We start from the raw sequence: 47253 nt of genomic DNA, 5'->3' as shown, positions 1-47253 counted from the left end.
GCACAGCCTGGTAGTGCACCTGGTTTGGGACCAGGGGGTCGTAGGTTCGAATCCTACTGCTCCGACCATCATCTTAAAGATGAGATAAAATACCGCTAATTTAGCGGTTTTTTTACGTCTGGATTTTTTCCTAACCTAAAATATGATATTTATAAATCTTATTAAAATTATTTTCTTAAACGTTTAAAAATTATAAGTAGGATCGGGGATATGTTTTTCTATTTTATTTTGATGTTTATTCTATTTATTCTGATTGCTTATTTAAAATCACCGCATTTTAAAGGTAAAGTTGGTGAGATGCAGGTTTCAGCCGATGTGAATAAGAACCTAGGTGAGGAATATATCTTATTAAATAACTGTACGCTGCCAGATCAGGAACAAGGTACCACACAAATTGATCATATTCTGATAAGCCCATACGGGATATTTATTATCGAAACCAAAAATTATACAGGCTGGATTTTTGGTAATGCACGACAAAAACAGTGGACACAGAAAATTTATAAAAAAAGCTATAAGTTTCAGAATCCTTTGCATCAGAACTATAAACATAGCAAAGTACTGGAAATGGTTTTAAATGATGTTTTGGCGCTTGAACATATCCATTCAGTTATTGTATTTACCGCACGGAGTGAATTTAAAACAGTAATGCCTGAAAATGTATGCCGTGGTAAATTCTGGTTAAACTATATAAAAGGTTTTAACCAAGAAGTGATTAGTCCGATGAAACAAAAAAGAGTTCGTTATCGTATAGAAAAAGAAGTACTGGAGCCATCTTAGAAAACAGACCGATAGCATGTTGAATATTTAAAACAGAAAAAACTGGAGAAAGACTCTGTTTCCTGATTCTGCATACTTGCGATTTATTGCATATCGACTGAAAGATTTAGCGCTTGTAGTTTGATTGCGTTCCAGTTAAGTTAATTTTGATGAAGTAAAATGGTTAGATAAATACAACAGTATTGAAATGCCATGTTCGGCATACTATTGCCGCTTTTTAAAAAGAAAAAACAGAGTATTGAGATGACACAAACAGCTTTTGATTTTGTAATTATAGGTGGTGGTTCGGCAGGTTCGGTGCTGGCTGGACGCTTAACCGAGAACCCGAATATTTCGGTATGTTTATTAGAAGCCGGTGGAGAGGGTAATAGCTGGCTGGTGAATACACCTGCCGCTGCAGTCATCAGCATTCCCACGAAAATTAATAACTGGGCATTTGAAACCATTCCGCAAAAAGGTCTCAATGGTCGTCGAGGCTATCAGCCGCGCGGTAAATGTTTAGGTGGATGTTCGGCGGTCAATGCCATGGTTTATATCCGTGGACATCGTAGTGACTATGATCACTGGGCAGCCTTGGGTAATACGGGCTGGTCATATGAAGACGTGCTGCCGTATTTTAGAAAATCAGAACATAACGAACGTATCCATAATGACTATCATGGCCAGCATGGCCCCTTAAATGTCAGTGACTTACATTCAGATAATCCTTATCAGCAAACCTTCATTGAAGCGGCAAAACAGGTCGGTTATCCACTGAATGATGATTTTAATGGTGCGGAACAAGAGGGTTTGGGTGTCTATCAGGTCACCCAGAAGAAAGGCGAGCGCTGGAGTGCGGCACGTGGCTACTTATTCCCGTATATTGGAAAACGTCCGAATCTGCATGTAGTCACCCAAGCCAAAGTTTCACGCATTGTGATTGAAAATGGCCGTGCGGTGGGCGTTGAGTATAAACATAAAGGCCAGACCACCACGATTAAGGCCGATAAAGAAGTCTTATTATCAGCGGGGGCTTTCCAGTCACCGCATATCCTGATGCTTTCTGGTATTGGCCCACGTCAGGAGCTGGAAAAGCACGGCATTCCAGTGATAAAAGAGCTTGCAGGAGTGGGTGAAAACCTACATGACCACCCAGATTTTATCTTTGCCTATAAAACCAAGCTGATGGATGGTACCTTTGGAGTCTCGATGGGGGGCAGTCTGGATCTATTTAAACAGGTGGGACGTTATCGTAAAGAACGTCGCGGTCTGCTTACCACCAACTATGCAGAATGTGGTGGTTTCTTAAAGAGCCGTCCTGAGTTAGACAAACCGAACCTGCAACTACACTTTGTGATCGCCGTAGTGGATAATCATGCCCGAACCATGCATATGGGGCACGGGATTTCATGTCATGTCTGTTTGTTAAATCCACGTGCTCGTGGTTCAGTCAAACTCAGCGGTAAGCATGTCGATGATCCATTGCTGATCGACTTTAAATTCCTTGAGGATGAACAGGATCTTCAGGATTTGGTCGATGGTTATAAAGTCACGCAAAAGTTGATGCAGGCTCCTGCTTTACAAGACAAAATCAAAGAGGATATGTTTACTGCCAATGTAAAAACCGATGATGAGATCCGTGAGGTTTTACGTCAGCGTGTCGATACGGTTTATCATCCGGTCGGCAGTTGTAAAATGGGTGTGGATGAGATGGCGGTAGTAGATCCTGAACTTAAAGTGTATGGCGTTGAAGGGCTACGTGTAATCGATGCCTCGATCATGCCAACCGTGGTCAATGGCAATACCAATGCACCGACCGTGATGATTGCTGAAAAAGCGGTGGATATGATTCGTCAGACCTGGAAATAAACGTTTAGAGCTAAGGTTCTGCCTTAGCTCTTTTCATGTTCAGTTGGGTTGCGTGGTGTTTCTAGCATCCGTGGAAACGTAAAATGATAATGCTCGAGTGCATAACGGAACAGTTGCGCAGGTCGCTTGCCGACAATTTTTTGCTGGCCTGTTTCTTCAACTGCACCAGCCTCTTGCATGCGCCGTCTAAAGGATTTTTTTTCTAAAGTATGCCCTAGAATAATTTCATAAATGTTCTGTAATTCGGTCAAGGTAAATAGTTCTGGCATCAAGCTGACCGGCAGCGTGGTATATCGGGTTTTATTGCAAAGACGCTCAAATGCCAGCTGCAGTAACTGTTTGTGATCAAAGGCCAAATCCAGCTGTAATGCCTGATCGATTGAAAGCCATTGACTGTGTTCTGCAGTGCTGGTGGCTTGAATTGCAAATTTTTCAAAATCAATCAGAGCGAAATATAAAGCAGTGATGGACCAGCCGCGTGGATCACGATATTGATTGCCAATGGTTTCAACCTGTTCTAAATAGGGTGATTGAATGCCTGTTTTTTCCAGTAGTTTACGATGTGCTGTTGCCATTAAATCCGGATCGGTTTTTAAATCAACAAAACCGCCGGGAAGGGCCCATTTACCTTTTTCAGGGAAGTTGGAGCGCTGGATCATTAATACCTGTAACTGACCTTTTGCCACAGAAAAAATTGCCATATCGACTGTAAACAGCGGGGTGTCATAGTCGGTTTTTTGATAGTGGGCAAGGTATTCTTGTTCGGAGGTATGGATAGTTTCCTTACTCATAGAAATATTAAGAAATCGGAATAAAGTAATATCATAGCGGAGTCTTATTGGGTTCTCATCATATTTTAGGATAAGCCACTACGTCTTGCACTTCACTAAAGCTTTAATCGCTTTAGTTTGTTCAGGCTCGACCCCCTTTTTTTTTTGGCAAAAGTAGGCAAAACCTGAGGTACGAGATAGCAAAGATTGATAATCTTTGCCGTACCGCAAGGCGAAAGCTTTGCTTAAGCGCTTAACTATTCATTTCATTTATCTTGCACTACGCCAAAGCTTTAGTCGCTTTGGCTTGTTCAGGTTGCGGATGACTTTTCCGAGTATCTAATCACTGGATGTGTTTTAATCATAGAGAGTTTTGCTTAGACCAATCTTTCCCGAATCTGATCAAGCGAGCATTCTCTTACCAATTGGCCATTTTCAAATACCGTTTGCAGTGCACCCATGTTCTCCTGTTCAAAGTTTTGTTGATCAAAGAGCTCAAAACCATTCTCAGTCTGTTCAACGCGTAATAAGCCCTTGGCTGATTTTTTAACACCAGAGTCGGTCACTGGGTCTTTGAACAGTTCACGACCGACACCGTTAACCTGACCCCAAGTGGCTTTGACGGCAAAACCAAAGCTATCGCGAGTCAAATAGTTATAGGTGTAGCTCCCGATCCCAAATACCAGATTATTTGAAGCAAAGCCTTTGGCTTGCAAACCTTTTAGGATATTTTGGGCACGCTCCAGGGTAATTGAGTCACCATAGATTAAGCCAACACGTTCGTTAAGGACTTTATAGCCTTGCGCTGTTTCGGTACCGCCAAAAATTTCCCATAAACATTGCACTGCACCTTTATAAGCAGGACTGTCTCGCTCTGCCTCAGGATCGCCACAGATAATCTTCACTGGATCACCTGAGTCTGGACGGAACACCACTTTGGCAAGTCCGAGCGCATTCGGTTGGCGTTTTAAAATCTCTGTTTTTAATGCCACGCTAAATTCAGTGATGACACGCCAGAAATCCCAGGTATCAGACACGATACTGACCACACCGGCAGGATAGAGCTCGCAGATCAGACGTCTAAAGGTCTCAATTTCACTTTCTTCACTGCCCATACACATCACACTGTGTTCTGTGGCCGGTACTGAAACGCCTACAATACCTGTGGCATTGTAGTACTCTTCGGCATAGTCAATCGAAGCGACAGAATCTGTCCCGATAAAACTGGTCAAGTGGCCTACACCTGACTGGGCTGCATCATAGATCCCACTCATGCCTCGGCTACTAAAATCATGGCCTTGAACCGGAACAAAGTCTAAAGGAGCGCCCGTCTTTTCTGCATATTGGGTCAACAAGCGTTTGTATTCATAGGCAATGCTGGCCGTGGTACAGCTTTTCCATAACTCGGCACTGAGCACGGTTTCAATATAATTGGTTAACCAGAAGAAATTCGGATCCGTATTGATAATGGTTAATACCGGCACTTTGATATTGACCCGGCTGCCTTCTGGCAAGGCTTTAATTTTTAATGGTAAATAACCGAGATCGTGCAAGGCTTCAATGTGCTCGACAGGCACTGCGCCTTCACCTAATGCATTGTCCATACGGCGTTGATAGGCTGCCACCACTTTGGCTTTAGGTTGATTGAAGAAGCCTTCGTTCCAGGTTTCAATCAGAAAGTGTTTGATAAAGCCTTGTAGACCAAAAAATACAATCTTGTCATCAAAATCAGGCAGCATTTTGGCTAAACGTGATGAACGTGGGGTAAAGTTGGCATAGACGTATTCAGTTCCCACTGGATACTGACGACGGTGATCTGCTTTGTAGAAATCAATTGCATTGAGCGGGTTAATTTTAATACTCATTGTTATCGGCCTCGTGCTTTAAATCTTAATTTTGAAAATTGATGATGTTGAGTTTGCTTGCTTCTGCTTGTGGCAGGCTATTGCTGGTAAAAATCTGATCGACCAAGCCATCAAAGACCGCCAGACCTTTGCTAAAAATGCCATGCGTGACATACAAAATAATGTTTTGACAATTTAAGCTGCGTAGTTGCTTGGCAATCCCGATAAAAGTGGCACCACCATCACAAATATCATCGGTGATCACGGCTGTTTTTCCTGTCAAATCAGGACTATCTACCGCCGTTGTTGTAATTTTTCCCGTACTTGGGTCGCGTTGCTTTTCACAGTGAATCACTTCAATGGCGTGTTGGCGTTGCGGATTGATACCGTTGGCAATCGCTTGAGTGCGTTGTGTTGCGCCTGCATCAGGGCAGATCAATACCGTATTGTCAGCGCTTAAAATCTGCATCAAGGCTGGGCTTTGCTGGATAATCTCAATCGGTTCGATATTGATCACCGCTTGGAAGCGGGTATTTTTGCGTAACAGCTCAAGGGTCATTGGGCTATGACAATCCCACACCACAATTTTCTGACGTTGCCCTGCAAATTTTTCGCTGTTGCTATTCAATAATCTGGTCATTAAATCCAGTGAAAAGGCCTGACCTTGTGCACAGATCCGGTCTTGGCGTGCATAGGGAAAATAAGGGATTTCCACCGAAACGCGAGTGCCTTGTTCAAGTAACACATTTTCCAGTAATAGATAATCCATCACATCTGCGCTGTTCTGTAGAGAGGCTTTGATCTGGGTATTGGCCTGTAATTGGTTTAACAACTCAGGTTGTAGTTGAATATGACGTTCACCACCTGAAAACTGCAAAAACTCGATGGGAACATTCGCTTGAGCTGTCATAAGTTGAATCGTCATTTTTAGCTTCTCTTTTATAGTGGCTTAAAGCCATTAAATATATATTGGCATAATGACACTATTAAATGCAAGGCTTAAATTTGATCGTTTTAATCAAAACAGACACATTGTTTAAAGATATCGATGCATCTATTTGAAGTTAAATGAGAATAATTTTTAAACTTTTTTTAATGCATTGGCGATCACCAGGGGGCTGACTTTGTTGCTGCGATATATTGATGTTTAGGTCATGGTTTTTGACAATTATCCTTGTCAGGATTGAGTTATGTATTGTTTGCTTGGCATTGCAACAAGTCAAAGTGCTCAAGGTAAACAAGGTGAATAAAACAAAAAAGGAAAGCATCCGATGAAATCTCTGATTTGTCATAACGCTGAATTAAAACTGGAAGACAGCCTTCAATTGGTTCCTGCAAAGGGGCAAGTCTTACTTGAAGTGGTCCGCTGCGGGATTTGTGGTTCTGATTTACACATGCAGCATCACTGTGATCACATGCATGATCTGGCTGCGCGAGTCGGTTTTAATGGGGTAGCAAAGTCCTCGGATAAACTGGTGTTTGGTCATGAGTTCTGCGGCAAGGTCTTGGATTACGGCCCAAAAACACGACGTAAATTAAAAGCAGATACGCTGGTTTGTGCCATGCCTTTATTAAATGTCGATCCGCAAGGTTATATGCCGACTGGGCTGTCACCGAGTGCTTCCGGGGGATATGCCGAGCAGGTACTGGTGCAATCCAGTTTGATGTTTGCCGTACCAAATGGTCTGGACGCGGATCGTGCTGCCTTGACTGAGCCGATGGCCGTTGCCTTACATGCGGTACGTCGCAGTCGAATCAAGAAAAATGAGCCTGCCATTGTGATCGGTTGTGGTCCTGTTGGTCTGGGGGTAATTCTTATGCTCAAGGCGGCAGGTGTTAAAACCGTGGTTGCCAGTGACTTCTCGCCGAACCGCCGTCGTCTGGCTGAGCAATGTGGCGCGGATATCTTGATTGATCCGCAACAGCAATCGCCATTTAGCAGTTGGAAAGAGCTTGGCTTATTAGGCAATGTCTCCGAAGCGATTAATATGGGCATGGGGATTTTTGATAAGGTTCAGACTTACTCACTACCTTGGGTGAATGCCATGCGCGTTGGCGATAAACTCGGCGTATTACCGAAACGTCCGGTGATATTTGAATGCGTGGGTGTGGCTGGGATCATGCAGCAGATTCTGGAGGGTGCACCGCTGTTCTCACGGATTATCGGCGTGGGTGTCTGCATGCAAAGCGACAAGATTGAACCTGCATTGGCGATTAATAAGGAACTGGAAATCCAGTATGTGCTGGGCTATACCCCGCTGGAATTCCGTGACACCCTGCATATGATTGCGGAAGGTAAGATTGATTGTTCACCGTTGATCACCGGTGTCGTAGGACTGGAAGGGGTGAGTCATGCCTTTGAAGCCTTACGTGATCCAGAACAACATGCCAAAATTCTGATTGATCCAAAACGGGCGGGCTCAGGCATTGAACTGATCAAGTCTTAACAGGGAAAATGAGAAAAGCCGCTGTCAATGTAGCGGCTTTTTTTATTGAGCTTTGATTGATACTGTCCTGATTAAAAGGTTTTGGTCAGTGAGAATGTCACGGTGGAATCAATCGGATTGGAGACTTTAGCATTGGGATTGCCATTGCTATATTGCTGATAAAAACCGTCTTTATCCCAGGCTTTGCTATAGATCAGGCTGCCGGAAAGGTTATAGGGCAATTCTTTGTTCACTGCAAAACTGGCATCCTGAAAGTTGGCTGCTGAAAAGTTTTTGATGCGCTGATTGCCGTAATGGGCATTCACTGACCAGCCTTGAGTAATGGGCTGATACCAGTTTACATCCAGATAACCTGAGCCACGTGAGTGCTTATTATTGCCGATGCCTAAGGTATCTGAATTATTGCCAAAATAGTCCTGTGTATAGGTAATCGCATATTTAACGCTGAGCGGCCCGTAACTGATTTCAGGAATGATTTCTCCATAATCAAAGCGGGTGTTGCCTGTGTCAGCCGTGGTTTTTGCGCCTGGATAATAGTAATAGGCGACTTTAGTGCCGACGGTAAAATCCCCGATCGTACGGCTATAACCCGTGTACACGTCCCATTCAACTGATGCGTCTCGAATAAAATGATCGCTTACGGTCGATGCCCAGGTACCTGCATAAAAACCGCTGTCATGGTTGTAGTCCAGCCCCCCTTGCAAGGCCGCTTTGCCCCAGGTTTGCTGGAAACCGCGTGAGACGTATTGGCTGGCAGCGGTGAGATTGGCAGAGTAAGGTGAGGTGGGTTCAGTGGCGTGGGTGCTTTGAAAATAAAAAGCCAAGGGTGCAATTACAAACAACGTTTTTTTCATCATTTCTCCCTGAATGAAGTGAAACCCGAAGCCGAAGCCCCGGGTATTCCCTAGAGGAATTTCCTTTTTATTGTATTGGACGTAATGGCGCTTGGCGTGCCGGGGTTGTACCCGCTTTGTAATAACCTGCCTCTGAACGCGGCAGTTTTTTGCCACGGATCTGATCGGCAATTTTTTCTGCGATCATGATGGTGGTGGCATTCAGGTTACCGGTAATGATCAATGGCATGATTGAGGCATCGACTACACGTAAGCCTTGTACGCCGTGAACGCGACCTTGACCATCGACCACCGCCATCTCATCTTCACCCATTTTACAGCTACATGATGGATGGAACGCGGTTTCGGCATGGGTACGCACGAACTCATCCAGCTCGGCATCGGTCTGGATATGTTTACCCGGGCTGATTTCTTCACCGCGATATGGATCAAGCGCAGGTTGCGCCATGATTTCACGGGTGATACGGATCGCATCACGGAACTCACGCCAGTCCTGTTCGGTTGACATGTAGTTGAACAGGATACTTGGATGCTCAAACGGATCTTTTGATTTCAATTTGACCCGACCACGCGAAGGTGAACGCATTGAACCAACATGCGCCTGGAAGCCGTGTTCTTTCACCGCATTACTACCGTTGTAGTTAATCGCCACAGGCAAGAAGTGGTACTGGATATTCGGCCAGTCAAATTCTTCCGAACTACGGATAAAACCACCCGCTTCGAACTGGTTGCTTGCACCAACGCCGGTACCGTTGAATAACCACTCGGCACCAATGGCAGGCTGGTTATACCATTGCAGGGCAGGGTAAAGTGAAACAGGTTGCTTACATTGATATTGCAAATACATTTCCAGATGGTCTTGCAGGTTTTCACCGACACCCGGTAGATCATGTACGACATCAATATCCATCGATTTCAGGAACGTGCTTTCACCTACACCTGAACGTTGCAGGATTTGTGGTGAAGCAATCGCACCTGCGCAAAGCAAGACTTCACGCTTGGCCTGTGCCTGTTTCATATTGGCTTGATCTGCACCAATAATATATTCCACGCCTACAGCCTGTTTTTGATTAAACAAGATTTTATTGGTGGTGGCATGGGTGATGATGGTTAAATTCGGACGACCTTTGGCCATATCCAGATAACCACGGGCAGTACTTGAGCGACGACCTTTTGGGGTCACAGTACGGTCCATTGGACCAAAGCCTTCTTGTTGATAACCATTTAAGTCATCGGTACGTGGATAACCCGCTTGAACGCCTGCTTCAACCATGGCATGGAATAGCACATTATTACCATTTTTAGGCGTTGCTACTGAAACAGGGCCATCACCGCCGTGATAATCATTGGCACCAATATCGCGAGTTTCAGCTTTTCTGTAATACGGTAAGCAGTCTGCATAAGTCCAGTCTTCCAGACCTTTCATGCTTGCCCACTGATCCAGATCCATGGCATTACCACGGATATAGCACATCCCGTTAATCAGGGAAGAACCGCCTAAACCTTTACCACGACCACATTCCATACGGCGATTGTTCATGTGTGGTTCAGGATCGGTTTCATAAGCCCAGTTATAGCGACGGCCTTGTAATGGGAAGGCCAACGCCGCTGGCATTTGAGTACGGAAATCTAAACGATAGTCTGGGCCACCGGCTTCCAAGAGTAAAACAGACACATCTTTATCTTCAGTCAGACGTGTTGCGAGCACATTTCCGGCAGATCCTGCGCCAATGATAATGTAGTCATATGCTTGAGTATTCATCGTTATCCCTTTTGTATTCTGGAGAGTGCCAGTGCCATCAGCTGATGGCAGGGCACATAGGATTAATCTTGAGGGGGAAGGGTGAGCGCATTAGAAAATGCTTTGATACTCACCTAACTCAACTTGAATCGATTTGATACGGGTGTAATGACCCAATGTGGTTAAGCCATTTTCACGGCCCACGCCTGATTGCTTATAGCCACCGACCGGCATTTCCGCAGGAGATTCACCCCAGGTATTGATCCAGCAGATGCCGGCTTCAAGCTGGTGAATAATGCGATGTGCCTTGGTAATGTCTTGAGTCACCACACCTGCTGCCAGACCGAAATCTGTGGCATTGGCACGGCGAATCACTTCTTCCTCAGTGTCATAGCTGAGAATGCTCATCACCGGACCAAAGATTTCTTCCTGCACAATTGCCATATCATCTCGGCAATCACTGAAAACGGTTGGTAATACATAGGCGCCTTTGGCCAGATCACCTTCAGTAGCACGGCCACCACCGATCAGAACTTTCGCACCTTGCTGTTTGCCAGACTCGATGAATGACAACACTTTTTCCATATGCGGGAAGCTGGTGAGTGGACCAAAATTGGTTTGCTCAGCCATTGGATCACCGATACGGATACGTTTGACTCGTTCCACAATCGCTGCTTCAAAATCAGCCAGCATGGCTTTTGGTACAAATACGCGCGTGCCGTTGGTACACACCTGACCTGAACTAAAGAAGTTTGCCATCACTGCAATATCCGCAGCGCGGTCAAGATTGGCATCCTCACAAATAACCAGCGGAGATTTACCGCCAAGCTCCATGGTCACTTCTTTCAAGGTTGAACCTGCAGCACTTGCCATGACTTTCTTGCCGGTTTCGACGCCGCCCGTAAACGAGATTTTTTCAATCACCGGATGTTCAGTCAGCCATTGGCCGATGTCACGACCTGCACCTTGCACCACGTTAAACACGCCGTCTGGCACGCCCGCTTCAGTATAGATTTCTGCAAGTTTGAATGCAGTCAGTGGTGTGGTTTCGCTTGGTTTGAAAATCATGGCATTTCCCGCAGCCAGGGCAGGGGCAGATTTCCACATGGCGATTTGAATTGGATAGTTCCAGGCACCGATCCCAGCCACGACACCGAGGGGTTCACGACGCGTATAGAAGAAGCTTGATTCACGCAGGGGAACCTGTTCGCCCTGAATGGCGGTTGCAAGGCCTGCATAGTATTCAAGTACATCGGCACCGGTTACGATATCGACAGTTGATGTTTCGCTGTAGGCTTTACCAGTATCGAGAGTTTCGAGCTGGGCAAGCTCATCATTACGTTCACGTAAGATATCAACTGCACGACGCAGGATACGGGAACGCTCCATTGCGGTCATGGCAGCCCAGATTTTCTGGCCTTGCTGTGCGCTTTGAACAGCCGCTTCAATGTCTTGTTGTGAGGCTTGTTGAAGTGTTGCGATCACTTCACCGTTGGCAGGGTTAATACTGGTAAATGTTTTACCACTGGTCGCTGCGACATAACGTCCGTGGATATACAATTGATGAACTTGTGCATCACTCATTCTGTTTCTCCTGCAAAGGCTTGTTCGCAAATTGCAATTGCGTTTTTACATAATCGTAAGCAATGGAACGGGCTAGCTGGCTGTCAAACTCATCATGACTGCTTAAACTGCCACGTAACCATAATCCGTCAATCAAAGCCGCCAGTCCGCGGGCGGCAATGCTTGCCTGCTGTTTATCATCGACCAACATGAGGAAATAATGTTTCAGGTTGGAATACAGGCGTTGATCATTAATTCGTTGTAAACGTCCAAGTTCGGGAAGGTGCATACTGGCAGACCAGAAATCTAACCAGACCCGCATGGCTTGTTTGTTGACCTGACTGATATCAAAGTTGGAATCAATAATTGCCTTGATCTGGCTTTCTGGATGTGGATCTGCTTCGGTTTTATATTGGTCAGTTTTCTGACGTAAAACGTTGAGCATTTCCTGCATACAGGTATTAATTAATCCCTGTTTGTCACCAAAATAGTGACTCACAATACCGGTTGATAGCTCGGCCTTTTTTGCAATCTGTGCAATGGTGGTATTGGATAACCCCACTTCAGAAATCACATAAAATGCGGCGTTAATGATTTCTTCACGTCGCACATGTTCCGGTTTTACTCTACGCTTTGTCATGCTTATCCATTTAAAGCCCTGCCAAGGTGCTTTTTATTCAACATTTCTCAATGTAGAGCATCATAACATTTTTTTATCATACTTTTTATTGATTGAACGTTCAATCAATAAAAAGTATAATCTGTAAAAATCAATGAATTTTTGCTAGGCAAGAATAGAACTAAAGTAATAAATGAAGGCTTCTTATGGATAAGCAGGTAAGGGTTCAATAGAACTTATCTTGTTATTTTTTAAGAAGGTACACCAATTGCAAGGAGCAAGAACATGGTGTCAAAAAGTAATGAAGGATCCGCATCCGAACCGATACGTTTAAATTTGTTTGTTTTTTGGAGCTCCGCAATCAGTATTGGCATTTTTGGCCTGTTGTTTGTGCTGTTTCCTGAGCAAAGCCAGTTCTGGCTGACCTATGTCCAAGGACAGGCCAACCAGCTATTCGGCTGGTATTACATGCTGGTCATTATTCTGTGTCTCGGTTTTGTGGCCTGGCTGGCATTTTCGCGGGTCGGACAGATTCCATTAGGGCGCGATGACGACAAACCCGAGTTCGGTTATCTGGCCTGGGTGTCGATGCTGTTTTCAGCCGGAATCGGGATTGCCTTGCTGTATTACGGCGTGGCTGAACCGGTGGACCACTTTTTGCGCCCCCCGGAAGGGACCGGCGGTACAGTACAGGCAGCACGCGATGCCATGATGTATAGCTTCCTGCATTGGGGCATACATGGCTGGGTGCTATATGCCTTGCTCGGTGTGACGCTGGGTTATTTTGCCTTCCGTCTGGATTTGCCGCTGGCCTTGCGTTCTGCACTGTATCCGATTTTTGGTGAGCGTATTTATGGACTGGTCGGTGATTTTGTCGATGGTTTCGGCATATTGGCGACTGTCATTTCTCTGGTCACCAACCTCGGTATTGGTGCCTTGGTGCTGGTATCAGGGCTGCACTATCTGCTCCCTGACATTCCCAATAACAATACAACATTGATTGCTGTGGTGTTATTGATGATGTTTGTGGCGACCATTACCACGGTGGTCGGCATTGAAAAAGGTCTGGCCTGGCTGTCTCGTATCAATCTGCGTTTGCTGTATGCCTTATTGTTATTTGTCTTCCTCACCGGCCCAACCAATCATTTACTCAATGGTCTGGTGCAGAACACCGGGGATTACCTTGATCATTTCATTGCCAAGAGTTTTGATATGTATCTCTACAATGGCAAGGCAAGTGAGTGGCAGGGTGCATGGACGGTGTTTTACTGGGCATGGTGGATTGCCTGGGCGCCATTTGTCGGCATGTTTATCGCGCGTATTTCTAAAGGCCGTACCATTCGTGAAGTGGTGCTGGGCGTGTGTCTGGTGCCGCTGGGCTTTACGCTGGCCTGGATCTCGATTTTTGGAAATACCGCCATTGACCTGATTTTAAACCAGAAGCAGCAGGCGCTCGGCGATATGGTACTGACCGATGCGGCTTTATCGCTATTCAAGCTTCTCGAATATTTACCATTCAACCCCTATATTGCTGGCATTGTTGTGGTGATTTGTTTCGTATTGTTTTTGACCCCAGTGGGTTCTGGTACACTCATGATCGCAAATCTGTCCTCGAAAGGGGGTAGCAATGAAAGTGATTCGCCAATTTGGTTAAGAGTTTTCTGGTCGGTGGTGATTACCATTGTCAGTATCGGTCTGCTTTTGGCAGGGAGTTTCCACTCCATGCAAAGCGCGGTGGTACTCTGTGGTTTGCCATTTTCCGTTATTATTTTGCTGTATATGTTTGGGTTGGCCAAAGCCCTGAAGCAGGATGCTTTTCGCCCTCAACCACCGCAAACAATAGCACCAGTAACTCCGCCATCACATTTTGCAACTGAAAAATCAGAAACATTGTAATTTGGGTAATGACTTTTATTTTTCATTTTTTATTCAGTCCAGTCTTTTCATTGAAAATGCAATGGAAAGACGAGGTTGAATATTTTCTTTTTGTTCTCTAACTCCCTGAGGATTGTATGGCAACAGATAATCCAAGAGCGGTTGATGATTCTACATTAGCGAATAAAGATCATTTGAATCGTGTGGTCTTTTATGTTTCAGCTCTACTTATTTTAACATTTGCACTGGTTACGATTTTTTTTAACGACTTCTCCAACCACTTATTGAATGTGGTACTGGCCTGGGTCAGTGATAAATTTAGCTGGTACTACCTGTTAGCAGCGACGCTTTATCTGGTCTTTGTGGTGTTTATTGCCTGTTCGCGTTATGGCGATATCAAGCTTGGCCCGAAGCATTCCAAACCTGAGTTTAGCTTATTGAGTTGGTCGGCCATGCTGTTTGCGGCCGGGATCGGCACAGACTTGATGTTCTTCTCGGTTGCAGAGCCGCTCTCCCATTATATGAATCCGCCTGTGGGCGAAGGCCAGACCTTTGAGGCGGCCCGTCAGGGTATGGTGTGGACACTGTTCCATTACGGTTTAACCGGTTGGGGCATGTATGCACTGGTCGGGATGGCATTAGGTTACTTTAGTTATCGCTATAACCTGCCACTGACCATCCGTTCAGCCTTGTACCCGATTTTCGGGAATAAAATTGATGGCCCGATTGGTCATACCGTGGATACTGCCGCCGTAATCGGTACCATTTTCGGTATCGCGACGACCTGTGGTATTGCGGTGGTACAGATCAATTATGGTCTGCATGTACTATTTGGCCTGCCTGAGAATCTGTGGATTCAGATTGCCCTGATTGGCCTTGCGGTAATCGTCACCATTATTTCAGTGACAGCAGGGGTCAATAAAGGCATCAAGATTTTATCTGAAATCAATATCTATGCTGCCATTGGCCTGATGCTGTTTGTGTTGTTCCTTGGCAATACCGAATTCCTGCTCAATGCACTGGTACAAAACTTTGGCGATTACATTAGCCGATTCCCGAGTCTAGCACTAGAAAGCTTTGCCTTTGACCGTCCAAAAGACTGGATGAATAGCTGGACCTTGTTCTTCTGGGCATGGTGGGTGGCGTGGTCTCCATTTGTGGGCCTGTTTCTGGCGCGTATTTCGCGTGGTCGTACCATCCGTGAATTTGTCTGCGGTACCTTGATCATTCCATTATTGTTCACCATTACCTGGTTATCCATTTTTGGCAATAGTGCCTTACATAGCGTGATCTTTGATGGAAATACGGCACTGGCACAAACAGTATTGACCAATCCTGCGCATGGTTTCTATGACTTACTGGCGCAATATCCGGGCTTTGCCTTTATTGCGGGCATTGCCACCATTACAGGTTTGCTGTTCTATGTGACTTCGGCAGATTCTGGCGCTTTGGTACTGGGTAACTTCACCACCAAATTCTCCAATGTCGATAATGATGCACCGCGCTGGTTACGGATTTTCTGGGCCACTGCAATTGGCTTATTGACGGTTGCCATGCTGATGGCAAACGGCATTACCGCCTTGCAAAGTGCCACTGTCATCATGGGCTTGCCATTTAGTTTTGTCATGTTGCTGGTCATGGCGGGGCTGTATAAGTCCTTGCGTTTGGAAGATTATCGTAAAGCCAGTCGCAGCCTGAATGCAGCGCCTGTGGTGGGTAATGTTGATATTCTAAACTGGAAACAACGTTTATCGCGTGTGATGCATCATCCCGGCAGTAGCGAGACCCAGCGCATGCTCGACAGCGTGTGTAAACCTGCGGTGCAGACTGTAGCAGATGAACTGGTCAAGCGCGGTATGAGTGTTGAAGTCACGCAAGGTGAAGTGGAAGACAGCGATACGCTGTATCATCTTGATCTGACCATTTACATCGAAGAAGAGCATAACTTCGTGTATCAGATCTGGCCTGTGCGTTATATCGCACCGACCTTCAGTGAGCGCGGAAAACGTGGTAAGCAACATTACTACCGTTTAGAGACCTTCCTGTATGAAGGGTCGCAGGACAATGATCTGGTCGGTTATACCAAAGAACAGGTGATTAATGACATTCTGGACAAGTATGAACGTCACATGACTTTCCTGCATATCAACCGCATTAGTCCCGGTAACCGTCCTTTGTATCCTGACTCGCAAGACTAGTCTGATCCAATAAAAAAACCTCACAGCATGTGAGGTTTTTTTATTAGCACGTTTTTATAAAGCGCCGTGTTGTTGCCAGGTTTCACCGGTTTCATAGGGTGCATATTTTTGTTTTAATTCATGCAACGACTGGCTTTGATACAGCGCAAAGATGATCATGATCAGGAATAAACCTGCCAGTTTGATCAGGCGTTTATTCTTATACTCATCGGAATATAAGTAAAAAATACAGTAGAAGGCGACAATCAGATAAGTACAGAATAATGAATTCAGCACCAGATAAATCAACAATACCGCAGTCAGTGCAGTAGCGATTCGGTTTTTTAGCACGGTTGCATGAAGGCTGAGTACATTTAAAATCAGTAGGCCCAAAGCGGTCCAGAACAGATAGGCACTGCCGCCAATAATCACGATATAGACCGATTGCAGGCACAACAGCACCAGCCATACAAAAATGGAAACAAGAATAAACCTGGATGCGCCAGAAGACGCGGGCAACGTGTGTTTCATATGACTTACATTGATTTTTTCTAAACAGCGATATAAAAGAATTTAAAAACGAAACTTAAATAACTCTTTGCTTCTGCTTCGGGTTATCGCCACGCAGAGCAAAGAAAGTGTACCGCCAATCAGCATTGCTGGGACTACGCTGAAAAAGCGTGTCATCACACTGGACTGCAAGGCGCCTAGCTCATTACTAGACGTGACAAAGATGCCATTAATGGCCGCAATACGTCCAAGCATGTCCTTGGGAGGGATAAGTTGCAGTATGGTTTGACGGATGACAATGTTGATACTGTCACAAGCCCCCATGATAATGAGAACTGCGACAGAAAAATAGAGGTGTCTGGTAACAGCGAATAACAATGTGCAACAACCAAATCCCGCAACCGCCAGCAGCATGATCTGCCAAGGTCTGTGTTTCGGGGGATAACGCACCAGAACGATCATCATGATCAGGCCACCAAACGCAGGCGCAGCGCGCAATAGACCAAAACCGTCGGCGCCGATATGCAATACATCCTGTGCAAAAATGGGAAGCAGGGCAATGATGCCACCAAAAAAGACCGAGCCCAGATCAAGAAACATGGCCCAGAAAATAATTTTGGTTTTAAAAATAAATTGCAGTGCCTGTTGCAGGCTTCGGGAAATCGTTTCAGTCTGGAGTTGAGGAAACTCTCGTGTTTGTAAGTTCCATAACGCGATACTGCCAGCAGCAAATAATCCGACAATAACGCCAAAGCTAATATCCAGATCGAAATGCGCCAGCAAAAAACCACCGAGCACAGGGGCAAGGATGCCACTGGCCTGCCAGCACATACTGGTCCAGGTTGCAGCATTGGTATAAAGATGTTCAGGTACCACAAAAGGTCGTAACGAGTTAAAGCATGGGCTATAAATGCCGCGAATGCAGCCAAATAAAAATAAAATGCTAAAGCTGGAAATTACTAACACCGTAGTGGTGATTTTTTCAGATTGAAACAGATCAAAACACAGCCATAAAGCGATGGAAAGGGGAATGGCCATGCTAAAGCTGATCTGTAAAATACGCTGCCGGTTAAAACGGTCGGCAATATAACCGCCCCATAAAGAAAGTGCCAGAAAAGGTAAAAAATCCATGATTCCGACCAGCCCCAACAGCAGCGGATTCTTGGTGATCTGATACAGATGAAAGGCAATCAGCACTTCCTGAATCAGCACCGCAAAAGTTAGGCAGCATTGATTGATGGTCAATAACTTGAAGTCACGACAGGCAAATGCGGCAAAAGCAGATGGGCTTGTAGCAGAAGACATAGATTTAAAAAGATAGAGAGAAAATAAAAAAACAGCGAGAAAATAAAAAAAGGGAAGAGCCGAAACTCCTCCCTTTTAATATGTTCCTACACGGAATTACTGAGCAACAGCTTCAGCTTTTACCGCTTTTTTTGCAGGAACCATATTGGCTGGGGTCGTATAGTTCAAGCCAAGTGTTGAGCTTGAATAATGACGGATTTGATCAAGCAAGGCTGGATCATTGGCAAGGTCTTGACCATAAGAACGGATAATCTCATGCAACTTGTCATTCCATACACCTTTAGTTTGCTCAGGGAATGCTTTTTCAAGCAGGTTAAGCATGATGTAAGGTGAGGTCGATGCACCTGGTGAAGCACCAAGTAATGCAGTTACAGATTTATCTTTAGAGGCAAAGATTTCTGTACCGAATTGCAATTTAGCTGGTTTACCCGGCTCTTTCTTGATGATCTGAACACGTTGACCACCTTGTTGTAGATGCCAGTCTTTCGGATCAGCTTCAGGATAGTATTTTTTCAACTCGTTGAAACGGTCAGCATCCGACATCAATACCTGGCTTACAAGGTACTGAACCAGATCAGCATTTTGTAGACCAATCGCTGCCATTGGCAACACATTGTTCTTGTTGGTTGATGCAAGCAAATCAAGCTGAGAACCATTTTTCAGGAACTTGTTTGAATAGGTTGCGAATGGGCCAAACAGTACATATTTTTTACCGTCGATATAACGGGTATCAATATGTGGCACAGACATTGGCGGCGCACCAAGATCAGCACGGCCATACACTTTAGCAGTGTGTTTTGCTGTTACTGCTGGGTTGTCAGTGACAAGGAACTCACCACCTACAGGGAAGCCAGCATATTGTTGCGCTTCTGGTAAGCCGGTCATTTGCAAGAGTTTGATTGCAGCACCGCCCGCACCAATAAACACAAAACGCGTTTTCACATGATCAACTTTGCCAGATTTTACATCTTTAAAAGCCACAGACCAGGTGTTGTCATCGTTTTTGCTGATGCCCGTCACTTCAGTTGACGTGCTGAGTTTGAAGTTTGGACTCTTTTCAAGGTTGCCAATCAACTGCTTGGTGATTGCACCGTAGTTCACGTCAGAACCAACGTCCATACGGGTTGCAGCAACTTTCTGTTGAGGATCACGACCGTCCATCACCAATGGTGCCCATTGTTGAATTTCAGCTTTATCTTCACTCATTTTCATGCCAGCGAATAACGGGTTTTGAACCATAGCAGCATAACGCTTTTCCATAAAGTTCACGTTATCGCCCCAGACAAATGCAATATGCGGCACCGGGTTAATGAAGGTATTTGGCGTTTCGAGTACACCTTGCTTTACTTGATAAGCCCAGAACTGCTTTGCAATTTCGAACTGGCTTGCCACGTTGATGGCTTTAGAAATGTCCATTTTACCGTCTTTTTCTTCGGTATAGTTCATTTCCATAAAGCCAGAGTGACCAGTACCCGCATTGTTGAAACCGTTTGAACTTTCTTGTGCTACTGCATCAAGACGCTCATACATGCGGATGTTCCAGTCGGGTTGTAATTCGTTGAGGTAAGTCCCCAAGGTGGCACTCATGATCCCGCCGCCGATGAGTACAACATCGACAGTCGGTTCGTCATTTGCTGTTTTAATTGCCTTAGACGCAACTGGTCTAAAAAGAAAGGCAATTGCAATAATAATTAGTACCACGAGCAGTACTAATAAATATTTCCAAAATTTTTTCATTCAATTTACCTTAAAAATTAAATGACGCTCTATATGACAGAGCATATAGAGAGAAAGAATTTAAATGATGATACAGACGCAATTAAAGGCACATCAGTCAAGGGGTGACCTTGTCACTGACGTTAGAGGAGTTAGTTCATGAATTTTACTTTAAATTAGACAGTGTTTTGGTTAACCAATGTTTCAAAATGTAGTAATCAAGTGGCTTTTAATTATTTTATGTATTTATTTTGTATAAAATACTGGAAAATCTCTGATTTATCGTTTAGAGAAATGTGTCACATTTTGATCAAATAACAATAACTTTGTTTGCTTCACTGGTCTGAAAATTTTTAAACCTAAGCTGAGGTCATTCGTATTGCGTCATGCTCGACAGTAATGCATGGTTAAGCAGTTTGTTATTTTAACTGAATCGACCTGATTTTTGTGAATCGGGTTGCAGTATCCAGTGGAATAGTTGTCATCCATTTTGACCAAGCTGAACAAAATCCCAAAGTCGCTTGATGTTGCTGTCTGATAACGATAGTGAGACCCGCTCTTCAATCCTGCCTGTTGTATATATCGATAGCTCAACTGCTGTGATCAATACAGATGAATATCTTCTAGAATTAGAATGCTCCTGAATTAAATCAGTACTACGAAAAACTTAAAATATTGCCTATTACCTTACTTATTTTAAAGCTGTATTTTAAAGAATTTCAAAAGTATATATAAAATGAATAAAGTCTAAAAAAATATAATAGAAACTTTTATATGAGTAAAAGTTATTCGGTATGTACAAAAATCAAATCCTGTTTATCTTTATCATGATGTTGTGCTGTGGCTGTATATCCAGTTTAAATCCGGTCGGTGCCAAGCCGGTGGAAAGATTTGAAAAAGTGTTTACCGAAACGCACCTGATCAAGAGCAAAACCACAAAGACCGATGTTATTGCGTTGTATGGCACCACACGAGATAAAACCTTATATCCCGATAACACTGAAATATGGAACTATTATGCAGAACAATCCAGCCCTGCAAACGTGGCGATAGGTGAGCTAAACAGCTCGACAGGTTCTGACAAGTACAACCCGAAATCTTATCGTGAAAACCCTGCTTCAATCGCCATCTATTTTAATGCTCAGGCGGTTATGAGTGGTTATGCCATTTCGGATTAATACAGATGACCTATTTTATATATCCCAATCTTGATTAGATTTGGGATTTTAAATCCTAAGTTGTAAATGTTTTAATAAGCTTGTGAAAATCATCGCCAAAAAAATAATTATGATATGCATTTGCTCTAGTGCTTAGTAAAAGTAAATTAATTATCAAGTTGTTTAGAGGTGAATGATGAAAAATAATACCAATATTGGTGTGGTGAATGGCAATAATAATAATTTTAAGCAAACCATCTATCAAGGTGGATGTCCAGACCATTCATCAGAAGAATCAACCCTAAAGGGTATTACCTTTCTGGCTGGACTTTTCGTACTGATGCTGTTCATCATGATGTTTTATCTGATCTATTTTGAACAGATTTTCTTTTTTCTCAAACTCTTTATTGTGCTCACTGTAGTGCTATTCGTATTTAAAATCATTTATCCGTTTATGAATAAACAGCAGGATTTTCAGGAGATTACCGAATCCGTGCTGGGGCTGTTTTTTGCTGGATTATTGGTTGTCATGGTGAACATGACCGAGAAAGCCATGCCACAACAAATATTGATATTTGCTGAAGAATTTAGATCAAACGCTGGCAGTGTCTGGAAGCAGGCTTGGCAACTGTGGAAGCATTTTAAGCCATTGGGACATAAAATCATTCTTTGCAATATAGGCGCGACCTTAAGTTTAATCATCGGACTTTGCTGCAATCTGCTGTATAGCTTTAACCTGTTTAAGCCTTTTACCCCGGTGTTGGCGGTGCTAATGAGTCTGGCTGCGTATTGGATGCTGGTACTTCCTTAGTCAAAAAAATCAAACTGATAGAGCTAGCTGCCAAGTTATTTTTAAAATTTAGCTGATAGGTGTTTATCGCAACAATTTAAAATCAGGCTAAAAAAATTACCTACTATAGTAATTGCAAGCTCGTTGCTACTTCTATATGGAAGTCAGGTTGAAATGCCAGGGCTATTTATATTCTGTAGCTTTTTTTAGATCTATAAATTTATTCAATAAACAGAAGGAGGGCGTTTTGAAAGATAGAACAAAGACAAACACTGCGAAAAATAATAATCATGCTGCTCAGTATCCTCATTCATGCTACATCAAGAGCATGAGAGGTTATGTAAATACTCAATTCTCAAATACGATGGCTATCTGTTTAGGCAGTTTCATGGTAATGCTCATCGTTGTGATGAACTATCTGATCTATTTTGATCAATTTCATTTTTTTCTTTTGATGATTGCGATTATCGGTGCACTGCTACACTTTTTAAAACTGGTCTACCAAATATTTGATATTTTAGATAATACTTATCATTATCGGGATTCAATTGATCCTTTATTGGGATTGATGCTTTCAGCTGTGCTGGGATGGTTGGTGAGCAGTATTGTAAATGCCATGCCTTTATCGATTCTGGTATTTGCAGAGCAATTTGTTACTGGCTCAAAGCATTATCAGAACTTAAAGCTTTGGCAGCATTATAACGGCACGGAACACCGAATCATTTTACAAAGTATGTGCGCCACGTTATTTGTGCTGATCGGGCTGGTCTCTAATTTACTCTATGGATTGATGAAGGTTAAACGTTTGAGTTCATTGATCAGTGCCATCGCAATTTTCTCAGCTTATCTGCTGGTGTGTTTGTATACATAAGTAGGGTTAAAGCCATGCTGATCAAGTAATGGTTATTGATAGTGCTTTGATCTGCGGGCCACCTCATTTGAAAAGAAGGGTGCGAATTATAAGGTAGGCTTTTATTATAAAGGGATCATAAAAACCCAAATAGGATTAATAAAATATACTTACATCATAAATTAAAAATATTAAATAATAAAAATAATTAAGTTGTTGAATATTAATAATAAACCTGTTTTTTACGATAAATCCGAACATTGACACCCATCAATACTCCGATTATTCTTTAAACGCTGGCCTACATGCCAGCCGGTTTTGACAGACCGTATCCTAAGTACATTGAAAAAACTTGTTTTTTTGATGTAGACTCGTTCGTCCCCCTTTTGTAGCGGTAGGGCGAAAGGGGGACGCCTCCGGGCGTGCTGATTCTTAGGTTCAGTCTGTCAACCCTCTTTCACCCTGCCACCATAACTCTTTATGCCTTGGCAGCGTTCCGAATTTTGTAGGAGTTGGCCATGTATCGTATTCTTATTTATCCTAAATAATGCTTGGTTGCGTTTAAATGCTTTTAGGCATTAGGTCATCATGACTTAAAAATCCAAATCAACAATAAAATCAGAGATGTGCTTGAGCCGTCTTTTCGGGCTTTTGTATGCCTTTTTTACCGCTAACACGTTGGCGGATACAGTGAGAACAAAAAAATTATAGGGACACTATATGTCGCATTTAGAAATTTCATTTCGCGCTTTAAAGGTGCTGGAGACTTCTCGAAAGTTGTTTAATGCTCATGGTTTTCATGGCGTCGGGGTTGATCTAATTATTGAGTCATCTCAAATCGCCAAAGCAACCTTTTATAAATATTTTCAATCGAAAGAACAGCTGATTGAAATGAGTCTGGGTTTTCAAACCGAAGCGCTTAAAGAAGACGTATTTGCGCTGATTTATCGGCAAAAACAGCTTACGCTGCATGAAAAACTGAAGCGGATATTCTTTTTACATGCGCATCTGGACGGGCCTTATCATTTGCCGTTTAAAGCGATTTTTGAGATTGAAAAGTGTTATCCGGCGGCTTATCAGATTGTAGTGAATTATCGGAAATGGCTGATTAATGAAATTTTTAAGCTGCTTTCAGCCAATTCGGCACATGCCTCTAAAAAGGATGCGCATATGTTTTTATTTGTGGTCGATGGGGCAATGATTTTGCTTTTGGGTGGCAGGAATGGAGTGGACGATCCAGAGCGGTTGATTGAGGGGTTTTTGGTAGGGTTGGGGAGGTGAATTTATCAATTCTGAATATGAGAGAGTTCTCAAGCCGGGATATCTCTAAAAATATTATTTCATAAATGTTAGATAGGCAGTACGGTGACTGCCTTAAATCCAACAAATCCTGTTTATTTTAGTTGATGACTATAAATATGGGTGTCTTTTTTATTTTCATACACTGAACCTTCTACCCAAAAAACTTGGTCAGAGTTTGCTTCAACGCCCAATACTTTGAGATAACCCTGAATTGCTAATTTTTGCCAAGATGTTCCCCAGTCTTTTGAGTAAAAGACTGCAGTTGCAGAAACTGTTCCGCCAGAACCTGCTGGTTTACGCCAGGTACTTGGCTGCAAAATACGCGCTGCAATGTGTTCACTCATTGTAGTAATCAAAAGTGCATCATGGGTTATCCAGATATCATAAACATATGAAGAACCGTTAAAAGGTGAAAAAGGGTGGGGTAAAGTTCCATGTATTTTCCAACTTAAATTTTCTGGGACTAACTCTGCAATTACATCCTGATCTTGATCCATTTGGTTCTGAATGGTAATAATTTTACCCTGAGTATTCTGTGCTAACTTCTTGATTGCTAAACCCTGAATACGTTTAACTTCCCCCATGATCCACTTGCCATTGACCCGATCAAGCTTGGCTCGGGTAGTCACTTGAAATGGGCCTGTGGTCAGAGCCTGACTGAAAATCTGTGTAACCCATAAGATTGCATGATCATCATGTGTCTGAGTAATAAAGGCTTTTATTTCTCCAAGATCATCGGCCTTCCAGTCAGGGTTTAAATTGGCTTTATCTGGAAGAGAAGTGATATCTAATAAAAGAGGGGCGGAAGCCATAATGGTTTCTATACTTTTACCTTGGTCTTTAGAAAAATAAAGTCCACTTGGCTGATTGGCTGCCAGTCCCTCTGTTGGTTGTTCAAAAGGAAAGTCTTTCCATGCCCAAAGAGCATTGTCTTTATATGCTGTAGGGCGGATTGTCCATGCCTGTTGTTGAACTGGGGCAAAAAAGCCCTCACTTTGAATTTTCCAATGACGACCTTGATCATCGCTACGGAATACGGCAGTTTGTTTTGAATAACCCTGTTGACCTTGATTAACATCTGTTAAGAGTAGGACGCTATTTAATATCGGTACCAAGCATCCAATACCTTGAAGGCGTGCAACTTCTTCAAAATATCCTTGATTATTGAGTTTTGAGACGTAAGTAATGGGTTCTTCCCGATTCATTCCCATAAAATTACTATACTCATCAGCTTCTTTGGCAGGGAGTAATGAATTTAGATTGAAAGACTTACTCGTTTCATCATCACTTAAATTTGGAGAATCATCTCGGGCAACTAACCATGTACCGCTAGGTGTTACTTTTATGCCAGTACAAAACTGTTGCATTTCTCTTTGAAAAGGAGTGTCTACGCTGGCAAATATTTGTTTTTGGGGTTTTTCACCAAACCACTCGTATTTTGCTGCGGTTATTATCGTAAGATAAAACCCTAGTATTATAAGAATTAAGAGGATAACAAACCATTTAAGGCGAAAGTAAGACATTGGATTCAAAAGCTCGTTATTTGTTATTGATAATCTAAGCGTCAGGTAAATGGATATTAAAATTTAAAAATATTTTTGCTATGGCAATGATGATATGCAAGATAAAAGATTTACAAACCCGCTTTTTATAGTGTTATGCCACGCTATTATTTTATAACAACGTGGCATAATTCAACTTACCAGCTTAACGCACCACCAGTTTGGTAATCCGTTACACGCGTTTCAAAGAAGTTCTTCTCTTTACGCAAGTCCATCATCTCAGACATCCAGCCAAACGGGTTGGTAACACCGGCAAACTGCTCTGGTAAACCAAGCTGCGCTAAACGACGGTTACAGATGAACTTCAGGTACTCTTCCATCATGCTTGCATTCATACCCAATACACCACGTGGCATAGTGTCACGCGCATATTCGATTTCAAGCATGGTGCCTTCAAGAATCATTTGAATCACTTCTTCCTGGAACTCGGCCGTCCACAAGTGCGGGTTCTCGATCTTGATCTGGTTGATCATGTCGATACCGAAGTTCAGGTGCATAGACTCATCACGCAGGATGTACTGGAACTGCTCGGCAACACCGTTCATCTTGTTACGACGGCCCATACTCAAGATTTGAGTAAAGCCACAGTAGAAGAAGATCCCTTCAAGTACACAGTAGAATGCGATCAGGTTACGAAGTAAACGCTGGTCGTTTTCAGGTGTACCAGTGTTAAACGTCGGATCACTTAAAGACTGCGTATACTTCAAGCCCCAAGATGCTTTACGCGCAACAGATGGAATCTCGCGGTACATGTTGAAGACTTCGCCTTCGTCCATGCCCAAAGATTCGATACAGTACTGGTAAGCATGGGTATGAATCGCTTCTTCAAATGCCTGACGCAAGATGTACTGGCGGCATTCAGGGTTGGTAATGTGACGGTAAATCGCCAATACCAGGTTGTTTGCAACCAGTGAGTCTGCAGTCGAGAAGAAACCTAAAGAACGCATGATGATGGTACGCTCATCTTCGGTTAAGCCATTTTCAGATTTCCAAAGCGCGATGTCATGGTTCATGTTGACTTCTTGCGGCATCCAGTGGTTTGCACACCCGTCAAGGTACTTCTGCCAAGCCCACTCGTATTTGAATGGAACAAGCTGGTTCAAGTCTGCACGACAGTTGATCATGGCTTTATCATCAACCTGAACGCGCTGAGCGCCCATTTCAAGTTCTTCCAGGCCAGGGGCAACGTCTAGGTGTTCTAGGGCTGCAGATGCTCGAGCCAGCGAATCGGCTGAATCTGTTGATCGCACGGTACTGGTTCCAGCGGGTTGTGCAGCTGCCACGCGCGGCGATGATTGCTCTGAATCAGATACCACTTGCGTATTAACCGTTTTTTGCGTGTCGATGGGCGCAGACTTGTGTTCAGGTGCAGTCGGTTTTTGCGAATCATCTTCAAAATCGTCCCAACTAAGGATAGACATATCAATTCTCTCTTCGTTGCTTTATATCTTTTATGAAGACATCTCAATCAAGAAGATGTCCTTACTATACGCTCAATTTGTGTAAGCAAAATTAAGTTTTATTGATTGATTTTTTAAAAGTGACTAGTCGTCACTCGCAATCCCTAAGACTTATTTTGATTACGCTGTTGTCTACGTATTTTAAAAAACGCGTAAACGAGGGGGATATAAAACACTAGAAAGGCACAAATCAGCACTATCACACCAAATTGATAATTATGACTGAGATGGAACATGATCTATGCCTCTATAGATTTAAATCTTGCAAGGCCCTTCCAGAGAGAGAAGGGCGTATGCGGATTTAATTACTGACAAGCTTCACAGTCTGGATTGTCGATCGAACAAGCCATTGGCACTGGTGCTGCTGTCGTAAAACCATCTTCTTCAACTGGAGTTTCTGGTTTTTTCTCTGCAACCGCCGCAGGTGCTGCTGCAACAACCGGAGCTTCAACCGATGCCGGTTTTACTGCATTGAGTGCACCGGTATTGATGGTTGATTTCTCGGCAGAGGTTGCACCTAAAGCTCGGAGGTAATAAGTGGTTTTAAGACCACGTAACCATGCCATCTTATAAGTGATGTCAAGTTTCTTACCGTTCGCGCCAGCGATGTACAGGTTCAATGACTGCGCCTGGTCGATCCATTTTTGACGACGAGAAGCAGCATCAACGATCCAGCGGGTATCCACTTCGAATGCAGTTGCGAAGATGGCTTTTAATTCCTCAGGAATACGCGCAATCTTTTGCACCGAACCTTCAAAGTGTTTCAGGTCATTCACCATCACGCTATCCCAAAGACCGCGCTCTTTTAATGCACGAACTAGGTAAGGGTTGATTACGGTGAATTCACCAGATAGGTTCGACTTCACATACAAGTTCTGGAAAGTCGGCTCAATCGATTGAGACACGCCACAAATGTTTGAAATGGTTGCAGTCGGTGCAATTGCCATCACATTCGAGTTACGCATACCGTCTTTTTGAACTTTGGCACGTAATGTGTCCCAGTCTAAACGTTGGGTACGATCCACTTCGAACATGCGTTCCGGACGTGATTTGGCAACGATTTCCAAAGAGTCGATTGGCAAGATACCTTGATCCCACAATGAACCTTTGAATGTCGAATAAGCACCACGTTCGATTGCAAGATCACTTGACGTTTGAATTGCGTAGTAGCTGATTACTTCCATTGATTCGTCAGCAAAATCAACTGCTGCGTCAGAACCGTAAGCAAGATTCATTTCATACAATGCATCTTGGAAGCCCATGATCCCCATACCCACTGGGCGGTGTTTCATGTTTGAGTTTTTCGCTTGTGGTACCGCGTAGTAGTTAATGTCGATGACGTTATCGAGCATACGTACCGCTGTTTTAATGGTACGAGCAAGCTTCTCACGGTCTAACACACCACCTTGAACGTGTTGCACAAGGTTGATCGAACCAAGGTTACATACCGCGATTTCGTCTTGGTTGGTGTTTAAGGTGATTTCTGTACACAAGTTCGATGAATGTACCACGCCCACGTGTTGTTGTGGTGAACGCAAGTTACATACATCTTTGAACGTGATCCATGGATGACCTGTTTCGAACAACATCGAAAGCATTTTGCGCCATAAGTCTTTGGCACGTACTTTCTTGTGTAGCATGTTTTGTTCTTTTGCGACTGCTTCGTAGTGTGCATAACGCTCAGCAAATTCAGCACCGGTCAAGTCATGCAGGTCTGGTGTTTCAGAAGGGGTGAACAGGGTCCATTCCGCATCTTCAAATACACGTTGCATGAACAGGTCAGGAACCCAGTTTGCAGTGTTCATGTCATGGGTACGACGACGGTCATCACCGGTGTTTTTACGTAGCTCCAGGAATTCTTCAACATCCAAGTGCCAGGTTTCAAGGTATGCACAGACTGCACCTTTACGCTTACCACCCTGGTTAACCGCAACCGCTGTATCATTCGCAACTTTCAGGAATGGTACAACACCTTGAGATTTACCGTTGGTGCCTTTGATATAAGAGTTCAAGGCACGTACAGGGGTCCAGTCATTACCTAAACCACCTGCCCATTTTGAGAGCATGGCGTTGTCACGCATTGCACCATAAATGTCATATAGGTCATCACCGATGGTGGTTAAGTAACAGCTTGATAACTGTGGACGTAATGTCCCTGAGTTAAACAGGGTCGGTGTAGACGCCATGTAATCGAAGCTCGACAATAAGTCGTAGAATTCGATCGCACGGTCTTCTTTATGTTCTTCGTTGAGTGCAAGACCCATCGACACACGCATAAAGAATAATTGTGGTAATTCGAAACGTACGCCATTCGAGTGAATGAAGTAACGGTCAAATAAGGTTTGTAGACCTAAATAAGTAAACTGGTTTGAGCGCTCTGGCTTGATTGCTGCGGCCAATTTTTCAAGGTCAAAGTCAAGCAGGTCAGCAGAAAGCAGATCAAGCTCAATACCTTTCTTGAGGAAGGTTTCTAAAGCATTGCCTTCTGGTGTATCTGAAGGTAGACCTAAGAATTCAAGACCTGTGCTGACCAATTCATTTGATAATAAACGTGCAGTCACATAAGTATAGTTTGGCTCTTGTTCGATACGGGTACGAGTCGCCATCATCATCGTGGTGGCGATGTCGCTTTCTTTTACGCCGTTATAGAGATTCTTTACGGTCTCATCCACGATCGCCTGAACATCGATCCCTTCCAGGCCTTCACTTGCCGTCTGGATGGTTGCAGTCAACGCATCAAGATCCAATGGCTGGAGCTGGCCATTGTTATCAGTAATCTGAAGGGTAGGGTGATGGTTCGCACCAGTTTGCTGACGGGCACTTGCGCGTTGGTCACGATAGATCACATAGGCACGGGCAACTTTTTGCTCGCCAGTACGCATCAGGGCCAGTTCAACCTGATCCTGAATTTCTTCGATATGAATCGTGCCACCCGAAGGTAAACGACGGTTAAATGTGTTCATAACCATTTCTGTCAATTGGGTGATGCGGTCATGGATACGACTAGAGTCGGTACCTTGTTGACCTTCAACAGCCAGAAATGCTTTCCCAATCGCAACAGAAATTTTCTCGGCATTAAATGGCGCAATCTCACCGGTGCGCTTAATGACCTGAAGTTGGCCAGGAGTAGAAGTGATGATGCTCATGTCAGCATAGCTCCATTATCATCTATTTTTATGTTCATGGACCGTTTGAATCGAGCAAAAAGTATGCCACGATGTTTGAGGGATAAACACAATACTTAGTGGTTAAAGTTTATTTTCAACACAAGATACGGGATTTTTAGCAGTAGATCAATCCTTGACATTTTAGTAAATTTTTTTTCATGTCTTAACTGCTGAATTCACAGGGACATAGCATAACAAAGCCGTTAAAAAAGGCTTATAGATAACTCTGTGGATAACTCAAAAAACAGACACTTAAATTGTTATAGGCGAAGAAAGAAACAAATTGTTTAAGATTGGCACAAAATCTATACTAAATATCCATCCTGAAGAAAAAACGCTTACAATTCTGAAAAATATATTAAAATTCATAATTTTAATAAAAAGATAACAAAACAGGGTAAGCGTGTATCAGTTTGGTGAACGGCTACTTGTTTACAATGTAAACGTGTGTATATTGCAATTCATAAACCAATGTATCTGTCAGATTTATATAGATAGACTCACTCAGATTTTAGGGGCAACAAATGAGCCAAGAAGAAAAGTTACCGAAGATTTTGATTGTAGAAGATGACGAGCGTTTAGCACGTTTAACGCAAGAATATTTGATTCGTAACGGTTTAGAAGTTGGTGTTGAAACTGATGGTAATCGTGCCATTCGTCGCATTATCAGCGAGCAGCCAGATTTAGTGGTGCTTGATGTGATGTTACCGGGTGCAGATGGCTTAACCGTTTGTCGTGAAGTACGTCCGCATTATCATCAACCGATCTTGATGTTAACAGCTCGTACCGAAGATATGGATCAGGTACTGGGTCTGGAAATGGGTGCAGATGACTATGTTGCCAAGCCTGTTCAGCCACGCGTATTGTTAGCGCGTATTCGTGCCTTATTACGTCGTACCGACAAGACAGTTGAAGACGAAGTCGCACAACGTATCGAGTTTGATGATCTGGTGATTGATAATGGCGGTCGTTCAGTGACTTTAAATGGTGATCTGGTTGACTTCACCAGCGCTGAATATGACCTGTTATGGTTACTTGCTTCAAATGCCGGTCGCATCCTGTCTCGTGAAGATATCTTCGAGCGTTTACGCGGTATTGAATATGATGGTCAGGACCGTTCGATCGATGTGCGTATTTCCCGTATCCGTCCAAAAATCGGTGATGATCCGGAAAATCCAAAACGTATTAAAACCGTCCGCAGTAAAGGTTATTTATTCGTTAAAGAAACCAACGGGATCTAAATCCCTGGAATCCCCCTGCATTCAGGGGGATTTTTTCCTTTCCACAAAGGACTTGCGTAGTAGCGCTGCTCAAGTGGGGTTTTAATGAGCTTGGAATTATTTAGCTTATGGTAAGTCGAGTACTGAAAAACAGCATATTCTTGCGTATTTATGCTGGCTTGGTGGTTTTGGTGGTTGTGGTTGCCGCATTTTGTTATTTGCTGGTCCAGATTATCAACTACCAACGGGCGCAGGAATATCGTGAATCTCTGACCGATGGCATTTCCTATGTCATTAGTGAGGGGGTATCTCGCCAGCCAGAAAAACAGCAGAAACTCGACTGGATTTCCGATGCTTCTGATTTACTGGAATTGCCGATCTACTATGTGGATGCAGAGCGGGTCGAGTTATCGCGTACCGAGAAAAAACGCATTGCCGAGCAAAAGTCAGTAGTTCGTTACGATGCCAATAACGGCATTGGCTATATCATTATCGGTCTGAAAGACGATCCTAAGCATTTCCTGTATATTAAGGTCGATAAGATTGGCGAACGCCAGATGAAAGCGTTGCCGATCTTTGTGCTGGATTATCTGATTTTCTATCCGGGGCAGGAACGCGAATATCTAGAGCGAATCAAAAACCATTTCTATTACCCGATTGAAATTGCAGATATTAAAGATATCAATCTGGATTCGGAGCAAATTGGTCGTTTACGTCAGGATCAAAGCATCCTGCTGTATAAAGACAGCGCAACCGTTCGTGGCACCACCATTTCAATTGTGTCTCCAATGCCTAATCATCCTGCGCAAGTATTGATTCTGGGTCCGGTACCGATGTTTAACTGGATGCCATTCCAGCTTTCCGCAGGCATTACCTTGTTCAGCCTGTTCTTGCTGAGTCTGGGCGTTTATGGTCTGATTTTGCCGCTGGAGCGTAAAATCCGTCAGGTGCGCCATGCCTTGAACAAGATGAAGTCAGGTGATTTGTCATTACGTGTTCCGATCGAGGGAAGCGATGAGATGGCCAATCTGGCTTCCAGTTATAACAACATGTCGGATCATATTCAGCGTCTGATTGAGGCGCAGCGTGAGTTGATGCGTGCGGTATCACATGAGCTCAGAACCCCTGTCGCGCGGATTCGTTTTGGTATGGAAATGCTGGCAGAGGAAGATGACTATAATTACCGTATCCAGCAAGTCGACATGATCGATAAGGATATTGAAGCACTCAATACCCTGATTGATGAAATCATGACCTATGCCAAACTGGAGCAGGGCACTCCTTCGCTGGATTTCGAAGAAATTGTACTGGTTGAAGTTCTGGATCAGGTGGCAATGGAAACCGAAGCGTTGAAGACGCAAAAGGAAATCGAGCTGATTGCACCGCCATTGGCCTTGCAGGTTGACGCAGAGCGTCGTTATCTACACCGTGTGGTGCAGAACCTGGTCGGAAATGCGGTACGCTACTGTGATCATAAGGTGCGCATTAGTGGTGGTATCCGTGCCGATGGTAATGCCTATGTCTGTGTTGAAGATGATGGGCCGGGGATTCCTGAGCAAGAGCGTGCCCGTATCTTTGAAGCCTTTGCGCGTCTGGATGATAGCCGTACCCGTGCTTCGGGTGGTTATGGCCTGGGCTTGTCGATTGTCAGTCGTATTGCGTACTGGTTTGGTGGTACGATTCAGGTGGATCAGAGTCCAAATCTGGGCGGTGCACGGTTTATCATGACCTGGCCGGCAAAACGTTATAAGCAAGGCTTGAAGAAATAATTAAAAAAGGAATGGCAAGTACCATTCCTTTTTTTATTTTAGCTCCATAAAAAAGCCAAGGCGTTAAATGCCTTGGCTCAATTGATCAGAACAGTACTGATCCATCTACCTGTATTTATTCATGTACCGAAGGGTCGGGTTCGATCAAGGATTTGCCTGAGCGAAGCGCCTGTAATGCATCGGCATTGAAATCAATCAGGAGTGAATTATTCTTGATGTCGATTTTATAGCCCTGAATCAGTGCCTGATCTCCATTTAAGGTTTCGACTTTATAACTGTCGGCAATATTGAGAATGCTGTCTAAATTGGTGGTGGTAGCGGCAAAATCCTCTCTGAAAACCTGGTAGATGTCTCTTAAATCAAAAATCGCATTATCAGCATCTGGATGTTTTCGAACATAACTTTCTATATGACGCATCAGTAGTTGTGAAAAAAAGAAATAATCCGAGTCGTGTGTGTATTCTAGATGCATGTTTTTCTCCTTCTTTGCTTCTATTAGAATAACGATCTATTGCTAGAGCTGTGTATAAAGATAATTAAAGTATTTAGCTGAATTGCAACATATTATGTCGAAATGGCAACCCGGTTTCGATATTGTTATCTGGCTGGATCAATCGTCTGATCTGCTAGTTGAAATTATGATTCATTAAAATACTACTTTCTGGCCAGATAAAAATAATCCGTCGCTGGATATATACAGCTTGCGGTTAAATTTTCAACATAGATTTGCAGCAATGCAATCATAGGGTTCATGCTGCCATATTTTTGTGCATTGAGCAGAAATGCTGAATGTCTTTGATGCGTTGATAAAGAAAAAAATGATCAATATAGGGTGTTTGATTAGATAATTCGATTTCTAGGGGTGAATTAAGCATGATCCCGTCTATATCCGTAACTTTATGGACAAAATCATCCGAAAGACTAAAGCGCTTCAACTAGCATGAGAAATTAGAAATCAGGTACAATTGGCGGGATTAATTTTGTGTTTGGTGTATTTGAAGGCCAATACATACATTCTTTGTTAAAAATAGGCCTGCCAGGAGTTATCCCCGCATGAGTGCCATTACTCCATACGATTGGGCAATTATTGCCTTCGTGATCGGCGTTACATTTCTTTGCGTTTTTATGCTCACTGTTCCCTTACTCCTAGGGGGTAAAGCATGGGGACGTGCGAAGCAAGAGCAGTTTGAGTCAGGTGTAGTTGGTGCGGGCGGTGCTCGTATCCGCTTGTCTGCCAAGTTCTATTTAGTTGCAATTTTCTTTGTGGTCTTCGATCTGGAAGCCCTCTATCTCTACGCTTGGTCAACTTCAGTCCGTGAAGTGGGTTGGGTGGGTTTTGCAACGGCTGCCGTGTTTATTCTGGTTTTATTAATTGGTTTGATTTACGAACTTTCAACAGGCGCGCTGAACTGGGCACCTTCTGATCGCCGTAAAGCTGCTGGTATCAAGACCAACATCGGTTCGCCAAATATGAACATTGCTGACATTACCCGATTCAATAACATTGAAGAGTTGGTTGTCGATCCTACTGGTCATATTCCAGCACAGTCTTCTGGTCGTGTTAAATCTAAAACACCGACTACCTCAACATCTGAACAGGAGTAAGTCGGGATGAAATATACTTTAACCCGTGCGAATCCGGATGCCGATCAATATCCATTACAAGATCGTCAAATCGTCACTGATCCACTTGAGGAAGAAGTGAATAAAAGTGTGATGATGACGCGTCTAGAAGATGTGTTGCATACCGCAGTGAACTGGGGGCGTAAAAACTCTTTGTGGCCATTTAACTTTGGTACTTCATGCTGCTACGTTGAATATGCAACTACATTAACAGGCGTTCATGACTTGTCACGCTTTGGTGCCGAAGTAATTCGTGCTTCACCGCGTCAGGCAGACTTGATGATTGTTGCAGGAACCTGCTTTGTCAAAATGGCACCTGTCATTCAACGTTTGTATGAACAGATGCTTGAGCCTAAATGGGTCATTTCAATGGGTGCTTGTGCTAACTCAGGTGGTATGTACGACATCTATTCCGTGGTTCAGGGTGTAGACAAAATTATTCCTGTTGATGTGTACATCCCAGGTTGTCCGCCTCGTCCAGAAGCATTGATCCAAGCATTGATGTTACTTCAAGACCAAATTCAACTAGAGCGCCGTCCACTTTCAGCGGTTATTGGTGATGATCTTCAGCCTGTGTATAAGCCAAAGATGATGCCAGAACGTGACCGTAAAAATGCTGAACGTATTGCGGTGAAAAACTTACGCTCTATGGATGAAATTAAATAATTTTAACGATGAGTTTTTGACATGTCCCGTGATGGGTATGGTCATCGGAAAAATTTCCAGAATTTGTATTAAATAGGAAGCCAAGCCAATGGCTGAAACTGACATTGCTATGCCAGAATCAACGCCAGTTGATTCACGCCCAGCATTTGCAATCGTAGAAGAGCTCAAAACCAAATTTGGTGAGAACTTTTACGTGCAGGCAACTTTTGAAGAGTTTCCAACAGTCTGGGTTGAGCGCGCACGCGTGCAAGAAGTCCTCATGTTCCTCCGTAAAGTGGAACGTCCTTATGTCATGCTGTTTGACTTGTCTGCGGTAGATGAGCGTTTACGTGTTCACCGTGATGGTTTGCCAGCATCTGACTTTACTGTGTTCTATCATTTGTTATCGCTTGAGCGTAACAGTGACATCCGTATCAAAGTTGCGTTGAATGAAAATGATTTAAGCATTCCAACCGCAACTAATATCTGGCCAAATGCCAACTGGTACGAGCGTGAAGCTTACGATATGTTTGGTATCGATTTCGCCGGGCATCCAATGCTTCGTCGTATCTTGTTGCCAACCTATTGGGAAGGTCATCCGTTACGTAAAGAATATTCTGCCCGTGCGACAGAATATACGCCGTATATGCAAGACCAGGCAAAGCAGGATTTCGAACAAGAACACTTACGCTTTGTGCCTGAAGACTGGGGTCTAAAACGCGGTAATGATGACGAAGACTTCATGTTCCTGAACTTGGGTCCTAACCATCCATCTGCACACGGTGCGTTCCGTGTGGTGTTACAGCTGGACGGTGAAGAAGTCAAAGACTGTGTGCCGGATATCGGTTATCACCACCGTGGTGTGGAAAAGATGGCTGAACGTCAAACCTGGCATTCATTCATTCCGTATACCGATCGTGTTGACTACCTTGGTGGTTGTGCGCAAAACATGCCATACGTGATGGCAGTTGAGCAAATGGCAGGAATTAAAGTCCCTGAACGTGCACAAGTCATTCGTGTGTTGTTGAACGAATTATTCCGTATCAATAACCACTTGTTGTTCTGTGGTACCGCGATTCAGGATGCCGGTGGTATGACACCAGTATTCTATATGTTCGCAGACCGTCAAAAAGTCTATGACATCGTTGAGGCGATTACCGGTTACCGTATGCACCCAGCATGGTTCCGTATCGGTGGTACAGCACACGACCTTCCAAACAACTGGCAAAAACTGGTGAAAGATTTGCTGGATTGGATGCCGAAGCGTTTGAACGAGTACTACACGGCTGCACTTAAAAACTCGGTATTTATTGGTCGTACGCGTAATGTTGCGCAATACGATGCTAAATCTGCGTTGGCTTGGGGTGTGACCGGTACAGGTTTACGTGCGACAGGTATTGATTTTGACGTTCGTAAATATCGTCCATACAGTGGTTATGAAAACTTCGACTTTGATATTCCAGTGGAATATGAAGGCGATGCATACGCACGTGTCCTGGTTCACTTCCGTGAAATCACTGAATCATTGAAAATTATTCAACAGTGCTTGGATAACATGCCATCTGGTCCATATAAAGCGGATCATCCATTGGCTGTTCCACCACCAAAAGACAAGACATTACAAGATATTGAAACCTTGATTACGCACTTCTTGAGCGTATCTTGGGGTCCTGTAATGCCGGCAGGCGAGTCTTCATTCATGACTGAAGTGGTGAAGGGTGCGAGTACCTATTACCTCACTTCGGATAAGTCAACCATGAGCTACCGTACCCGTATTCGTACGCCAACGTTCACGCATTTACAGCAAATGCCATCGGTGATTAACGGCAGTCTGGTGTCTGACTTGATCATTTATTTGGCGACCATTGACGTGGTTATGGCTGACGTGGATCGCTAGGGGTAAACGATTATGATGATTTTGACTGATAAAAAACCACGTGTGAATGTTGAAGGGATTTTGACTGCGGACGAAATCCATGAGATTGAACATCACATTGGTCACTATCCATACCCACGTGCAGCCTCTCTGGATGCTTTGAAGTGTGTACAGCGCCGTAATGGCTGGGTAGATGACGCACAAATGAATGCGATTGCACAATTGCTCAGCATGAGTGTGGCGGATCTGGAAGGCGTAGCAACGTTCTATAACCGTATCTACCGTCAACCTGTGGGTCGTCACGTGATTTTATTGTGTGACTCGATTGCATGCTTCTTGATGGGTGCAGAAACTTTGGCAGAAGCGTTCCAGCGCGAGTTGGGAATCCAGTATGGACAAACCACAGCAGATGGTCGTTTTACCTTGCTCCCGATTTGCTGTCTAGGCAACTGCGACAAAGGGCCAACCTTAATGATTGATGAAGATACCCATGGTTTAGTGGATGTGTCATCAGTTAAACAGTTATTGGAGAAGTATGTATGAATACTGAACCAAAACCAATTTATGGCGACGGTAATCCAGAAACTCATCCGCTGACCTGGCGTTTGAGCAAACAGGATGCAGTACGTAATGCTGACGAGTACGAAACACTAGAAGGCTATGCTGGCTTTAAAAAAGCGCTCGGCATGCCACCAAAAGATGTACTTGAAGTGATTAAAGCTGCGACGGTAAAAGGTCGTGGTGGTGCAGGTTTCCCGGCAGGGATCAAATGGTCATTGATGGCGCCAAACGATGGTGGTCCTCGCTATTTGATCTGTAATGCCGATGAAATGGAACCGGGTACCTTTAAAGACCGGTTGTTGATGGAAAAACTTCCACATCAATTGATCGAAGGGATGCTGATTGCAGGTTATACCCTAGAGGCAACTCAAGGTTATATCTTCATCCGTGGCGAATATATCGAAGCAGCTCAATACTTAAATGAAGCATTAGAGCAAATCCGTGCTAAAGGTTACCTAGGTGAAAACATCCTCGGAACGGGCTGGAACTTTGATCTACACGTTCATACCGGTGCAGGCCGTTATATTTGCGGTGAAGAAACTGCATTGATTAACTCGCTTGAAGGCCGTCGTGCCAATCCACGTACCAAGCCACCATTCCCGCAAGTTGCAGGTGCATGGGGCCGTCCAACGATTGTCAACAACGTTGAAACCTACAATAACTTGCCAGCCATCATGTTGCGTGGTCCTGAGTGGTATATCAACCTTTCAGCAGGTAAGTCGAAAGATCCAGGCACCAAGATTTATGGTGCATCAGGTAAAGTCAAATTCCCGGGTCTCTGGGAACTGCCATTCGGTACCACTGCGCGTGAAGTGATTGAAGAACATGCGGGCGGTATGCGTGACGGTTTGACCTTGAAAGCCTGGTTACCGGGTGGTGCATCGACGGACTTCCTGGCCGCTGAACACATTGATCTACCAATGGATTCTGAAAGCATCATGAAAGCAGGTTCACGTTTAGGTACCTGTCTGTTGATGGTGGTGGATGAAACTCAATGTATGGTTTCTGCGACACGTAATTTAGAAGAATTCTTTGCGCGTGAATCATGTGGTTTCTGTACACCATGCCGTGATGGTTTACCTTGGGCAGTGAAAGCGCTTAAAGCACTGGAAACAGGCGAAGGTAAGAAAGAAGATATCGACCATTTACAAGAACTGACGCGTAAATTGTGGATCGGTAAAACTTTCTGTGCTCACGCACCAGGTGCGATGGAGCCGCTTATGGGCGCACTTAAATATTTCCGTAGCGAGTTTGAAGCAAAGGTTAAAACCCATGCTCCAGCTCTAGACGTAGAACAAGCTTAAGGAATTCGACTATGGCTACAATTCATGTCGATGGAAAATCGTATGAAGTTAACGGCTCAGAAAACTTGCTACAAGCATGTCTCAGCCTTGGCATCGACATCCCGTATTTTTGTTGGCACCCATCCTTAGGTTCTGTTGGTTCTTGTCGTCAATGTGCGGTGACTCAGTATGCGAATCCTGAGGACACACGTGGACGCTTGGTGATGTCATGTATGACACCTGCTGCCGACAATACCTATATTTCGATTGAAGACAAAGAAGCAACGGATTTCCGTGCATCGATCGTTGAATTCTTGATGACCAATCACCCGCACGACTGTCCAGTCTGTGAAGAGGGTGGTCACTGTCATTTACAAGATATGACGGTGATGACCCAGCACGATCGTCGTCGCTACCGCTTTACCAAACGTACCCACTATAACCAAGAGTTAGGTTCGTTTATTGCGCATGAGATGAACCGTTGTATCGCGTGCTACCGTTGTGTGCGTTACTACAAAGACTATGCTGGCGGTACCGACTTTGGTGTTTATGCCAATGCTTCACGTGTGTATTTCGGTCGCCCAGAATCAGGCACTTTAGAATCTGAATTCTCGGGTAACCTGACTGAGGTGTGTCCAACCGGTGTATTCACCGATAAAACCCACTCAGCACGCTATAACCGTAAATGGGACATGCAGTATGCGCCAAGCGTATGTCATGGCTGTTCTTCAGGTTGTAACATCTCTCCGGGTGAGCGTTATGGCGAAATCCGTCGTGTTGAAAACCGTTTCAACGGCTCAGTTAACCAATACTTCCTTTGCGATAAAGGCCGTTTCGGTGTGGGCTATGTGAACCGTGCAGACCGTCCACGTCAACCGCAATTCCGCAATGCTGAAACAGTTGCAACTGTGAGTGTGGATCAGGCACTGGATCAGGTGATTGCCCAATTGCAAGGCAAGAAAGTGTTAGGTATTGGTTCACCACGCGCAAGCCTGGAATCAAACTACGCACTTCGCGAACTGGTTGGCCAAGACAACTATTCAACCGGTATGTCGCAAAAAGACCAGAATCTGGTGGAGTTAGCAGCATCAATCATGCAAACACAGGGGATCTATAACCCGAACATGCGTGAAATTGAAAGCTATGATGCCGTGTTGATCTTGGGTGAAGACTTAACCCAAACTGCGCCACGTATGGCTTTATCGGTTCGTCAAGCTGCGAAAAACAAAGCCAAAGAAATGGCTGCTGCAACACGTACCCCAGACTGGCTGGCTGAACCAGTACAACGTATCGGTCAAGATGCAAAATCACCAATCTATATCCTTGCTGCAACACAAACCCGTTTAGCGGATGTGGCAACAGGGGAAGTGGTTGCATCTCCAAATGACATCGCACGTTTAGGTTTCGCGGTTGCTGCGGCGGTTAAAGGTGAAGCGCTTTCTGGTTTGGCGGATGATGCCAAAGCATTTGCGCAAACCATTGCAGATACCTTGAAAGCGGCGAAAAAGCCATTGATTATCTCGGGTACCAGCTTACAAGATCCTGCCATCATGGAAGCTGCGGCTCAAGTTGCGCAAAACCTTGGTGAACATGCAGGCTTGTCATTGACCGTTCCTGAAGTGAACTCAATGGGCTTGGCACTATTTGGCGGATTGAGTTTAGAACAAGCATTTGCACAAGATTATGATGCAGTGGTTGTCATTGAAAATGACTTGACTCGTCGTTTACCTGTAGCGCAAGTGAAAGCTGCATTTGACAAGGCTGAAACTGTGATCGTACTCGATCATAGTGAAACTGAAACCTTGAAACTTGCAGATATCGTACTGTCAGCAGCAAGCTTTGCTGAGGGTGATGGTACTGTCGTGAGCCAAGAAGGCCGTGCACAACGTTTCTATCAAGTGTATGACCCAAGCTACTACAAGCCTGAATATGCGATCAAAGAATCTTGGCGCTGGTTACATGCCATTGAGACGGGTCTTAAAGGCAAAGCGGTAGACTGGACACTCCTTGATGATGTAATTGATGACATCGTGAAGAATGTTCCTGTGCTTGAAGCGATTCAAGATGTTGCACCGGATGCGGGCTATCGTATTCATGGTTTGAAGATTGCACGTGAACCACGTCGTTATTCTGGCCGTACTGCAATGCGTGCGCCATTATCGGTTCACGAACCGAAACAACCGACTGATCCTGATTCGGCATTAACCTTCTCAATGGAAGGTTATGTAGGGAATCAGACAGCATCGTCACTGGTACCTTTCGCATGGTCTGCGGGCTGGAACTCACCACAAGCCTGGAACAAATACCAGGATGAAGTGGGCGGTCACTTAAAAGGTGGTGATTCAGGTGTGCGTTTATTCGATCGTTTGGCAAAACGTCCTGCACGTAGCTATGTGGCGCCGTCAGCAGTTGTTGTGAATCCTGAAAGCTTCCGTCTTGTGCCAATGCACCATATTTTTGGTTCTGGCGAATTCACCATTAAAACACCTGCAATGGAATCTCGTATTCCTGAAGCGATGTTTGCGGTGGGCGAGCAAGATGCGACCCGTTTAAATGTTCAGGATGGTCAACGTATTACCGTGCAAGCGGGCGAGACCAGCATCAGCTTACCTGTACAAGTGATCGAATATTTACCAACAGGTTATATCGGTTATCCAATTGGTCTGGCACCAACAGTTTCATTGGCAGAGCCAGTGTCTGTGGCGGTAGGAGTGTAATTCATGAATCAAGAAATTATACGTCAAACGCCACTTTGGGCTGAGAACTGGCCAATCGCTTATTCAGTGATTCAAGCCATTGTGATCTTGCTGGTGGTGGTTTTGGTTGCTGCGTTAATGTCATTTATTGAGCGTCGTCTCTTGGCATTATGGCAAGACCGTTATGGTCCAAACCGTGTTGGTCCGGGTGGTATGTTCCAGATCGTTGCCGATATGCTCAAGATCATGTTCAAAGAAGACTGGACACCAAAGTTTGCGGATAAGCTGACTTTCCGTTTAGCACCAGCAGTTGCAATGGCAACTGCGGTACTTTCGTTCATGGTGATTCCAGTAAGTCCTACACTGGGCGTTGCGGATATGAGTATCGGCCTATTGTTCTTTATGGCAATGGCGGGTATCGCAGTTTATGCAGTGCTATTTGGTGGTTGGGCGTCTAACAACAAATACTCATTACTCGGTGGTCTGCGTTCTGCTGCTCAAACCATTTCTTATGAAGTGTTCTTGGGTATCTCGTTGATGGGTGTGGTTGCGATTGCAGGCTCATTCAACATGCGTGAGATTGTTGAAGCACAACGTGATATGTGGTTCATCATTCCGCAATTCTTAGGCTTCCTGATCTTTGTGGTTGCGGGTGTTGCGGTTACGCATCGTCATCCATTTGACCAACCGGAAGCTGAGCAAGAATTGGCCGAAGGTTATCACGTAGAATATGGTGGGATGAAGTGGGGGATGTTCTTCGTTGCGGAATATGTCAACGTGGTCTTGATCTCTGCCTTGATCGTAACTTTATTCTTCGGCGGATGGCTTGCACCATTTAACCTGGAAATTCCATTTGTTCCACCATTATTCTGGTTCGTGATTAAAACAGCATTCTTTGTAATGATGTTTGTCTTGGCACGTGGTTCGTTAATGCGTCCGCGTTATGACCAAGTGATGAACTTTGGTTGGAAAGTTTGTTTGCCATTGGCGTTGGTCAACTTGTTAGTGACTGGTGCTGTGATTCTGATGAATCAGGCCTAGGACAGCAGGGAGTACAAAATGTATAAAATTCTAGCTGGCTTCGGATCGATTGTACGTTCGTTATGGATGGTGTTCAGCCATGTAACACGTAAACGTGACACGATCTTGTATCCAGAAGTACCAGGTGAACAAATTGCACCTCCACGCTATCGTGGTCGTATCGTGTTAACACGTGATCCGGATGGTGAAGAGCGTTGTGTGGCATGTAACCTTTGTGCGGTGGCTTGCCCGGTTGGCTGTATTTCATTACAGAAAGCGGAAAAAGAAGATGGACGTTGGTATCCGGAATTTTTCCGTATCAACTTCTCGCGCTGCATTTTCTGCGGTATGTGTGAAGAAGCTTGTCCGACCACTGCGATTCAAATGACACCAGATTTCGAACTCGGCGAATATGTACGTCAAGACTTGGTCTATGAGAAAGAAAACTTACTCATCTCTGGACCGGGTAAATATCCTGACTACAACTTCTACCGTGTTACCGGTATGGCTGTGAGCGGTAAAGACAAAGGTCAGGCACAAAAAGAAAGTGCACCAGTTGATGTACGGAGCTTATTACCATGATGTGGCCATTTTATTTGATGGCACTCGTGGCCATTGTTTCGACAGTACGTGTTGTGACCAACACCAATCCTGTGCATGCATTATTAAGTTTGATCGTTTCTCTTCTTGCTGTTGCAGGCATTTTCATGATCGTAGGCGCGCCGTTTGCTGGTGCGCTTGAGATCATCGTGTATGCAGGTGCCATCATGGTCTTGTTCGTCTTCGTTGTCATGATGCTGAATCTTGGCCAGGATACGATTGAACAGGAAAGCAAATGGTTGACCTCAGATGCCTGGGCCTACCCTGCACTGATGAGCTTCTTGTTAGGCTTGATTCTGGTATGGATGCTAGGCGGTGAATACACCACAATTTCTGCGCCAATGGGTACAGAAGTTGTTGGCCCGAAAGCAGTCGGTCAAGCCCTATTTACTCACTATCTATTATTGGTAGAAGTTGCCGCGATGTTATTGCTTGCAGCACTGGTTGCAGCATTCCACTTAGGCAAACGTGAACCAGGTGCAGAAGAGGATAAAGAATAATGGGACACATCCCTTTAGAACATGGTTTGATCGTTGCAACCATCCTTTTTGCACTGGGTTTTTACGGTGTGATGGTGCGACGCAACCTATTATTTATGCTAATGAGCCTTGAAATCATGATGAATGCTGCTGCGTTGGCATTCGTTTTGGCAGGTAGTGTTTGGGCACAGCCAGATGGACAAGTCATGTTCATCCTGATTCTGACCCTTGCTGCAGCAGAGGCATGTATCGGTCTTGCGATCGTCCTTCAGTTTTATCATCGCTTCCATCATCTGGATGTGGATGCTGCTAGTGAGATGCGCGGATGAGTACATTATATTTAACCGTTTTATTCCCGCTCATTGGTTTTATCCTTTTAGCGGCAGGGCGTGACAAACTTTCTGAAAATGTCGCTGCCATTATTGGTGTCGGTTCAGTTGGTTTATCTGCGTTATTTGCTTTAATTGCCGGTCTTGCATTTACCAGTAGCGGTCAAACCGTTTTTGTTCAGCATTTATGGACCTGGTTCAGTGTTGGCGGTTTTGAGCCAGGCATTAGCTTACATTTAGACGGCTTGTCATTATTGATGACCGGCATGATCACAGGTGTTGGTTTCCTGATTCACATCTTCGCATCATGGTATATGCGTGGTGAAGAAGGTTATGCACGTTTCTTCTCTTATTTCAACCTGTTCGTTGCCAGCATGTTGTTGTTGGTACTCGGTGATAACCTGGCGTTATTATTCCTGGGGTGGGAAGGCGTAGGTCTGTGTTCATACCTGTTGATTGGTTTCTACTACTCAAATCCTGCAAATGGCTGGGCAGCAATCAAGGCATTCACCGTAACACGTGTGGGTGACGTATTCTTACTGATTGCATTGTTCTTGCTTTATCAACAGTTTGGTACTTTGAATACACAGTACATTGTTGAAAATGCAGCAACCGTGATGACGCAAAGCTCATCATTGTCGATCTGGACCGCATTGATGTTGTTCTTGGGTGCAGCAGGTAAATCTGCGCAAATCCCATTGCAAACCTGGTTAGCCGATGCGATGGCGGGTCCTACACCAGTATCTGCATTGATCCACGCTGCGACCATGGTCACAGCAGGTGTGTACTTATGCTGCCGTATGTTCTCTGTGATGGAAATGGCACCAGAAGTAATGCAGTTCATCTCGATTACGGGTGCAGTAACTTTGCTTGTGGCTGGGTTTGCCGCATTGGTTCAAACCGATATCAAACGTATTCTGGCTTACTCAACCATGAGTCAGCTCGGTTATATGTTCATGGCAGTGGGTGCTGAAGCATACCAGGCAGGTTTATTCCACATGCTGGCTCACGCCTTCTTCAAAGCATTATTGTTCCTTTCTTCAGGTGCAGTGATTCTTGCATGTCATCACGAACAGAACATTTTCAAAATGGGTGGTTTGCGTCACAAGATCCCATTCGTATTCTGGTGTTTCGTGATCGGTGGTGGCGCATTGGCAGCACTTCCAATCGTAACCGTGGGCTTCTTCTCTAAAGATGCGATCTTGGGTGCGGTATATGCTCAGTCGACCATTGCTAACCTTCCACTTTACAATACCTTGTACTGGGTGGGGGTTGCAGGCGCATTCTTAACGTCGATCTATACCTTCCGCTTAATCTGGGTGGTGTTCTTCGGCGAAGAGAAAACCCATGCACATGCCATTCATGGTGTCACTTACTGGGGTCCGCTTGCGATTCTTGCTGCATTGTCAACAGGGATTGGTTACTTCCTTCAGGCACCCGTTGCCAAGTTATTGACGACTGCAAATATTCCAAGTTTTGTGATTCCTGAAAGCTTAGAAGCTGCTGTTTCTCATGCTGAACACTTAGCAAGTGGTGTTGCACTTGTGGGTCTGGCTGTAGGTATCTTCTTGTTTGCCTTTGCGTATGGTGCAGTTAAATCATTTGCTCAAAGTTCTTTGGGTTCAGGTTTAGCGCATATCTGCCGTACTGCATTCGGTTTCGATGCCTTGTATGACATCGTCTTTGTAAAACCTTATTTATTGATTGCGAAAATTTTAGGTCGTGATCCGGTTGACGGTTTATGGTTAGTGCTCCCTGCCATTGTGAAGGGCGGTAATAGCTTTACAAGTTCGCGTCAAACAGGTTCATTACGTGAATACGCATCAAGCATGTCACTCGGTGTAGTGGTGTTATTGATGATCTTGATCGTGATTCAGGTTGTGGGGAAATAAAATGGAAAACAATTTAATTTTACCCGCACTGATTTTAGTTCCTTTCATTGCTGGTTTTATTTGCTGGTTGGTTGATAAATTCGACCAGCACTTACCGCGCTGGATTGCCTTAATTGGTATGCTCATTACCTTTGGTTTGGGCATTGCACTTTGGCAAAGTGGTACATATAGCTACGAGTTGGGCGGTAAAGTCCCGACTTGGGCAGCTGAATTCCATCTTCCATGGATTCAGACTTTAGGTATTAGCATTCACTTGGCGGTGGATGGTTTATCTCTTCTTATGGTGCTGTTGACTGCATTACTCGGTGTACTTGCAGTTGGCTGTTCATGGGGTGAGATTCAGAAGAATGTTGGTTTCTTCCATTTAAACTTACTTTGGAGTTTAGGTGGGGTCATCGGTGTATTCTTGGCGATTGACTTGTTCCTGTTCTTCTTCTTCTGGGAGATGATGCTGGTACCAATCTACTTCCTGATCGCATTATGGGGTCATAAAGGTTCGAATGGTCGTTCACGTGTTTACGCTGCCACCAAATTCTTCCTCTATACCCAAATCGCTGGTTTGATCATGTTGATCGGTATCTTGGGCCTCGTGGTCTATGGCTACATGATGACAGGCATGATCGGTTTCGATTACAACTACCTCTTGGCGGTTGCGAACCACTTACCACCTGAAGTTGCTTATGCATTCATGCTGTGTTTCTTCATCGGCTTTGCGGTGAAATTACCAGTATTCCCATTACACGGCTGGTTGCCTGATGCGCATGCGCAAGCACCAACAGCGGGTTCTGTGGATTTAGCGGGTATCTTGATTAAGACAGCTGCCTACGGTTTACTTCGTTTCGTTATTCCATTCTTCCCGGCAGCGTCAGCACAATTCGCTGATATCGCCATTATTCTGGGCTTGATTGGTATTTTCTACGGCG

General features: G+C 44.3%; 36 protein-coding genes and 2 pseudogenes (1 of these 38 cut by a window edge). 23 read left to right on the top strand and 15 right to left on the bottom strand.

Going from position 1 to position 47253, the window contains the following annotated elements; translation table 11 throughout:
• Window positions 1–210: 210 nt before the first annotated feature.
• Window positions 211–777, top strand: a pseudogene (locus tag J699_RS02760) (nuclease-related domain-containing protein); the annotation flags it as partial.
• Between the two features lie 246 nt (window positions 778–1023).
• Window positions 1024–2628 (top strand): GMC family oxidoreductase, encoded by a 1605-nt coding sequence (locus J699_RS02765; protein ID WP_032868291.1) that lies wholly within the window; start codon window positions 1024–1026, stop codon window positions 2626–2628.
• A gap of 23 nt (window positions 2629–2651) precedes the next feature.
• Here J699_RS02765 and J699_RS02770 read toward each other — a convergent pair whose 3' ends face one another.
• The 3 genes from J699_RS02770 to prs form a co-directional block, all read right to left on the bottom strand.
• Window positions 2652–3419, bottom strand: coding sequence for an NUDIX hydrolase (locus J699_RS02770; protein ID WP_032868114.1), 768 nt, complete (start codon window positions 3417–3419; stop codon window positions 2652–2654).
• A 356-nt stretch (window positions 3420–3775) separates the two neighbouring features.
• Entirely contained in the window at window positions 3776–5263 is a 1488-nt protein-coding gene (locus tag J699_RS02775) for a nicotinate phosphoribosyltransferase (protein ID WP_032868112.1), read from the bottom strand.
• 25 nt (window positions 5264–5288) lie between these two features.
• Window positions 5289–6167, bottom strand: a complete 879-nt coding sequence (prs, locus tag J699_RS02780) for a ribose-phosphate diphosphokinase (RefSeq protein ID WP_032868111.1) — start codon at window positions 6165–6167, stop codon at window positions 5289–5291.
• 346 nt (window positions 6168–6513) lie between these two features.
• Between prs and J699_RS02785 the strand changes: the two genes are divergently transcribed.
• Window positions 6514–7689 (top strand): zinc-binding dehydrogenase, encoded by a 1176-nt coding sequence (locus tag J699_RS02785; RefSeq protein ID WP_032868108.1) that lies wholly within the window; start codon window positions 6514–6516, stop codon window positions 7687–7689.
• Window positions 7690–7760: 71 nt separating this feature from the next.
• On the opposite strand, the gene J699_RS02790 is transcribed toward J699_RS02785, so the two are convergent.
• The 4 genes from J699_RS02790 to betI all read right to left on the bottom strand — a co-directional run bounded on the left by J699_RS02790 (window position 7761) and on the right by betI (window position 12487).
• Window positions 7761–8543 carry a TorF family putative porin gene (locus tag J699_RS02790; protein ID WP_009512450.1) on the bottom strand — a complete coding sequence of 261 codons (783 nt, stop codon included), beginning with the start codon at window positions 8541–8543 and terminating at the stop codon, window positions 7761–7763.
• Between the two features lie 67 nt (window positions 8544–8610).
• Entirely contained in the window at window positions 8611–10305 is a 1695-nt protein-coding gene (betA, locus tag J699_RS02795; protein WP_032868104.1) for a choline dehydrogenase, read from the bottom strand.
• A 90-nt stretch (window positions 10306–10395) separates the two neighbouring features.
• Entirely contained in the window at window positions 10396–11868 is a 1473-nt protein-coding gene (gene betB, locus J699_RS02800) for a betaine-aldehyde dehydrogenase (protein WP_032868102.1), read from the bottom strand.
• Window positions 11861–12487 (bottom strand): transcriptional regulator BetI, encoded by a 627-nt coding sequence (gene betI / locus J699_RS02805; protein ID WP_005228886.1) that lies wholly within the window; start codon window positions 12485–12487, stop codon window positions 11861–11863. The genes betB and betI overlap by 8 nt, the downstream gene beginning before the upstream one ends.
• Before the next feature lie 264 nt (window positions 12488–12751).
• Between betI and J699_RS02810 the strand changes: the two genes are divergently transcribed.
• A complete protein-coding gene (locus J699_RS02810; RefSeq protein WP_005228887.1) occupies window positions 12752–14362 on the top strand; it encodes a BCCT family transporter in 1611 nt (536 codons plus the stop codon).
• 116 nt (window positions 14363–14478) lie between these two features.
• The gene (locus tag J699_RS02815; RefSeq protein ID WP_032868099.1) at window positions 14479–16539 is read left to right on the top strand and encodes a choline transporter; all 2061 of its coding nucleotides are present in this window, start codon (window positions 14479–14481) and stop codon (window positions 16537–16539) included.
• Window positions 16540–16593: 54 nt separating this feature from the next.
• On the opposite strand, the gene J699_RS02820 is transcribed toward J699_RS02815, so the two are convergent.
• The 3 genes and pseudogenes from J699_RS02820 to mqo form a co-directional block, all read right to left on the bottom strand.
• Complete coding sequence (locus tag J699_RS02820; protein ID WP_005228889.1) at window positions 16594–17049, bottom strand: hypothetical protein; 456 nt, start codon at window positions 17047–17049, stop codon at window positions 16594–16596.
• A 42-nt stretch (window positions 17050–17091) separates the two neighbouring features.
• Window positions 17092–18366: pseudogene (locus J699_RS02825) on the bottom strand (MFS transporter); the annotation flags it as partial.
• 63 nt (window positions 18367–18429) lie between these two features.
• A complete protein-coding gene (mqo, locus tag J699_RS02830) occupies window positions 18430–20070 on the bottom strand; it encodes a malate dehydrogenase (quinone) (RefSeq protein ID WP_032868093.1) in 1641 nt (546 codons plus the stop codon).
• Between the two features lie 773 nt (window positions 20071–20843).
• On the opposite strand from mqo, the gene J699_RS02835 reads away from it, so the two are divergent.
• From J699_RS02835 to J699_RS02845, 4 genes are all read left to right on the top strand, one after another.
• Window positions 20844–21227 carry a hypothetical protein gene (locus J699_RS02835; protein ID WP_032882963.1) on the top strand — a complete coding sequence of 128 codons (384 nt, stop codon included), beginning with the start codon at window positions 20844–20846 and terminating at the stop codon, window positions 21225–21227.
• 172 nt (window positions 21228–21399) lie between these two features.
• Complete coding sequence (locus tag J699_RS02840; protein WP_228131912.1) at window positions 21400–22017, top strand: hypothetical protein; 618 nt, start codon at window positions 21400–21402, stop codon at window positions 22015–22017.
• Between the two features lie 367 nt (window positions 22018–22384).
• Window positions 22385–22867, top strand: a complete 483-nt coding sequence (locus J699_RS0218890; RefSeq protein WP_228131911.1) for a hypothetical protein — start codon at window positions 22385–22387, stop codon at window positions 22865–22867.
• A 699-nt stretch (window positions 22868–23566) separates the two neighbouring features.
• Window positions 23567–24127 (top strand): TetR/AcrR family transcriptional regulator, encoded by a 561-nt coding sequence (locus J699_RS02845; RefSeq protein WP_032868084.1) that lies wholly within the window; start codon window positions 23567–23569, stop codon window positions 24125–24127.
• 113 nt (window positions 24128–24240) lie between these two features.
• Here the strand turns inward: J699_RS02845 and J699_RS02850 are convergent, their stop codons facing one another.
• The 4 genes from J699_RS02850 to J699_RS02860 form a co-directional block, all read right to left on the bottom strand.
• On the bottom strand, window positions 24241–25671 hold the full coding sequence (locus J699_RS02850) for a hypothetical protein (protein ID WP_228131910.1): 1431 nt from the start codon (window positions 25669–25671) through the stop codon (window positions 24241–24243).
• 176 nt (window positions 25672–25847) lie between these two features.
• Window positions 25848–27131, bottom strand: coding sequence for a ribonucleotide-diphosphate reductase subunit beta (locus tag J699_RS02855; protein ID WP_005283645.1), 1284 nt, complete (start codon window positions 27129–27131; stop codon window positions 25848–25850).
• A 143-nt stretch (window positions 27132–27274) separates the two neighbouring features.
• A complete protein-coding gene (locus J699_RS19270) occupies window positions 27275–27406 on the bottom strand; it encodes a hypothetical protein (protein ID WP_004655460.1) in 132 nt (43 codons plus the stop codon).
• A gap of 69 nt (window positions 27407–27475) precedes the next feature.
• A complete protein-coding gene (locus J699_RS02860) occupies window positions 27476–30316 on the bottom strand; it encodes a ribonucleoside-diphosphate reductase subunit alpha (RefSeq protein WP_005283648.1) in 2841 nt (946 codons plus the stop codon).
• Window positions 30317–30861: 545 nt separating this feature from the next.
• Between J699_RS02860 and bfmR the strand changes: the two genes are divergently transcribed.
• Window positions 30862–31578, top strand: a complete 717-nt coding sequence (bfmR, locus tag J699_RS02865) for a response regulator transcription factor BfmR (RefSeq protein WP_004770762.1) — start codon at window positions 30862–30864, stop codon at window positions 31576–31578.
• A gap of 107 nt (window positions 31579–31685) precedes the next feature.
• Window positions 31686–33326, top strand: coding sequence for a sensor histidine kinase BfmS (bfmS, locus tag J699_RS02870; protein ID WP_032868080.1), 1641 nt, complete (start codon window positions 31686–31688; stop codon window positions 33324–33326).
• Window positions 33327–33441: 115 nt separating this feature from the next.
• Here the strand turns inward: bfmS and J699_RS02875 are convergent, their stop codons facing one another.
• A complete protein-coding gene (locus tag J699_RS02875; protein WP_005228913.1) occupies window positions 33442–33798 on the bottom strand; it encodes a hypothetical protein in 357 nt (118 codons plus the stop codon).
• 581 nt (window positions 33799–34379) lie between these two features.
• On the opposite strand from J699_RS02875, the gene J699_RS02880 reads away from it, so the two are divergent.
• From J699_RS02880 to nuoM, 12 genes are all read left to right on the top strand, one after another.
• Window positions 34380–34931 (top strand): NADH-quinone oxidoreductase subunit A, encoded by a 552-nt coding sequence (locus J699_RS02880; protein WP_032868078.1) that lies wholly within the window; start codon window positions 34380–34382, stop codon window positions 34929–34931.
• A 6-nt stretch (window positions 34932–34937) separates the two neighbouring features.
• Entirely contained in the window at window positions 34938–35615 is a 678-nt protein-coding gene (locus J699_RS02885) for a NuoB/complex I 20 kDa subunit family protein (protein ID WP_004638049.1), read from the top strand.
• An 88-nt stretch (window positions 35616–35703) separates the two neighbouring features.
• Complete coding sequence (gene nuoC, locus J699_RS02890; protein WP_005228923.1) at window positions 35704–37491, top strand: NADH-quinone oxidoreductase subunit C/D; 1788 nt, start codon at window positions 35704–35706, stop codon at window positions 37489–37491.
• A 12-nt stretch (window positions 37492–37503) separates the two neighbouring features.
• The gene (gene nuoE, locus J699_RS02895; RefSeq protein ID WP_004770767.1) at window positions 37504–38013 is read left to right on the top strand and encodes an NADH-quinone oxidoreductase subunit NuoE; all 510 of its coding nucleotides are present in this window, start codon (window positions 37504–37506) and stop codon (window positions 38011–38013) included.
• Window positions 38010–39335 carry an NADH-quinone oxidoreductase subunit NuoF gene (nuoF, locus tag J699_RS02900; protein ID WP_005283655.1) on the top strand — a complete coding sequence of 442 codons (1326 nt, stop codon included), beginning with the start codon at window positions 38010–38012 and terminating at the stop codon, window positions 39333–39335. Before nuoE ends, nuoF begins: the two co-directional genes overlap by 4 nt.
• An 11-nt stretch (window positions 39336–39346) precedes the next feature.
• On the top strand, window positions 39347–42031 hold the full coding sequence (gene nuoG / locus J699_RS02905; RefSeq protein WP_032868076.1) for an NADH-quinone oxidoreductase subunit NuoG: 2685 nt from the start codon (window positions 39347–39349) through the stop codon (window positions 42029–42031).
• 3 nt (window positions 42032–42034) lie between these two features.
• Window positions 42035–43051, top strand: coding sequence for an NADH-quinone oxidoreductase subunit NuoH (gene nuoH / locus J699_RS02910; protein WP_004655440.1), 1017 nt, complete (start codon window positions 42035–42037; stop codon window positions 43049–43051).
• An 18-nt stretch (window positions 43052–43069) separates the two neighbouring features.
• Complete coding sequence (gene nuoI, locus J699_RS02915; RefSeq protein ID WP_005228926.1) at window positions 43070–43612, top strand: NADH-quinone oxidoreductase subunit NuoI; 543 nt, start codon at window positions 43070–43072, stop codon at window positions 43610–43612.
• The gene (gene nuoJ, locus J699_RS02920; protein WP_171062196.1) at window positions 43612–44130 is read left to right on the top strand and encodes an NADH-quinone oxidoreductase subunit J; all 519 of its coding nucleotides are present in this window, start codon (window positions 43612–43614) and stop codon (window positions 44128–44130) included. The genes nuoI and nuoJ overlap by 1 nt, the downstream gene beginning before the upstream one ends.
• Window positions 44130–44438, top strand: a complete 309-nt coding sequence (nuoK, locus tag J699_RS02925; RefSeq protein WP_004770776.1) for an NADH-quinone oxidoreductase subunit NuoK — start codon at window positions 44130–44132, stop codon at window positions 44436–44438. The genes nuoJ and nuoK overlap by 1 nt, the downstream gene beginning before the upstream one ends.
• Window positions 44435–46330 carry an NADH-quinone oxidoreductase subunit L gene (nuoL, locus tag J699_RS02930; protein ID WP_032868073.1) on the top strand — a complete coding sequence of 632 codons (1896 nt, stop codon included), beginning with the start codon at window positions 44435–44437 and terminating at the stop codon, window positions 46328–46330. The genes nuoK and nuoL overlap by 4 nt, the downstream gene beginning before the upstream one ends.
• Window position 46331: 1 nt before the next feature.
• Window positions 46332–47253, top strand: the 5' portion of a protein-coding gene (nuoM, locus tag J699_RS02935; protein ID WP_005228928.1) for an NADH-quinone oxidoreductase subunit M. Its footprint extends 677 nt past the window's final position; the window shows 922 of its 1599 coding nt (coding positions 1–922); its start codon is at window positions 46332–46334; its stop codon lies beyond the right edge, outside the window.

The organism is Acinetobacter sp. 1000160 (assembly GCF_000588715.1).
Classification (GTDB): domain Bacteria; phylum Pseudomonadota; class Gammaproteobacteria; order Pseudomonadales; family Moraxellaceae; genus Acinetobacter; species Acinetobacter courvalinii.
This window is presented reverse-complemented; position numbering and strand designations above follow the sequence as displayed.

Excerpts from the sequence above, each read along its gene's own strand:
- J699_RS02775 (WP_032868112.1), bottom strand. The coding sequence starts at position 5,263 with ATGAGTATTAAAATTAACCCGCTCAATGCAATTGATTTCTACAAAGCA.
- nuoH (WP_004655440.1), top strand. The coding sequence starts at position 42,035 with ATGAATCAAGAAATTATACGTCAAACGCCACTTTGGGCTGAGAACTGG.
- J699_RS0218890 (WP_228131911.1), top strand. The coding sequence starts at position 22,385 with ATGGTAATGCTCATCGTTGTGATGAACTATCTGATCTATTTTGATCAA.
- betB (WP_032868102.1), bottom strand. The coding sequence starts at position 11,868 with ATGAGTGATGCACAAGTTCATCAATTGTATATCCACGGACGTTATGTC.
- nuoJ (WP_171062196.1), top strand. The coding sequence starts at position 43,612 with ATGTGGCCATTTTATTTGATGGCACTCGTGGCCATTGTTTCGACAGTA.
- J699_RS02875 (WP_005228913.1), bottom strand. The coding sequence starts at position 33,798 with ATGCATCTAGAATACACACACGACTCGGATTATTTCTTTTTTTCACAA.
- J699_RS02840 (WP_228131912.1), top strand. The coding sequence starts at position 21,400 with ATGATGAAAAATAATACCAATATTGGTGTGGTGAATGGCAATAATAAT.
- nuoF (WP_005283655.1), top strand. The coding sequence starts at position 38,010 with ATGAATACTGAACCAAAACCAATTTATGGCGACGGTAATCCAGAAACT.
- J699_RS02860 (WP_005283648.1), bottom strand. The coding sequence starts at position 30,316 with ATGAGCATCATCACTTCTACTCCTGGCCAACTTCAGGTCATTAAGCGC.
- nuoE (WP_004770767.1), top strand. The coding sequence starts at position 37,504 with ATGATGATTTTGACTGATAAAAAACCACGTGTGAATGTTGAAGGGATT.
- nuoL (WP_032868073.1), top strand. The coding sequence starts at position 44,435 with ATGAGTACATTATATTTAACCGTTTTATTCCCGCTCATTGGTTTTATC.
- J699_RS02845 (WP_032868084.1), top strand. The coding sequence starts at position 23,567 with ATGTCGCATTTAGAAATTTCATTTCGCGCTTTAAAGGTGCTGGAGACT.
- nuoC (WP_005228923.1), top strand. The coding sequence starts at position 35,704 with ATGGCTGAAACTGACATTGCTATGCCAGAATCAACGCCAGTTGATTCA.
- mqo (WP_032868093.1), bottom strand. The coding sequence starts at position 20,070 with ATGAAAAAATTTTGGAAATATTTATTAGTACTGCTCGTGGTACTAATT.
- bfmS (WP_032868080.1), top strand. The coding sequence starts at position 31,686 with ATGGTAAGTCGAGTACTGAAAAACAGCATATTCTTGCGTATTTATGCT.
- betA (WP_032868104.1), bottom strand. The coding sequence starts at position 10,305 with ATGAATACTCAAGCATATGACTACATTATCATTGGCGCAGGATCTGCC.
- J699_RS02785 (WP_032868108.1), top strand. The coding sequence starts at position 6,514 with ATGAAATCTCTGATTTGTCATAACGCTGAATTAAAACTGGAAGACAGC.
- J699_RS02820 (WP_005228889.1), bottom strand. The coding sequence starts at position 17,049 with ATGAAACACACGTTGCCCGCGTCTTCTGGCGCATCCAGGTTTATTCTT.
- nuoK (WP_004770776.1), top strand. The coding sequence starts at position 44,130 with ATGGGACACATCCCTTTAGAACATGGTTTGATCGTTGCAACCATCCTT.
- J699_RS02770 (WP_032868114.1), bottom strand. The coding sequence starts at position 3,419 with ATGAGTAAGGAAACTATCCATACCTCCGAACAAGAATACCTTGCCCAC.
- bfmR (WP_004770762.1), top strand. The coding sequence starts at position 30,862 with ATGAGCCAAGAAGAAAAGTTACCGAAGATTTTGATTGTAGAAGATGAC.
- J699_RS02850 (WP_228131910.1), bottom strand. The coding sequence starts at position 25,671 with ATGTCTTACTTTCGCCTTAAATGGTTTGTTATCCTCTTAATTCTTATA.
- nuoI (WP_005228926.1), top strand. The coding sequence starts at position 43,070 with ATGTATAAAATTCTAGCTGGCTTCGGATCGATTGTACGTTCGTTATGG.
- J699_RS19270 (WP_004655460.1), bottom strand. The coding sequence starts at position 27,406 with ATGTTCCATCTCAGTCATAATTATCAATTTGGTGTGATAGTGCTGATT.
- J699_RS02810 (WP_005228887.1), top strand. The coding sequence starts at position 12,752 with ATGGTGTCAAAAAGTAATGAAGGATCCGCATCCGAACCGATACGTTTA.
- betI (WP_005228886.1), bottom strand. The coding sequence starts at position 12,487 with ATGACAAAGCGTAGAGTAAAACCGGAACATGTGCGACGTGAAGAAATC.
- nuoG (WP_032868076.1), top strand. The coding sequence starts at position 39,347 with ATGGCTACAATTCATGTCGATGGAAAATCGTATGAAGTTAACGGCTCA.
- J699_RS02880 (WP_032868078.1), top strand. The coding sequence starts at position 34,380 with ATGAGTGCCATTACTCCATACGATTGGGCAATTATTGCCTTCGTGATC.
- J699_RS02815 (WP_032868099.1), top strand. The coding sequence starts at position 14,479 with ATGGCAACAGATAATCCAAGAGCGGTTGATGATTCTACATTAGCGAAT.
- J699_RS02885 (WP_004638049.1), top strand. The coding sequence starts at position 34,938 with ATGAAATATACTTTAACCCGTGCGAATCCGGATGCCGATCAATATCCA.
- J699_RS02855 (WP_005283645.1), bottom strand. The coding sequence starts at position 27,131 with ATGTCTATCCTTAGTTGGGACGATTTTGAAGATGATTCGCAAAAACCG.
- J699_RS02790 (WP_009512450.1), bottom strand. The coding sequence starts at position 8,543 with ATGAAAAAAACGTTGTTTGTAATTGCACCCTTGGCTTTTTATTTTCAA.
- J699_RS02835 (WP_032882963.1), top strand. The coding sequence starts at position 20,844 with ATGTACAAAAATCAAATCCTGTTTATCTTTATCATGATGTTGTGCTGT.
- J699_RS02765 (WP_032868291.1), top strand. The coding sequence starts at position 1,024 with ATGACACAAACAGCTTTTGATTTTGTAATTATAGGTGGTGGTTCGGCA.
- prs (WP_032868111.1), bottom strand. The coding sequence starts at position 6,167 with ATGACGATTCAACTTATGACAGCTCAAGCGAATGTTCCCATCGAGTTT.